The following is a 55,811-nucleotide window of genomic DNA, read 5'->3' on the forward strand; positions in this document are numbered from 1 at the left end:
CGACCGGTCGTGCGTCCCGACGCGCGCTTCGTGCCGACCGGCGCTCCGCACCGTCGGCACCTTGATGAGCACGCTGCCGCTGAGCAGGTCGTGGTCGTCGTCCGCCGGTGACGGTGCCTCCTTCGGGAGGCGCGACTGCCGTTCGTACTCGGCTTGCGTCTCGTGGCGGGTCGGCGCGAACACCTCGTCCAGCATCCCGCCGATTCCTCCGGATCCGCCGCTGCGTGTGGACTTGTTCGACAGGTCGATCCACCCCACGCGATCGGCGATCCACACCACGACGGCCACGGCGGCCACCGCCCCCAGGAAGATCAACCAGTTCACGCGAGCGACGCTACGTGGACGATCCGGCCACGACATCAGCCGCGCGGGGGATTCTCATGATCCGCACGTGTGGTTCATGGAGTCGGTCGTCACACTGGTCGAGCGGCGGCCGGAGCGTCCCCCCTCTGCTCCGGCCGCCCACCATCCGACCCACCAGCGGACACCGGGCCGTGCCAGGATGGCGACGTGTTCGACGACGCAGACCGGGACCTCATGCGGGCCTTCGCCCGCTACATCGACCACGCGAACGAACTCGCGCAGTCCGAGCAGAAGGCGGTCCTGACGCCGATCGGCGAGCGCGTCCGCGATCACCTCGGCGTCGACCCGCAGTCCGTCCCGGTGGTGACCGAAGAACTGCCCGACCACCGGCTGGTCGACGCGGACATCGCCCTCGAGGAGCTCGCGGGTGATGCGCCCGGCGCGCTGATCGGCATCGCAGGCGACGACTCCCGCTTCCACAGCTCGGTCAGCGAGTTCATCGCCAACCCGCACATGCGCTGGGCCCCCGGCCCTGTGAGCTACGCCGACCGGGCCACCGGTCCGGACGCGACACGTCGAGTGGTGTCCTTCGGGCTCCGGCTGCTGACGTTCGACGGCTCCCCGATCGCTGTCGTCCAGCGCTCGGCCAAGCCCGAGTACGGCCGGTCGAGCGCCACCCTCGAGCTCCTCGGCACCGACCAGGACGCGGCGGCTGCGTTCCTGCAGCGGCTGCGGGCGCTCATGATCGAGCGGAGTGTGCTCCGTGGCCAGGTGCTGTCGTTCGTCCGATCCGAGTACGGCTCCGATGCCGGTGCGACCTTCCTCCGCAGGCCCGACATCGCGGCGGACGACGTCGTGCTCGCGGACGGTGTGCTGGACGAGGTCGTCGACCACGTCGTGGGGATCGGAGAGCAGCGTGACGCCCTGCTGGCCGCGGGTCAGCACCTCAAGCGCGGAGTCCTGCTCTACGGGCCGCCCGGCACCGGCAAGACGCTGACCATCCGGCACCTGTTGACGCGGACTCCCGACGTGACGGCGATCCTGCTCACCGGGTCGAGCATCGCCGCGATCGGCTCGGCAGCCGAGATCGCTCGGACCTTCCAGCCGTCGATCGTCGTGCTCGAGGACATCGACCTCGTCGCGATGGAGCGGCACTCGTCACCGCAGCCGCTCTTGTTCGAAGTGCTCGATGCCCTGGACGGCCTCGACGGCGACGCCGACGTGGCGTTCGTGATGACGACGAACCGGGTGTCCGTCCTCGAGCGCGCCCTGGCAGACCGACCGGGCCGGGTCGACCTGGCGGTCGAGGTGCCGCTCCCCGCGCTGCCCGAGCGGGTGCGCTTGTTCCGTCGCTACGCCGGGTCGCTGCCGTTCTCCGACGACGCCCTTGCCGAGGCAGCCGAGCGCGCTGATGGCACGACGGGGTCGTTCGCGAAGGAGCTCATGCGGCGGAGCGTCCTCGGGGCGGCACTGCGTGGTGCGCAGCCGGCGGACGAGGACCTCCGTGCGGCGCTCGACTCCCTGCTGACCGAGCGGAGCGCGTTGACGCGGAAGCTGCTCGGCACACGCACCGGCGACGGTGCTGACGACGATGAGCCGGACGACGATGACGATGACGACGGCGAAGCCTTCGCCGCTGGCGAGGTGGGTTGGGTGGCCGTCGCTCCGCTGTCCCGCACCACGTTCCGTCCGGACGGGAGCATCGGAACGCTTGCGACCGGCATCCAGTACGTGGACGAGGAAGAGGACGAGGACGAGGACGAGGACGAGGACGACGGCGGTACGCCGAGGCCCTAGGTCGAGCAGTGCCCACTCACGGGCTGCGCCCGCTCACGGGCAGTGCCCAATCACGGGCAGTGCCCGCTCAGGGCACGCGCTCGAGCCACTCCTTCGTCGCGAACTTCGTGCGCACGAGCTCCTGCGCCTTCTCGCGCTCGGCATCGGTCACCGCGCCGGGAGTCGCCCCGTACAGCTTGGTGAACGTGCCGATCAGCCGGTCGATGACCTCGGCGCGGGACAGCCCGGTCTGCGAGCGCAGCGGGTCCACCCGCTTCGCGGCCGACGTCGTCCCCTTGTCGCTCATCTTCTCGCGCCCGATCCGCAGGACCTGGACCATCTTCTCGCCGTCCATGTCGTAGCTCATGGTGGCGTGGTGGAGCAGGGATCCGGTGCCGAGGCGCTTCTGCGCAGCGCCGCCGATCTTGCCCTTGGCCGAGGTGATGTCGTTGAGCGGCTGGTAGTACGCGTCGATGCCGAGGGACTTCAGCGCCTCGATCACCCACTCGTCCAGGTAGGCGTAGGAGTCCGCGAACGTCATGCCCTGCACCAGGTCGGCGGGGACGTAGAGCGAGTACGAGATGATGGCGCCGGCGTCCATGAACATTGCGCCGCCGCCGGAGATCCGCCGCACCACCTGCACGCCGAACTTCTCGGCACCGGCCGGGTCGACCTCGTTCTTCAGCGACTGGAACGACCCGATGACGACGGCGGGCTGGTCCCACTCCCAGATGCGCAGGGTCGGACCACGGCGACCGGCGCCGACTTCTTCGGTCAGCACCTGGTCGAGTGCGAGGTGCTCGTTCGGGCTGATCGGGCCTTCGTGGATGATCTGCCAGTCGTAGTCCTGCCACGACGATGCACGGGACAGCGCGCGGCGGACGGCGACCCCGACGGACTCGGGTGTGAAGCCGAGCAGCACGGCGTCGGCCGGGAGCGCCGCACGGACGGCCGCGGCGATGCCGGCGGCATCGGTCGTCGCCGGCAGCCCGTTGACGGCCGTGTCGATGAGCGGCAGCGCGTCATCGGGTTCGAGGAAGAAGTCGCCGGCGAGCCGGAACTCCTGGATGTCCCCGTCCACCACGTCGAGGTCGACGACGACCAGCTTTCCACCTGGGACCTTGTACTCACCGTGCACGCGTCGAGCCTACGCCCGCCACCTGTCGGACTGGAGGCGCGGGTCGGCGCCGCCACGGGCCTCCCGTCCGCCAGCCGGTACCGTCTCAGGACGCGGCGCGCGCCGTCACCCGGTCCAGCCACGCGACCAGGTCGGCCACGACCTCGTCGCGGTTCGTCTCGTTGTAGACCTCGTGCCGCGCGCCCTCGTACACCCGGACCGTGACGTCGGACAGTCCTCCGCGCCGCCGGTAGGCCTGTGCCAGCCGCTCGACCGACCTTGGCCCACCGAGGGCGTCGTCGGACCCGACCTGCAGCAGCATGGGCAGGTCGTGCGGGATCCCCCGCCGCGGGACCCCGAGCAGCCGGAGTGTGTCGGGCAGCCCGAACAGGCCGATGACGTCGGCCTCGACGGCGAGCGGGTCGACGGACATCGCGTCGATGACCTTCCGGTCGCGGGTGAGCCACTCGAACTTGGTCGGACCGGAGCCCGCGTGCCGTGCGTTGAGGTCGCCGCTGTTCATCCAGCCGGGCAGCCGGTAGGCGGTGGCGGAGAGCACGACCCCGTCCCACGACTCCGAGGAGCTGTTCACGATCCGCTGCGCCATGAGCGAGCCCCACGAGTGCCCGAGCAGCACCAGTGGCACGCCGGGGGTGTCCGCACGGGCGACCTCCCCCATCTGCTCGACGGCGGCGATCGCGGCGCGCAGTCCGCCGGGGCCGAGGCGTCCGAGCTTGGCGTGGTCGCCGTCCCACTGGCCGAGGCCGGTGCGCCCGTGCCCGCGGTGGTCGTTCGCGTGCACGGTGTACCCGGCACGCACGAGGTCCTGCGCCAACGGCTCGTACCGCAGCCCGTGCTCGCCGACGCCGTGCGCGATCTGCACGATGCCCTTGGGGCGCGCCGCTCGCCAGGTCGAGTAGACGATCTCGACGCCGTGGGCGTCGGTGAACGAGGCGTCGCCTCGCGCTGCGGAGAAGGTGGGCACACCCGCAGTTTCGCAGACGCTGCCGTCCTCGCAGACAGGCGCCCCCACGAACCTGTTCATCCGGCGTTCACGCAGGGGCTTCGGGGCGGGCCTACCGTCCCCGGCATGGACGTCCTCGTCATCGTCGTGCTCGTGATCGTGGTGGCCCTCGTGTTCGACTTCACGAACGGGTTCCACGACACCGCCAACGCCATGGCCACGTCGGTCGCCACCGGGGCGCTCAAGCCCCGGACCGCCGTGCTCATCTCCGCCGTCCTCAACGTGGTCGGCGCGTTCCTCTCCACCGAGGTCGCCAAGACCGTCTCGCAGGGCATCATCCGCGAGGGCCAGGACGGCGTCCACATCTCGCCCACGATGATCTTCGCCGGGCTGGTCGGTGCGGTCCTCTGGAACCTCGCCACGTGGTACCTCGGGCTGCCCTCGTCATCGACGCACGCGCTGTTCGGCGGGCTGATCGGCGCCTCGATCATCGGCGCCGGGCTGAACTCGGTCGACTGGGCGACGGTGGTGTCGAAGGTCGTGCTGCCGGCGCTGCTCTCCCCGGTCATCGCCGGGGTCATCGCCCTGGTGGCCACCTACCTGGCGTACGTGCTCACGAAGAACGCCACGACGCACGGTGCGGCGACGGGCTTCCGGCACGGCCAGACCGTCTCGGCATCGCTGGTGTCGCTCGCGCACGGCACCAACGACGCGCAGAAGACGATGGGTGTCATCACGCTCACGCTCATCGCCGCGAACTACCAGGACAGCGGCACGGGCCCGGCGCTCTGGGTGATCCTGGCCTGCGGACTCGCGATCGGCCTCGGCACCTACACGGGCGGCTGGCGGATCATGCAGACCGTCGGCAAGAAGATCTCCGACGTGCAGTCGCCGCAGGGCTTCGCGGCTGAGACGAGTTCCGCCGCGACGATCCTCATCTCGTCGCACCTCGGCTTCGCCCTGTCGACGACGCACGTCACCAGCGGTTCGGTGATCGGGTCCGGGCTCGGCAAGAAGCTCGCCGACGTGCACTGGTCGGTCGTCGGCCGCATCGTCGTCGCGTGGGTGATCACGCTGCCGGCGGCCGCGGTGGTCGGCGGGTTGGCGACCTGGCTCGCCTCGACCTCGGCGGTCGGCCTCGTGCTGGTGGCGGTGCTCGCCCTGGCCGGTGGGCTGACCTTCACCGTCCTGGCCAAGCGCAAGCCGATCTCGCACGACGACGTCGCCGCCGGATCGACCGAACCCACCGACCAGGCCGAGCCGCAGCCGGCCGGCGCGCAGAACTGAGGGGAACGACGATGGAGATCGACTTCACGAGCATCGGCCTGGTCGCGGGCGTCGGCTTCGTGGCCGCGGTGGGCATCGTGCTCGTCTACACGCTCGGCCTGCGGCTGCTCGGCACCGGGCAGCCGCTCGACACCGGGGGTGAACGCACCCAGTACTCCGAGGAGACCCCGCGGTCCGGGCACACGCCGCCGGCAGCACTGGCGGGTGCCGTCCTGTGCTTCGCGGTCTGTGCGGCAGCCGTGCTCGCGGGCATCTGGCTCACGATCCCCCAGTTCCACTAGCACGTTCCTTCCCATCGCCCCCGCGCTGGGAAGCGGAAACGGGCGTACCTGGTCGGAACTTCCGACCAGGTACGCCCGTTTCGACCAGGTACGCCCGACGTCAGTGGGCGCTGTAGCCGCCGTCGACCAGGTGGTAGCTGCCCGTGATGAACGAGGCCTTGTCGCTCAGCAGGAAGAGCACGAGCGCGGCGACCTCCTTGTCGGTGCCGAGACGCTTCGTGGCGTGCTCCTCCTCCAGCGCCGAGATGGCTTCCGGCGTCATGGCGTTGCGGAGCAGCGGGGTGTCGATGAACCCGGGGCCCACGGCGTTCGTGCGGACGCCCTGCGCCGAGTACTCGAGCGCGGCGACCTTGGTCAGGCCGGCCAGGGCGTGCTTCGACGCGACGTACGCGGCGTTCTGCGCGATGCCGACCGTGCCGAGCACCGACGCCATGTTGACGATCGAGCCACCGCCGGCGGCGACCATCGCGGGCAGCTCGTAGCGGAGGCCGTAGAAGACACCGTCGAGGTCGACCGCACGGACGCGGTCCCAGGCGGCGATGTCGTACTCGCCGATCTTCTGCGGGGCGGCGCCGATGCCGGCGTTGTTCACGGCGAGGTGCAGCGCGCCGTACGTGTCGACGGCGTACTGGACCATGCGCTCGTTGTCGGCGGCGACAGCGGAGTTGGCCTCGAACGCGCTGGCGGTGCCGCCGGCCTCCGTGATCTCGGACGCGACCCGCTGGGCAGCGTCGAGGTTGATGTCGGTGACGACGACCGTGGCGCCCGCCGCGGCGAGCTCCTTCGCGACGGACTCGCCGATGCCGCTGCCACCACCGGTGACGATGGCGACCTTGCCCTCGAACTCGGACATGATTCCTTCTCTCTGAACAACACCTGTTGTCCAGGATCACAGTACACCCGAAAACCAGTTCGTTCACTGAACTAATGAGCTAGGCTAACGACCTGTGACCGACGCCACCGACCTCCGCATCGCCGTGAACCGGCTGTCCCGGACGCTCCGCGCGCAGAAGACCGACACGACCGTCACCGACGCCCAGTTCGCGGCGCTCGCCCGGCTCCACCGCGACGGCGCGATGACCCTCGCCGACCTGAGCCGCCAGGACGGCGTCACCCCGCCCTCGATGACGAAGACCATCGCGGTGCTGGTCGAGCGTGGCCTGGTGTCCAAGGGCGGCCACGACGACGACCGGCGCAAGGTCGTCCTCTGCGCCACCCCGGCCGGAGCCGCGTTCGTCGAGGAGACCCGTCGCCGCCGTGACGGCTGGCTCACCCCGCGGCTCGCCGCACTCACCCCCGTCGAGCGCGCCACCCTCGCCGACGCCACCGAGATCATGAGGAGGCTGGCCCAGCAGTGACCGCCATGTTCCGCTCCCTCGCCGGACGCAACTACCGCATCTGGTTCGCCGGTGCCCTGGTGTCGAACGTCGGTACCTGGATGCAGCGCACCGCCCAGGACTGGATCGTCCTGACCCAGCTCTCCGACAACGACGCCGTCGCGGTGGGGATCACGATGGCGCTGCAGTTCGGCCCGCAGCTGCTGCTCCTCCCCCTGACCGGACTCGCCGCCGACCGCTTCGACCGTCGCAAGATGCTCATGCTCACCCAGGCGCTGATGGGCTTGCTCGGGCTGGGCCTCGGTGTCATGGTCCTCACGCACACCGCGACGCTGCTCGCGCTGTACGGCTTCGCCCTCGCGCTCGGCATCGTCGCCGCGTTCGACACCCCGATCCGCCAGGCGTTCGTCTCCGACGTCGTGCAGGGCGAGAACGTCGCGAACGCCGTCGCACTGAACTCCGCCTCGTTCAACGCCGCCCGCCTGATCGGCCCCGCGGTCGCCGGCGTGCTCATCGCCGCCATCGGCTCCGGCTGGGTGTTCGTCATCAACGCCGGCTCGTTCCTGGCGGTCCTCATCGCCCTGCGGTTCGTCGACCCCGCGCAGCTCGCCGAGCGGGTGCACGCCGGCCGCGGCAAGGGGCAGATCGTCGCCGGCTTCCGGTACGTGCGGACCCGGCCGGACATCATCGTCGTGCTCTGCATGATCTTCGTCGTCGGCACGTTCGGCGTGAACTTCCCGATCTTCACCTCGACCATGGCGCGCGTCGAGTTCCACCAGGGAGCCGGCGAGTTCGGCCTGCTCAACTCGGTGATGGCGATCGGATCGGTGTTCGGCGCCCTGATGTCCGCCCGCCGGGACAAGCCGCGGATGCGCACGCTGGTGCTCGCCGCCGGGGGCTTCGGCCTGGCGTGCACGGCTGCCGCCCTCGCTCCCACGTACTGGACGTTCGCGTTCGTCCTGGTGTTCGTCGGACTCGCGGCACTGACCTTCATGACCACCGCGAACGCCCTGGTGCAAACCACCACGAAGCCCGCGATGCGCGGCCGCGTGATGGCGCTCTACATGGCGATCTTCGCCGGCGGCACCCCGATCGGCGCCCCGATCGTCGGTGCCATCGCGGACGCGTGGGGTCCCCGCTGGGCCATCGCGGTCGGAGCAGCATCGGGCTTCGTCGCGCTCGCCATCGCGATCGTCTGGCTCGTCCGCTTCCAGCGCCTCCGGCTCCGGTACGACGCGGACACCCGCCTGCACCTCGCGGTCACGCACGCGATGCCGGTGGTCGGCACTCGCGCCTCGCGCGCTGCGCTCCGCCAGGAGCTCGAGCGCGAAGAGGCCGTCGCCGACCGCTCCAGCGCCGTCTGACGCTTTCGCGTGGCGGACGGGAGGCACGGGTCGGGCCCGCCACGGGCCTCCCGGCCGTCGCCGGTCCGGTCCAGGGCCGCGATCAGTGCGCGGGTTCGGTCACCGCGAAGACGCGCTCGTCGAGCGCCGCGGTGACGCGGTCCGCAGCGGCCGCGAGCCGGTCGCCGGCATCGCCGACGACGCCGAGGGCCGCGTCCGTCGGGACGGCCTCGAGCCGGTCGCGGGCGGCGGAGAACGCCGCGACCTCCTCCGCGACGCAGGACGGTGCCACGTCGGCCAGGCACTCGGCGGCCCGTCGGACGGTGAAGCGCAGCGACCGTGGACTGTGCTCGTCGAGGAGCAGGAACGCCGCGGCGTCGTCCGGCACCGGATGGTGGTCCCGGCCACGCAGGAACGCCTCGCCCGCACCGCAGGCCCGGAGCGCCGCCGTCCACGAGGTGACCGAGTCCGGTTCGAGCAGCCCCGAGGCGAGCAGCCGGGCGGTCGAGGCGACCCGGGTCAGGGAGCGGCCCAGGGTGAAGAACTCCCAGACCTCGTCGCGACTGGCGTCCCCTTCGACCACGCCGATCGCGAGGGCGCTGCGTTCCCGAGCCCAGCCGAGGAACTCGTGCGCGCGGCCCGGGGCGATCTTGCGCGGCATGCGCGAACGGGTGACGTCGAGGCAGTCCCAGAGTTCGCTCGAGACGACCTCGCGGGCTCGACGGGCGTGGTCCCGCGCGACGGCGACCGCAGCGGCGATGGACGCCGGCTCGTGGCGGTCCAGCGCCAGGGCGTCGATGGTCGCGGACCGGTCGGCGTCGTTCGCCGGTCCGGCGGTCCCCACGACCGAACGGAGCTCCGCCGCGACGGCCCGGTCGTCCTCGACGGTGCCGGGTTCGCGTCGGGCGACGTAGACGTCGAGCAGGCGTGCGACCACGTCGGTGCGCTCGACCGCGCTCCCCACGTGGAAGACGTTCCCCGCGAGTCGGCTCAGCACGGCTGCTCCTGCATCCCCAGAACCTAACCAGCGGGCGTTGCGGGAGTGTTTCGGAGCCGCGTCACGGGTGTTGCAGTGTCCGATGTCCGCGCACGGGTCTGGGTCTCCGCCGCGATACCGGCCCCTCGCTAGACAATCTAACTAGAGCGTCTAGCATTGCAGGATGACGTCCGAGGTCCTGACCAGCACCGCGGGGTTCTGGTACGAGGACTCCCCGGTCACCGCCGTCGACGTCCTGAACGCCCTGCGCCGGTACCGCACCGCCGAGAGTGCCGCGCAACGTCGGGCTCGCGAAGCCCTGGGCATCGGCGAGAACGCACTGCTCGCACTGCGGGTCCTCATCGACGCCGAGCACGACGGCCGGACCGTCAACGCGAAGGACCTGGCCGAGCGCCTCGAGATCACGGCGGCGTCGACCTCGGCACTCGTCGACCGGCTGGTCCGGAGCGGCCACGTCGAGCGGCACCAGGACCCGATCGACCGCCGCGGCGTGATCCTCACCGCCACGGGGACGTCGATGGGCCACGCCCTGCGCGTGATCGAGGAACTCGACGCCCGTGCCCTCGAGGTCACCGAGCACGTGCCGACCGACGAGATGGCCGTCGTCGTGGACTTCCTCGACGAGATGGTCCGCGTGGTCGACGACGTCGACGCAGGCGCCCGCACGCTCCGCCGCGCGTAACCTGCTGTCCATGGACCCTCGCGGCGCGCACGACCCCGAGGACGACATGCCGTTCGCCGAACTCGACTCCCGGGCCCGCGCCGACGCCGCACTCCGACGGATCCAGGGCGGGGCCGATCCGACGCGCGAGGCCTTCGACCTGGCGAACACCATGAACGACGAGGCCGTGGGCCGGCTCACGGCACGGCTGCGACGGTTCCTCCGCCGCGACTGACGCGTCGACGCGCGGGTCGACTCGCGCGTTGACTCGCGCGTCGACTCGCGCGTCGACTCAGAAGGCGGTGCCGACCGCCGCGATGTCGTCGCCGCCGTGCCCGGCCGCACTCGCGTCGGCGTAGACCCGCCCCAGGGCGTCGAGGAGCGTGGTGGACACGTCGTTCGCCCGCGCAGCCTCGGCGATGAGGCCGATGTCCTTCCGCAGCCCGTCGAGTGCGAACTGTGCCGGGAACTCCCCCGCGATGATAGCCGCGCCCTTGGTGTGCGCGTAGGCCGAGTCGCTCGCGCTGCCGTCGATCGCGTCGAGGAACAGCTGCGGATCGAGCCCGAGCGCCGCGGCGAGGGCGAGCGACTGCCCCGTGGCCGCGGTGATCGAGGCGATCCAGGCGTTGGCCGCGAGCTTGAGCGCGGTCCCGTCGCCGACCCGTTCGCCGGCGCGGATGGTCTTCGCGCCGATCGCGTCGAGCACGGGGACGACCCGGTCGACCTGGTCGGCGGGGCCGGCCGCGAGCATGGTGAGCTTCCCCTGCTCCGCCGGGGCCTTCGTGCCGAGCATCATCGCCTCGACCAGGGTGATGCCGTACTTCGCGGCGAGCTGCACGACGGTCTCGGTTCCGTCGACGCCGATCGTGGACGCCTGCACCCACACGGCGTCGGTCGGAGCGTCTCCGGCAGCCTGTTCGAGCACGTCGACCACGGCGTCGGTGTCGAAGAGGGTCAGGAGGACCACCTCGGCGTGCTCGACGGCGGCACCCGGGTCCGTGGCGACCGTTGCACCGTGCTCACCGAGCGGTGCGGCCTTGTCGGCACTCCGGTTCCAGACCGTGACCCGGTGACCCTCGCGCAGCAGTGATCCCGCCACGCCGGCACCCATCGCTCCGGTACCCAACACCGTCACTCGCACGTGCGTCTCCGTCCTGCCACGGCTCGGTGCCCCGGCGTTCCCGACGCTACGCGCTCGACCGTCGTCGCCGTCAGAGGAGCCCGCGGGCCTGCAGCCAGGTGGCCGGGTCGACCGGGACCCCGCCGACGATGACCTCGAAGTGCAGGTGCGCCCCGGTCGAGACGCCGGTGTTGCCGACCGCGCCGAGGCGTTGGCCGACAGACAGGACCTGACCGGGTCGGACGCCGATCGTCGACAGGTGGCCGTACCGGGTCTGGGTGCCGTCGGCGTGCTGGAGCAGGACCTGGTTACCGTACCCGCCGAGCACGCCGGCCGAGATGACGATTCCGGGCATCGCGGCCACGACGGTGGTGCCGATCGGCGCCGCGAAGTCGATGCCCTGGTGGTTCGTCGAGCAGGCGGAGCACCCGGTCACCCAGCGCGAGCCGAACCCACCGGCGGCCGGCACGTTCCCCGCTGTGGGGCGGGCCGCCGCGTCCGACGAGCCGACGGCGGTCGCACGTGCCTGGGCGGCAGCGGCTCTGCCGATCGAGAAGCCGTCGCGGTCGACGGAGAGCCGGGCGGAACCGTCGGCGACGAACTGCTGCACGCCGGGCACGGGACTGCTCGGCGACGGGGTCGATGCCATCGCGGTCTGCGGGGAGCCGACGGCGACGAAGAGACAGGTCACCGCGGCGGTCGCCGTCGCGGGCAAGGCGCGGCGGACGGAACTGCGGAAGGAGGAGGGGGAAGCCGGGGTGGCGGAAGGGGGAGCCACCACCCCGGCGGCTCTGGGGGCGTCCGGACGCGTGCCGTGCCCAGTACGGCGCCGCACGGACGCTTCGGGTCGGCGAGTACGGGAGCGGTTCGCGGCCCGCCGTTCGGCACCGCGCGGGCGCAGCGGGAGGCCTTCAGCGGGCGTCGTCATCGCTCGGGGACCGCCGGGCTCAGACGCGGACGACGCCGTCGCGGGCGATCCGGTCGAGTTCGGTCGCGACGGCGTCGACGACCGCTCGGGTGATGGCGTCGGCGACGGTCTCGACCAGGACGAGCTGCTCGGGCTGCACGCGGAGCTCGGTGACCACCGACGGGGTGACGCGGACCGTGATGTCGTCGATCGCGGCGACGAGGGCCGCGGGCACCAGGGTCGAGTCACCGGCTCGGACGGGGGCGGTCATCGGTGAGGTCGGGGCAGGCGCCGCGGCTGCTCGAGCCGGGGTCGGGATCGGGGTCGTGCTCGTGGCCGGCGGCTCGGGCTGGTCGCGTCGCTGGGCGATGGAGTCGAAGAGCGGGGTGGAGGACATGCTGCTGACCGTCCGATCTGAGTCGTGGTTGCGGGCCGTTGTCGGGCGACCCGTCGGGGATGCGTGCCGTGCGGCACGTCCCTCATTCAACCATCGATATTTCAGATGTGCAATAGTGCCCGACAGATCCCGGTCAGTCGGGGTCGACGGCAGCCGCGGTCGGGTCGTCGGGCTGCAGCGCCCGCTTGACCCGTTCGACGATCGTCGCCGGCGGGTTGTTGTAGGTGTTCGCCGGCTCCTGGCCGCTGAGCTCCTGGATCGCCGCCATCACCGCATCGGTCGCGTGTCGGCGTGCACGTCCGGACGAGGCCTCGCCGAACGCGGACAGGTCGATCGGCTTCCCGAACTCGATCGTCACCTTCGCGAGCTTCGGCAGCTTCGAGCCGACGGGCTGCACGTCCTGGGTCCCCGTCAGGGCCACGGGCACCACGGGCGCGCCGCTCGTCAGGGCCAGCCATGCCACACCCGTGCGGCCCTTGTAGATCCGGCCGTCCAGGGAGCGGGTGCCCTCCGGGTAGATCGCGAAGGCCTCGCCCTCGTTCAACCGCGCGAGCCCCAGGTCGAGCGCCTGCTGCGCCGCGGCGCCCGCACCACGTTCGACGCCGATCGCACCGATGCCGCCGAAGAACGCCCGCGACACCGCGCCACGGAACCCGGTGCCGGTGAAGTACTCCTGCTTCGCCAGGAAGGCGACCTTCCGCGGTGCCATCAACGTGATCGCCGGGGAGTCGATGAAGGAGCGGTGGTTGCTCGCGAGGATCACCGGCCCGCGCTTGGGAACGTTGCGGCGTCCGATGATCTTCGGTCGCCAGAGCATCCGCGCGAGCGGTGTCACCACTGCGCGGCTCAGCACGGTGGCGAACTTGGTCGAACCGGACACCGGGCCTCCTCGTCGTGACGGCGAACTCCCGAGTGTAATCACGCCTGCGAGCAGTACATGCCCACGGCGGCATGCACGTCCGACCGTGGGGTCAGTCGGCTTCGGACGCGACGACGTCGAGCACCGCGCGGCCGTACCGCTCGAGCTTCGCGGCACCGACCCCGGAGATCTCGGCGAGCTGGTCGACGTCGGACGGACGCACCGCCGCGATGCCGCGGAGCGTCGCGTCGTTGAACACCACGTACGCCGGCACACCCTGCTCGCGCGCCTGGGCTGCACGCCAGACCCGGAGCGCCTCGAACAGGCCGACCGCCTGCTGGGGCATGTCGGTGACGACGGTCCGGCGGGACGACCGGCTCGCCCGCGGGGCCTTCACTGGGTCGCGACGCATCCGCACCTGGACCTTGCCGGTCAGGACCTCGGCGCTCGTCGGGCTGAGGACGACCGTGCCGAACCCGTCGCCCGAGACCGCGGCGTAGCCCTGCGCGAGCAGCTGCCTGGCCACCGCGCGCCACTCGCCGTCGGACAGGTCGGAACCGATGCCGAAGGTCGCCAGGGACTCGTGCTGCAGTTCCTGCACCCGCGGCGACTGCTTGCCGACCAGGATGTCGACGAGGTGGGCGACGCCGTACCGCTGACCGCGCTCACGCTCGAGCCGGACGACCGTGGACAGCAGCTTCTGCGCGGGCACGGTGCCGTCCCACGACTCGGGCGGGGCGATGCACGTGTCGCAGTTGCCGCAGGCCGTGGACGGCTGCCCGAAGTAGGCCAGGAGCCGCACCCGGCGGCACTCGATCGTCTCGCACAGGCTCAGCATGGCGTCGAGGTGGGCGCTGAGCTGCCGACGGTGTGCGGCGTCGCCCTCGGACTGGTCGATCATCCGTCGCTGCTGCACGACGTCGTTCAGGCCGTACGCCAGCCACGCGGTCGAGGGCAGTCCGTCGCGCCCGGCACGACCGGTCTCCTGGTAGTACCCCTCGACCGACTTCGGCAGGTCGAGGTGCGCCACGAACCGGACGTCGGGCTTGTCGATGCCCATGCCGAAGGCGATCGTCGCGACCATGACGATGCCGTCCTCGCGCAGGAAGGTCGACTGGTTGCGCGCACGCACCCGGGCGTCGAGCCCTGCGTGGTACGGCAGCGCCTGGATGCCCTGTTCGGCCAGTGCGGTGGCGGTCCGCTCGACCGACTTGCGCGACAGGCAGTAGACGATGCCCGAGTCGCCGCTGTGCTCGGTGCGGATGAAGGTGAGGAGCTGCTGCAGCGCGCCGGTCTTCGGTTCGATGCGGTACTGGATGTTCGGGCGGTCGAAGTCGGCGACGAAGTGTGCGGCGTCGTCGAGGCCGAGCCGCGCCGAGATCTCCTGGTGGGTCTGCGGGGTCGCCGTGGCCGTGAGGGCGATCCGGGGCACGGTCGGCCAGCGCTCGTGCAGGACGCTCAGCTCGAGGTAGTCCGGCCGGAAGTCGTGGCCCCACTGGGCGACGCAGTGCGCTTCGTCGATGGCGAACAGCGACACCCGCGCCCGGTCGAGGAGCGCGCGCGTGGACTCGAGCCGGAGCCGCTCGGGCGCGAGGTAGAGCATGTCGACCTCGCCCTGGACGACCGCACGCTCGACCCGGGCACGCTCGTCGGGCCCCTGCGTCGAGTTGAGGAAGGCGGCACGCACCCCGTTCGCCGCGAGGGCGTCGACCTGGTCCTGCATGAGCGCGATGAGCGGCGACACCACGACCCCGACGCCGTCGCGCACGAGCGCGGGCACCTGGTAGCAGAGCGACTTGCCACCGCCGGTGGGCATGAGCACCAGGGCGTCACCACCGCCGACCACCTGGTCGATGATCGCCGCCTGCTCGCCACGGAAGTCGTCGTAGCCCCACACGCGGTGCAGGACGTCGAGCGCTGCGGCTCGCGAAGCAGACACGGCGGCGGGCGCGGGCGTGGTGCTCATGCCACGAGCCTACGGGCGACCGGCGACACCCACGGCACTGTCCACAGCGCCGCTGTCCACACCGGCACGGTCCACAACGGCTGCGTCGACATCGTCGGCGTTGGCCGGCGCGACGGCCCAACCCGTGCCAGCCGGGCCGAACCACCGCTTGCCACCCGCCCAGACCGGCGGCGTCCCGCGGAACCGCGGTGCCTCGTGTCCGGCGAAGGTGCGATCGAGCTTCCGCCACCACGCCAGGAGCTCGACCATGCCCCAGAACGCCAGAGACGTGCCGAGGGTGACGAGCCAGCCGATGGGCGTGCCGTTGGCGTCGGACGAGGTCAGGTCGATTCCCGTCCAGCCCGGCGCCTGCAGCACGAAGATCATGATGTTGTTGAAGGCGTGCTGCAGCACGGTGGCCTCGAGTCCGCCGGTGCGGAGCACGATGATCGCCGCGATCAGGCCGAACGAACCGACGTCGAGGATGCCCCAGACGTTGTAGCCGTTCGGGATGTGCAGCACCGCGAACACGACGGTCGACACCGCGACGGCGATGATCGTGCCGGTGCGTCGCGGGATCCACGATGCGATCGTCTGCATGAGGAAACCGCGGAAGATGAACTCCTCGGCTGCGCCCTGGAACGGGACGAGCAGGACGACCAGGACGATCGTGAGCGTGAGGGTGCCCAGGGACACCGTCGACTGCCCGATCGCGGCGTGGTCCCAGCCGAAGCCGCCGTCGAACGTGAACATCCCGCTGGTCTGCACGAGGAACATCACCACGGCGATGACGAGGGTCGGCAGCACGCACCACGCCGTCCACGCCCACCGCACCCGGAAGCGCGTCGACGTCAGGATCGCGCCGGGCCCGAGCCGTGCGACCTTGACCGCCAGCAGGATCCCCGGCAGCAGGACGACCAGCGACACGAGCGACAACGACAGGACGAGCGGATCGGTCGGGTCCAGCGCACCGCCCGCCAGGTCGTTCTGCAAGTCGATCAGCGCCTGCGGACCCTGGGTCACGCCGAGCGGGACGAAGTACGCCACCGCGATGACCACCTGGGATACGAGGTACCAGCCCGCCAGGAACGCGAGGGCGACCAGCGGGCGCCACCACCTCCATCGTGCGTCGACACGGGGCAGGCGGTGGTAGGGAACACTCACGCCCCGCAGGCTACCGGGCCGGGCAGGATGGGACCCGTGCTCACCGTGCTCTTCGGCCTGACCGGAGCCGTCGTCTACGGTTTCGCCGACTTCCTCGGCGGGCTCGCGTCGCGGCGCATCCGTCCGGTGGCGGTCACCGCCGTCGCCGCGGCGATCGGGATCGTGCCGCTGCTGATCGGTCTGGCCGTGCTCGGGGGGACGCCGTCGTGGGCGGGCACCCTCTGGGGCGCCGTCGCCGGACTGTCCGGCGCGGTCGGGGTCCTGCTGCTCTACGCCGCGTTGGCGATCGGCCCGATGAGCGTGCTGTCACCCCTGACCGCGGTGTTCGCCGCCGTCGTCCCGGTCCTGGTGGCCGTGGCCCGTGGGACCGTCCTGTCACCGCTGGCCGTCGCCGCGGTGGTCGTGGCCGTCGTCGCGGTGGTGCTGGTGGCGGCCGTGCGGGACACCTCGGGTGCACGACTCACCGTGCGTGGGGTCGTCGCGGCCGCGGTCGCCGGGTGCGGGTTCGGGTTCGGCGGGATCGTGCTGGCGTACGACGCGACCCCACCCGGCGCGGGCATCCACCCGCTCGTGGTCGCGCGGGTGCTGCAGACGGTGCTGCTGGGTGCGGCGGCGCTCGTGGTGACGGTGCGTGCCGGGCGCGGGGCGCGGTCTGGAGGCGCGGCAGACCCCGCAGCCTCGGTCGGCGTCGCGGGGTCTGCCGTGCCTCCAGGGCGCTGGTGGCCGCCGCGTCTGCTGCTGACGGTCGCGGCGTGCGGCGTCCTCGACGCCCTTGCGAACGTGTGCATCCAGGCGGGGCTGCACGCGAGCGACGACCCAGGCACCCTGCCCGTCGTGAGCGTGCTCAACGCGCTCTACCCGATCGGCACGGTCGTGCTGGCCGGGGTGGTGCTGCGGGAGCGGTTGACCGCGCCGCAGTGGGTCGGCATCGCGCTCGCGTTCATCGCGTCGGTGGGCCTGGCCCTGGCGTGACCGGACGACTCAGACGTCGGGGATGAGCCGCTTGCCGAGGGACACGGTGCGGTCGTCGGAGTACCCGAGGGACTCGTAGAACCCGAGCACCCGCTCGTTGCCAGCACGGATCTGCAGGTTCACCTTCGGGCAGCCGAGGTCGGTGAGCAGCCGCTCGAACTCGGCCATCAGCGTCCGGCCGAGACCGGAGCCCTGCAGGTCCGGCTGCACGGCGAGGTAGTTGACCCAGCCGCGGTGCCCGTCGAAACCGGCCATCCCCGCGGCGACGACCCCGCCGGCCTCCGACTCCGCCACCAGGAAGAGCTCGGGCTGGACCGTGGCCTTGCGCGCGATGTCGCGGCGCGGGTCGTTCCACGGGCGGACGAGACCGCACGATTCCCAGAGGGCGACGACCGCGTCGGTGTCGTCGGCGCGGAACGGGCGGATCCGGTACTCCATCCCCCCACGTTACGGGGTGTGGAGAACGTCGTCACCGGGCCGTCGTCGTGATCTGATAGACCTGTCCGACCGACCAGCCGATCAGGAGCCCCGTGACCGCACACGACACCATCCCGTCGCGCCGCAGCACGCGGGACGACGACGGCGGCAGACGGTCCGGGCGCCGCTCCCCCCGGCGACGGCAGACGGTCGGTGGCGCGATCGTGTCGCTCATCGCCGAACTGCTCATCATCGCGGGTGCCGGCACCGGGCTGTACGTGGTGTGGACCGCCTGGTGGACGGACGTCGTGGCGGTCAACGAGCAGTCGAAGCTCGTCGAGGGACTCGACCAGCTGAAGACCCCGGACGGGGCCGGCACCGAGCACCGTGGGACCGCACCCGTGCTGGCGGAGCCGCCGGATCTCTCCGACGTGTTCGGCACGATGCAGATCCCCCGCTTCGGCAAGGACTACAACCGGCCGATCGGCGAGGGCACCGACCGTGAGAAGGTCCTCAACACCATCGGGCTCGGGCACTACCAGGACACTGCGATGCCCGGGGCTCCCGGCAACTTCGCCGTCGCCGGGCACCGCGTGACGTACGGCAAGCCGCTCAACCAGATCGCCGAACTCAAGAAGGACGACTCCGTCGTCGTGCGGGTCACCGACGCGAAGACGAAGTTCGACGTCTGGTACGTCTACAAGGTCACCGACAGCCAGATCGTCACGCCCGACCACGTCGAGACGATCGCGCCGGTGCCGAACAAGCCCGGAGTCGACCCCTCGCCGTCGGACCGCTGGCTGACCCTGACCGCGTGCCATCCGATGTGGTCGGCGGCCGAACGGTTCGTCACGCACGCGAAGCTCGACTACTGGATGCCCGCGTCCGAGGGCACCCCGAAGGAACTCTCGGAGACGGCCAAGTGATCTTCCCCCTGGTCTGGCGGCTGCTGCCCGGCCCCACGTTCCTGAAGGTGCTCGAGCTGCTCGTGCTGCTCGCCGCGATCGTGTTCGTCCTGTTCCAGTGGGTGTTCCCGTGGATCGCGGCGGACATCCTGCCGCCGCCGGACGGCACCGTGGAGTCCACGCCGACCCCGTAGCGGTCGGCCACCCGGAACCAGGACCGGCGGCGGACGGCAGGCGGCGTCAGACCGTTGTCGTCACCTGCGAGCCGCCGGCTGCCGTCCGCCGCACGGCGATCCGCTCCGGGATCCGCTGCTTGAGTTCCTCGACGTGGCTGACGATGCCGACCTGCCGCCCACCGGCGGTCAGTCGCGACAACTGCCCGATGACGTCGTCGAGGGTCTCCGGGTCGAGCGTCCCGAACCCCTCGTCGACGAAGAGCGTGCCGAGCGAGACGCCACCGGCCTCGGCCTGCACGACGTCGGCCAGCCCGAGCGCCAGGCACAGCGACACGGTGAACGTCTCGCCGCCGGACAGGCTGCGGGGGTCCCGCACGGTGTCGGTGGTGTGGTCGTGCACGGCGAGTGCCAGGCCGGTCCGGCGTGCCCGTGACCCGGACTCCCGCTCGTCCGAGGTCTCGAGCGTGAACCGCCCCGCGAGCATCGCCCGGAGTCGGTCGTTGGCCGCGGCGACGACGTCCTCGAACCGGCGCATGAGCACGTAGGTGCCCAGGGTGATCCCGGTCGGGTTGGCCGCGGTGACCCCGTTCGCGATGTCGGCGAGTCGGACCACGGCACGGCTGCGTGCCGACGTCTCGTCGCGGGCACGGATCGCCCGGGTGACCTCGGTCGCGCACCGGTCGACCGCGTCGGCACGGTCGACCGCGGAGACGGCGACCGCGACGGCCTCGTCGAGTGCGGCGGCAGCGCGCTGGCGTCCGGCACGGGCACCGTCGAGGTCGAGGCGTTCCGCGGAGTCGTCCGCCGCGGCGACCACAGCGGGCTCGGCCAGGCCAGCGACGACGACGGCCCGCTCGGCCTCGGCCGCGCTGATCCGCGCACGCAGCCGGTCGGTGCTGTCAGGGTCGAGCCGTCCGGCCCGCGCTGCGGCGACGTCGGCGAAGTCCTGGTCGACGAGGACCCGGTCGACCTCGGCACGGCGGTCGTCGCGGGCACGGGTCGCCGCGGCCACCCGTTCGTCGGCCTGCGCGACCGCGCGGTACGCCTCGAGTCGCTCGTCGAGGAGCTCGACAGCCGTCCGGAGCGTCGCGGGACGCTCGTCGAGGAGTGCTCCGAGCCGCTCGCGCGCCGCGGTCACGGTGCCGAGGTCGGTGTCGAGCCGCTCGGCGTCGGCCAGCGTGGTCGAGACCAGGACGGTGCGCCGTGCGTCGAGGTCGTTCCGCTCGCGCTGGAGCCGACCGGTCGTCGTGTCGTGCTCCGCCCGCTGCCGCTCGTGCTGCAGGACGAGCGCGGCAGCGTCGTGCGCGGCCCGGACCCGTTCGTCGGCGGCCGCGGTCAGGGCGTCGAGCGCGGCGGTGTCGACCGTGCCGACGACGTCGACGAGCCGCTGGTGTTCGGCACGTTCGACAGCCAGGTCCGACGCGGCGTCGGCGAGGTGCTGGTCCGCGCGACGAGTGGCGTCGCCGGCGGCGTCGACGGCCGCGGTCGTGGGGTGGTCGTCCTGTGGCGTCGCCACCGACGGGTGCGCCGTCGACCCGCAGACCGGGCACGGGTCGCCGGTCGTGAGCGCCGCCCCGAGTTCTCCGGCGAGCCCGGCAATCCGGCGTTCGCGGAGTGCCCGCTCGGCGGCGAGGGCGTCGGTCGCCGACCGGCGCGCGATGGCGACGGACTGCTCGGCCGTGGCGACCCGCTGCGCCGCGCGGTCGCGCGCCACGAGGTCGGCTCGGAGGGACCGGATCCGGGTGACCTCGTGCGCGGCGGCGTCCGAGTCGGCTGCGGTACGGGCCGCGGTGCGTGCAGCCTCGACGATGCGGGCCCGCTCGGCGGGACGGGCGTCGAGTGCGGCGTCGCGTTCGAGCAGCTGCTCGGCGATCTGCTCAGCGTCCGCGGTGGCCTCGGCGATGGTGGACCGACGGGCAGCGGCGCCGTCCTCGACCGCGACGAGGTGCCGGACGGCCGACAGGTCGTCGGCCAGGGCGTCGCGTCGCAGCACGACGGCGTCGGCGTCGGCGGTGACCCCGTGGCGGTCACGCAGCGACCGGGCGGCCGCGGTGCTCTCGTCGGCGCGCAGGACCGCGGCGTCGAGTCCGTCGGCGACGGTAGCGACCCGTGCGGCGCGTTCGCCGAGGGCGAGGGCCGACCGGGCGGCGTCGACGGCGGGGGCGTCGTCGTCGAGCGTGGCCCGTCGCACGAGCAGTCCCGCGCGTCGTTCGAGGGCGGTCGCACGCGCCGTGACCGCCTGTTCGTGCTCGGCAGCGGTCGTCGCCGCCGCGGCTGCTGCAGCACGGACGGCGGCAGCGGCATCGGCGGCCGCACGGACCGACGCCACCGTCGACGGCACCACGGTCTCGTCGGCGTCGTCGAGACCGGCGGCCTGGGCGAAGCGGTTCAGGGCATCACGCACGCGGTCGTCGGCACCGTCGACCTCGGCCTGCACGGCACGGCGCCGCGCGGCGAGTTCGTCGGCCGTGCGGTCGTAGACCTGCGTGCCGAACAGGGACTGCAGGAGCTTGCGGCGCTCTTCGCCCGGGGACCGCAGGAACCGTGAGAACTCGCCCTGCGGCAGCACGACGGTCTGCAGGAACTGCGCGCGGTCGAGCCCGACGATGCGGCCGATCTCGACGCCGACCTCGGGGATGCGTGACGACATCGGTTCGCCGGCGACGTCGGACGAGTTCGCCAGACGGAACAGCTGCACGGACGCCTGCTGCTTGACGGTGCCGGTCCCCCGCTGCTTCGGGCGGTCGTACTGCGGGGTCCGGCGGACCCGGTAGGTCCCTGCGGTGGTCTCGAAGACGAGCTCGACGAACGGTTCCACCGCGGGGTCGGCGTGCTGGCTGTGCAGGCGGTCGGAGCTGGCGTCGGACCCGGCGAGCCCGCCGTACAGGGCGAACACGACGGCGTCGATGATGGTCGACTTGCCGGAGCCCGTCGGCCCCTCGAGTAGGAACACCCCGGAGGCCGCGAGCGCTGCGAAGTCGATGGACACCAGGTCGGGGTAGGGCCCGATGGCGCGGAGTTCGAGACGGTGCAGGTACATCAGCGGTCCCCCTGGCGCTGCAGCGCCAGCACCGCGGCCTCGTACGCCTCGGTCAGGACGGCGTGTTCGTCGTCGTCGGGGGCGGCACCGGTGGCGAAGGCCACGAAGTCGGCGGCGACCTCGACCGGGTCGGACGTCGCCGTGACCGCACGGGCCACCGAGGCCGGGCCGCGGTCGGCGGGTTCGTGCGTGATCGCCAGCGCGTGCGGGAAGTGGTCCTTCACCCGGGCGTACATGCGCTCGGGGTGCACCGTGTCGGTCACGGCCACCCGCACCCAGGCGTCGGCGTCGGCCCGGAAGACCCCGGACTCGATGTCGTCGATGCCCCCGCGGACGTCGACCAGGCGGCGCGGCACGGGAGCGGGCACGAGTTCGACCGAGACGGCACCGGCCGCGTCGAGCTCGGCGATGGTCACCGACTTCTGCTGGTGCCGCTCGCCGAACGAGAACGCCAGCGGTGAGCCGGCGTACCGGATCCGTCCGCCGTCGCCGACCCGCTGCGGGCCGTGCAGGTGCCCGAGGGCGACGTAGTCGAAGCCGTCGAAGACCGATTCGGCCACCCGGTCGACACCGCCGACGCGGATGTCCTGCTCGCTGTCGCTCGGGTCCGCCCCGCCGACGAAGGCGTGTGCGACGACGACGCTGCGGGTGCCGCCGCGCAGCGCGAGGTCGGACCGGATCCGCTCGGTGGCGGCCTGCACGACGGCGTGGTGCGACCGTGCGAGGGGCTCGTCCGGCACGTCGGCCAGTGCGTAGCGGGTGAGGTCGGGGTGCAGGTACGGGATGCCGTAGACCGCCACCGGGCCGTCGGCGTCGTCGACGAGCACCGGGTCGGCGATCCGGGCGGGTTCGGCGAGGATGCGGACGCGGCGGTCCATCACGCCGGCGCCGAAGCCCAGGCGTGCGGCGGAGTCGTGGTTGCCGGGCGTGAGCACCACGGTCGCCGTCTCGGCCAGGCGTTCGAGCACCCGGGACAGCATGCGGACCGCGTCGATCGGCGGGATCGCCCGGTCGTACACGTCACCGGCGATCACGACGAGGTCGACGGAGCGGTCCCGCACGAGGTCGACGAGCCAGTCGGTGAACGCCGCCTGGTGCTCGAGGAGGTCGGCACCGAGCAGCGTGCGGCCGAGGTGCCAGTCGCCGGTGTGCAGGATGCGCATGCGGACACGGTAACGCCGGCCGGGGACATCGCCGGACGGCCGCGCGCCGCCTGTGGAGAACTCAGGGCACGCAGCTCGCCGACGCCAGGCCGAGGACCGAGACGACCCGCACCTTGACGGTCGGCGTGCTGGTCGCGGTCCAGTTGTTGCCGAGGTTCGTGCGGAGGTTCAGCGTGTAGGTCGTGCCGAGGTCGAGCAGGCCCGCACCGCCGTAGACGAGCGAACGCTGTCCGGGGGTCGTGGCGGTCGCGAGCTGGGTCGTCCCGTTCATGAGGTCGAACGAGTTCGGCACGGTGGGGTCCGTGTAGGTCCAGGTGATCGTCACGGTGCTCGACGACGCGGCCGTGCAGGTCAGCGTGGGGACACCGGTGGCCGTGCCCGCCGTGAAGTTCGACACCGGGTTCACGGTCGTCCGCGACCACGGCACGGCCACCGCCTGCGCCGGCACGAGCACCCCGATGCTCCCCGCGATGACGAGGACCGCCGCCGCACCGCCGAAGCGGCGCAGCCGCTGCACGCGACGCTCGTGCACCCGGAGCGAGCGACGGGTGACGACGGTGGTCCCGCCGGACGGGAGGCGCGTGGCGGCGTCGTCCCGTGCCTCCCGGCCGGTGTCGGTACCGTCCGACGGCCCGTCACCCGACCCGTGGGCGGTGTCGCCCCCGTCCGAGCCGTCGGCGTCGTCGTCGTCGATCGCCGCGAGGCGGCAGAGCGACCCGTCGACCGTGCAGAGCGCGAGCAGCGCCGTCAGGCCGAGTGCGAGCACGACGACCTTGACCCACTCCCCCTGCCGGAGCCACAGGATCGGCGCCCCGACGAACGGGATGCGCAGGAAGGCGACCCCGTGCACGGCCGAGCGTTCGAGCGGTGTGGAGTCCTGCTGCGGGTTCGCGTCGCCCTTGGTGACCAGGGTGCCTCCCGGGCCGTCCTCGACGTAGCGGTGCATGCGGAGGTGACCCGGCTGGTCCGGGTCGTCCGCGAGCAGGATCTTGCCCGTCCGGACCTCACCGGACGCGACCGGGCGCGAGACGACGACGTCCCCGGGCGTGAGGCGCGGCTCCATCGACCCGGTCATCACCGTCGTCGGTTGCCAGCCGATCAGCGCGGGGGCTGCCGCCCACAGGGCGAGGCCGAGGAGGGTCGCGACCACACCGCGTGCAACGGTGCCGACGACGACGCGCCCCCAGTCGACGACGTCACGGAGCACGGCGTGCGGTGTGGGACCACCGTGCACTGCGATGCTGCTCATGACTGCCTTCGACCGGGGGCGCGTTCTCGGGGGTGGTGACCGGGGCTGGCTCGGGCTCAGCCCCGGTCACCGGGTGGGGAGGGCTCCCGGCTCAGCTGTTCTGGGCCTCCCAGGTGAGGCCGAGGGACGCGGTGCCGCCCTGCACCGTGTTCGGCGCGGTGCTCGAGACCGTGTAGGTGAAGCGGTAGACGCGCGACTCGGACGCGGACCCGGTCGGGGCCCAGGTGCCGAGGCCGGTGGCGAAGTTCGTCGAGCCGGTGCCGAACGCGGCGAGGGTGCCGTTGTAGAGCGTTCCGCTGGTCGCGGCCGGTGTGAATCCGGTGCAGGAGCCGAAGCCACCGCCGGTGCCCTGCTCGACCTGCAGGTTGATGTTGCCCGAGAGGTTGTTCGTGGTGGCCGGGTTCGTGCCGTACAGCTTCACGGTCGAGGCCAGCGAGCCGGTCGACGTGACCGTGATGCAGTTGGCGCCGGTCGAGCCGGGCTTCAGGCCCGTCGCGGTGAAGAGCGCGGTGTTGTTGTCGTCGTCGGTGAGGGCGACGCTGCCGGCGGTCCAGTTGCTGGTCGGGTTGACGGTGGTGGCCGAGAACGCCGAGTAGGACGCGGTCGAGACGACGACACCCGAGGCGACGAGGGCGGCGGGGATGGCGATCCAGGCCGCGAGACGGGCGGCGCGAGGGGTGACACGAGACATTGCGGGAGCTCCTGATCCGGAAACGGTGGCGCCGTGGTCGCGGTGGTTGGTCGCGTCGGTGCCGTGGTGTTTGCTACGACGATCAAGTTACTTTTCCGCCGAGCAACTCACAAGGGAAGGAACCACCCCCGTGCTGGGGGTATCTTGACGAGTGAGATACTTGTTGACTGAGTCTTCCCACCCCCTGCCGAGAAGAGCCGCCGATGACGGACACCACCCAGCCCGTCCTGCCCGACACCCTGCCGCCCGCGCCCGTGTCGCCGACCGTCTCCGTGCCGGAGCGCGTGGACTCGGACACCGACCTCGCGAAGCTCCTCACCGCCTTCCGCCTGCTCCAGACGCAGCACGCCCGCGTCCTGCACCACGAGAGCGTCGTGCGCGGGCTGAACGCCACCGACACCCGCTTCGTGTTCTTCCTGGCCGCGGCCGACGGCGAGGGGATCACGCCGAAGCAGGCCGGCGAGTACCTCGAGCTCACCACAGGCGCCATGACCTCACTCGTCGACCGGCTCGAGCAGCGCGGACACCTCGAGCGCCGCCCGAACCCGCAGGACCGTCGCAGCGTCCTGCTGCACCTCACCGCCTCGGGCGCCGAGGTGGCCCGGCAGATCGGCGCCGTGTACTCGGACGCCTTCCGCGAGGTCGTCGCCCCCGCCGACCGGGTCCGGCTCGCCGCCGCGTTCGCCGGGCTCGGCGACGCCCTCGACCGCCACTCGCGCGCGGAGACCGCAGCCCGCTCCGCGTGACCTCGTGTGTCGGGGCGCGCGCGTAGCGTGGTGCGCATGACACCGTCCGAAGTCCTGATCGAAGCGTTCTCCCGCGTCCCCGAGACCGTCGAGCGTGCCGTCGACGGCCTGTCCGAGGACCAACTCGCAGCGCGTCCGGCCGCCGGGGCGAACACTCTGGCATGGCTCGCGTGGCACACCGCCCGTGGGCAGGACGTCCAGATCGCCGACCTCGCCGGCACCGCGCAGGTGTGGACCGCCGACGGCTGGTACGACCGGTTCGGCCTGCCGTTCCCGGCCGAGGCCCTCGGCTACGGCATGTCCCGTGACGACGTCGGTCGCGTGCGTGCCTCGGCCGCGCTGCTCACCGGGTACCTGCGTGCCGTCCACGACCGCACCGTCGCGTACCTCGGCACGCTCGGCCCCGACGACCTCGACCCCGTGGTCGACGACGCGTGGGACCCGCCCGTCACCGCCGGTGCCCGGCTCGTGAGCATCCTCGACGACTGCACGCAGCACGCCGGCCAGGCCGGCTTCGTGCGCGGGTTGCTGTTCTTCAACCGCTGACGCGGTCGCGCGCGGGCGCGCAGCGCGCGGGCGCTTCGTGAGCAGAAATGGTCGGGTCCGAATTCGGGACCCGACCATTTCTGCTCACCATGTGACGGACGGGAGGCCCGTGGCGAGCTCGCCACGGGCCTCCCGTCGTGCGTGTGGTCGCGACTAGCGCGCGGCGAGCTCCGACACGATGCCGTCACCGGGGGCGGCCTGCACGAGGTCCGCCGCGATCTCCGCACGCTCGAGGATGCCCTCGATCTTGCGGATGCGACCACGCGGGACGAGGGTCACGACGGTGCCCTCCTTGCCGGCACGACCCGTCCGGCCGGAGCGGTGCATGTACGCCTTGTAGTCGTCCGGGGCATCCGCCTGCACGACGAGCGACACGTCGTCGACGTGGATGCCGCGGGCGGCGACGTCGGTGGCGACGAGCACGTTCACCCGGCCGCTCGTCAGGAGCTGCAGGTTCCGGGTCCGGCGCGACTGGTTCAGGTCGCCGTGGAGCGACGTGGCACGGATGCCGGCGTCCTCGAACTGGTCGGCGAGGCGCTCGGCGTAGGCACGGGTCCGGGCGAAGACGATCGTCTTGCCGTCACCGGCGACGAGCTCCTCGAGGACACGGTCCTTCTCGCGCTGCTCGACCACGAGGACACGGTGGTCGATGGTCGAGGACGCCTGGTCCTCACCCGCGACCTCGTGCACGCTCGGCTCGTGCAGGAACTGCTCGACGAGCGCCGCGACCTGGGTGTCGAGCGTCGCGCTGAACAGCAGCTTCTGTGCACGGTTGCCCTGCGGGGTGACCTCGGCGGTGGCGGAGAGGATCTCCTGCACCGGCTCGAGGAACCCGAGGTCGCACATGTGGTCGGCCTCGTCGAGCACGGAGATGACGACCTCGCTGAGGTCGAGCTTCCCCTTGTTCATGAGGTCCTGCACACGACCAGGGGTGCCGACGATGATGTCGACGCCACGCTCGAGCGCACCCTCCTGACGGCCGTACGGCACGCCGCCGTAGATCTGCGTCGTGAAGAGGCCCACCGAGCGGGCGATCGGCTGCACCGTGCGGTCGATCTGCAGGGCCAGCTCGCGGGTAGGCGCGAGGATGAGCGCACGCGGGGCGCGGCCCATCTTGCGCTTCGTGCCGCCGCCGTGCTCCATGAGCTTCTCGACGAGCGGGGCGCCGAACGCGATGGTCTTGCCGGAGCCCGTGCGGCCACGGCCGAGGACGTCCTTGCCGGCGATCACGTCGGGGATCGTCGCGGCCTGGATCGGGAACGGGCTGCTCGCGCCGAGCTCCTGCAGGGCGCGGGAGATGTTGCCGCCGATGCCGAGGTCGCCGAAGGTCACGCCCTCGACGTCGGACGCCACGGTGGACTCGGCCTGGAGCTTCGCGAGCTTGACGTCGTCGGCGGGGACGAACTTGCCGCGCTCGGGCTCGTCGAAGGAGCGGCGGGGAGCGCTGCGATCGTCGCGGTCGAACTTGCGCGGAGCGCTGGGCCCCTGCGAGCCGGTTCCGGCGCGACGCGGAGCTTGCGGAGCGTCGGGACGGCCGTGCGAGTAGGGAGCGTCGCGGTCGAAGCTGCGACGCGGGCGGTCGTCGTTGTCACGACGGGGCGCACGGTCATCGCGGTTGAAGCTGCGGGGAGCGCGGTCGTCGCGGTCGAAGCTGCGACGGGGACGGTCGTCGTTGTCACGACGGGGCGCACGGTCATCGCGGTTGAAGGTGCGCGGGGCGCGGTCGTCACGGTCGAACGAGCGACGGGGACGGTCGTCGTTGTCACGACGCGGAGCGCGGTCATCGCGGTCGAACGAACGACGCGGACGGTCGTCGTTGTCACGACGCGGGGCGCGGTCGTCACGGTCGAACGAGCGACGGGGACGGTCGTCGTTGTCACGACGGGGCGCACGGTCGTCGCGGTTGAAGCTGCGCGGTGCGCGGTCGTCACGATCGAAGCGACGCGGACGGTCGTCGTTGTCACGACGCGGCGCGCGGTCATCACGGTCGAAGCGACGCGGGGCGCGGTCGTCGCGATCGAAGCGACGGGGAGCACGGTCGTCACGGTTGAAGCCGCGACCACCGCGGTCGTCGCGCTCCGGGCGGCGCTGGCCACCGCTGTCGCGGGGCTCCCAGTTCGGGCGGGCGGGGCGCTCGCCCTGCGCCGAGCGGCCGCGACGCTCCTCGGCGTCCCAGCGCTGCTTCTGGCGCGGCGCGGTCGGCTCGGCGGCGCGGAACCCGCGGTGCTTGCTGCTGCGTGCGGCGGGGGTGCCGTTCGGGTGGCGGGGACGATCGGAGGCGCGGTTGTCCGCGCCCTTGTTGTACGGAGCCATGACTGCTTTCTCGGGTGCGCAACGAACCGCAGCGCCCGACAGCGACATCGGCGGGGGCTGCTTGCGGAGAGGGGGTTCATCCCGTCGCGATTCGACGTGATTCCAGCCCTCGAGCAACACACACCCAACAAAAAGCCCGTGATCACGATGTCACGGCGTCGAAGGCCGACCGAGCGAGTCTACGCGACCCCGCGCTCTGATGCCAGCCCCGTCGTCGACGGACGGCCGCGAGCCGGACCCGGCCCGTGCCTCCCGGCCGGCCCGTCGGTCAGGACTCGGCGAGCCGCTGTCGTTGCTCGGCCACGTCGAAGTCCGCCTTCGGCCACGAGAGCTGCATGTCCTCGAGGGCCCGGAGCAGGAGCTGCTGCACCGCCAAGCGGGCGTACCACTTGCGGTTCGCCGGCACGACGTACCAGGGCGCCTGCGGGGTCGAGGTCCGGTCGAACACGATCTGGTACGCGTCCTGGTAGCGGTCCCACAGCAGGCGCTCGTCGATGTCGCCCGGGTTGAACTTCCAGTGCTTGTCGGGGCGGTCGAGTCGCTCGCCGAGGCGTTCGCGCTGCTCGTCCTTCGAGATGTGCAGCATCACCTTGACGATCGTGGTGCCCTCGGCGGTGAGGCGGTCCTCGAACTCGGTGATCGCGCCGTAGCGTCGTTCGATCTCGTCCGGCGCCGCGAACGCCCGGATGCGCTGGATGAGGACGTCCTCGTAGTGCGAGCGGTCGAAGACGCCGAGCTGCCCGGCACTCGGGAGCTGACGCTCGATGCGCCAGAGGAAGTCGTGCTCGCGCTCCTCGGCCGTCGGGGCCTTGAAGCCCGCGTACCGCACGCCGTTGGGGTCGACCGCACCGACGACGTGCGAGACGATGCCGCCCTTGCCGGCGGTGTCCATCGCCTGCAGGACGAGCAGCACCCGGCGCTGGTCGCCGGCGGTCGACGCCGCGTACAGCCGCTCCTGCAGGGCGGCGAGGCGAGACGCCCCCGCGGCGAGCGCTTCGAGCCCGTCGATCTTGCGGCCGGGGAAGCCCGGCGTCGCATCGGGGTCGACCTGGTCGAGGCGGAAGCCCGGGTCGACGCGGAGCAGTGGTTCGGGATCGGCGTTCCAGGCCTTGCGACGGCTCACGGGTCCTCCTGCGGTCCTGGCGGCGGGTGCCCCCAGCTCTCATCCTGGCACTGTGGCGGTTCCGCCGTCGGGCTGCGCCGTCCGGTTCCGCCGTCGGGTTGCGCGGTCGGGTGCGCGGTCGGGGTTCCTCCGCTCGGGTGACGTGGCTGGCCTCGGGTGCGGCTACCGTGGAACCGATGAAGTCCGGCCGCCGCACAGTGCTCGCGCTCGTCGCCGCGGTCGTGGCGCTCGGCGCGGTCGCGTCCTGCAGTACGGACCCCGTCGGCGACGAGAACGCGACGGTCACCGCGGACAGCGTCATCTACCCGCTGTCCCTGCAGTACCACGGCATCGACGTGGTCGCGGATGTGCCGTACGGCACGGCTCCGCTGCAGCGACTCGACGTCTGCCTGCCGGCCGACAGCGCCCCGGAGACGACCGCGACCCCCACGGCGACGCCGTCCGCCACCCCGACGGCCGACCCCGCCGAGGCCGCAGCCAGCACCGGTCGGCCCGCGGTGCTGATGATCCACGGCGGCAGCTGGTCGCACGGCGACAAGGCCACGGCCGCCTACCGCTCGGTGTGCAAGTACCTGGCGTCCGAGGGCTTCGTCACGTTCAACGTCGACTACCGGCTCGCCCCCACCGACCCGTTCCCGGCCGGTCTCGACGACGTCCGACGGGCACTCGACTACGTGTTCCGCCCCACGACGCTCTCCACGTACGACGTCGACTCCCAGCGGGTCGGGGTGTTCGGCGGGAGCGCGGGCGGCAACCTGGCGGCGATGCTCGCGGTGACCGACCACGAGTCTGCCGCCTACGCCGAGGGCGACCGGATCCGTGCGGTCGTCGACCTGAGCGGCCCCACGAACCTGACGTCGCGCTCGACCCGGGCCGACGGGGTGTCCGCGTCCTTCCAGCGGAAGCAGCTGCTGTACCTCGGCTGCCGGACCTACGCGAAGTGTCCGGCGGCGACCCGGGCGTCGCCGGAGTACCACGTCACCTCGGACACGGCGCCGTTCTTCATCGGGCACTCGACGGACGAGTTCATCCCGCTGTGGGAGTCGCAGGAGTTCGCGGCGACGCTCCGGTCGCACGACGTGCCGGTCACGTTCGTGCAGGTCGAGGGGACGGCGCACTCGATCGCGCAGCTCGACGAGGCGATGAGCCGCCGCGTGGCGACGTTCTTCCGGACCCAGCTGGGCTGAGGCGCTGCGGGGGCGCCGCGCGCGGGTTCGGCCGCGGGCGGGTTCGGCCGCGGGCGGGTTCGGCCGCGGGCGGGTTGTGTGCCGCCGAAGCGACACTCCTCGCCGACGAGCGGCCGTCCGTGCCGCGAGAGCGACGTCGTGCCGCCGATGTTCGGCGGAGAAGTGTCGCTTTCGCGGAGCCGCACTGCCGCGTGCCCCGGGTGGGTGGCACCCGGAGTCGGGACTACTGCCGACAGCCACCACGTCGCAGACTTCCGGGGTGACCGACACCTCGACCCGCCCTGCACGCGCCGCCGCGACCCGCTGGGACCGTTCCGCGCTGCAGACCTCTGCGGAGTTGCTGCTCGGGCTGTCGTTCGCCGCCACCATGGCCTTCGGCGGGTACGCGGCTGCGACCGGGCACCTCGCTGTGTTCGCGCAGGGCGCCGGGGTCGTCTTCCTCGTCACGCTGACCTGCGTGCTCGTGTCGTGGTTCCGCGCCGTCGAGCGCGAGGAGCGTGCCGACCACCGGGTCACCGCGCTCGTCGTGCCGGGCACGGCCTCGGCCTCGGTGCCCCTCACGACCGCCGCCATCGCGGCCGTCGACGCCGAGTACCGCAGGTAGCGGGGCCCGGCGCCGACAACGCCGCCGCTAACCCGCCGCTAGCCCGCCGCGGCCGCCGCCACAGCCCGCCGATCAGCCCGCCGCTCCCGCGCCCGCTCGACCACGAAGTACAGCGCCGGCAGCACCACGAGCGTCAGCAGTGTCGACGACACCAGCCCGCCGATCACGACGAGCGCGAGCGGCTGCGAGATGAACCCGGACTTGCCGGTCAGCCCGATCGCCATCGGCACGAGCGCGAAGATCGTCGCCAGTGCGGTCATCAGGATGGGCCGGAGTCGTCGGGTGGCCCCTTCGACCAGGGCCTCGCGCACCCGCAGTCCGCGCCGCCGGTACTGGTTCACCAGGTCGATGAGGACGATCGCGTTCGTCACGACGATGCCGACGAGCATGAGCACGCCGATGAGCGACGCCACACCGAGTGGGATGCCCGACGCGATCTGCAGCAGGATCGCGCCCGTCGCCGCGAACGGCACCGAGACGAGCAGCAGCAGGGGCTGGAGCAGGCTCCGGAACGTCGCGACCATCACCACGTAGACGATCAGGATCGCGACCAGGGCGGCGAGCAGCAGCTGGCTGAACGCCGACGTCTGGCTCGAGGCGACGCCGCCGATCGACGCGGACGCACCCTTGGGCAGGTCGAGCTGGTCGACCGCCGTGGTCACCGACTGCACCGCCGCGCCGAGGTTCGACGCGTCGGGGGTCACGGTGATCGTCGCGGTGCGGACGGCGTCCGAGGTGGTGACGGTCGTCGGTCCCTCGGCACGTTCGACGGTGGCGACGTCGGACAGTGGCACCGGGCCGGTCGAGGTCGGGACCGACAGTGCGCGGAGTGCCGTGATGGTCCTCGGCGGCGAGGGTGCGGCGATGTAGACGTCGAGCGAGGCGTCGTCGATCTCGACCGTCCCGGTGTCGCGCGGCGACACCGAGGCTGCGACGATCCCGCCGACCTGGGTCTCGGTCAGTCCGAGCGCGGCGGCCTTCTCGCGGTCGACCCGGACGGCCAGGTACGGCTCGGCCGAGGACAGGTTGCTCGTCGCCCCCGTGGTGTCGTCGACCGTCCGCATCTCGCGCAGCACCTGCGACGCGGCGGTCCGGAGCTGCGCCTGGGTCGGCGCGCTGACGTCGACCTCGATGTCGCTGCTGCCGCCGAAGCCACCGCCCGACGACGCGACCGTGAGCTCGCCCTGGTCCTTGAGCCCGTCGAGTCGCTTCCGGGTGTCCGACTGCACCCGGGTCTGGTCGGCGCCCTCGTCGGTGGTCACCGAGTACTGCACCGATGCCGTGCCGCCGCCACCGAACGCGGCCTGGATCGACTCGCCGCTCGTGCCGATCGTGGTCTGGACGGTCTCGACGCCGTCGACCGCGCGGAGCTGGCGCTCGACGGTGCGCGCCGCGTCGGACTGCGACGCCAGGCTCGTGCCGGGCTCGAGGTCCTGCGTGACGGTGAAGGTGTTCTGCCCGGAGTCACCGAGGTAGTTCGTCTTGACGAAGGGCAGCGCCGCTGCGGTCCCTCCGAGCACGAGCACGGCGAGCACGAGGACCACCCACGGTGCGCGGAGCGCCCACCCGAGCACCGGCTGGTAGCCGCGGCGCAGCCGGTCGGGTGCGGACGCGTCGTGCAGGTCTGCCGCACTCGCGAGTGCACCGTCCGTCGCAGAGCTGACGGGAGGCACGGCCCCCGCCGCCCCGTCGGCGTCGGTCCCCGACACGGCCGGCTGCACCGCCCCGGCGTGCTTGTGCCCCTTCGGCGCGCGCAGGAACCAGTACGCCAGCACCGGCACGATGGTCAGGGAGACCAGCAGCGAGGCGACCAGCGCCATCGTCACGGTCAGGGCGAACGGCCGGAACAGCTCGCCGACGAGCTCGGCGACGAACGCGACGGGCAGGAACACGACCACGGTCGTCACGGTCGACGCGGTCACGGCGCCGGCGACCTCGCGGACGCCGTCGAGCACCGCCCGTTGCCGGTCGACGCCGGGTTGCAGGTGCCGCTTGATGTTCTCGATCACGACGATGGAGTCGTCGACCACACGGCCGATCGCGATGGTCAGGCCGGCGAGCGTGATGATGTTGAGCGTGTAGCCGGCGGCCAGCATGCCGATCGCGGCGAGGAGCACCGACGTCGGGATCGAGATCGCGGTGACGATCGTCGACCGGACCGAGAGCAGGAACAGCAGGATCACGAGGACGGCGAACGCCAGGCCGAGCAGTCCTTCCTCGGCCAGGGAGTCGATCGACTGCTGGATGAAGGGCGCCTGGTCGAACACGACGGTGAACCGGGGGTCGCCGTCGATCTTCGCCTCGATGCCGGGCAGGGCGTCACCGACGGTCTCCGAGACGTCGACGGTGTTCGCCTCCTGCGTCTTCGTGATCGCGATGGTGAGTGCCTGTTCGCCGTTCACGCGGCTGATCGAGGTGCGCGGTGACTCCTTGATGGCGACGGTGGCGACGTCGCCGAGGGTCGTCGCCGAGGTGCCGCCCGTCAGCGGCAGGTCCTCGATGTCGGCGACCGAGGCGATGCGTTCGCCGGTCTGCACGGAGAGCGTCGAACCGCTCTGCGTGATCGTGCCGCCGGGGATCAGGGTGCCGTTGTCGTCGAGCGCGTCCGAGATCGCCGTCTGGCTGAGGCCCCGGGCTGCCAGGTCGTCCTGGTCCGGGGTGATGACGACGCGGCGACCGGGGTTGCCGTAGACGTCGGCGGCCCGCACCCCGTCGAGCTTCTCGAGGTCGGGCACCGCGGTGGCGTTCAGCCGTTCGACGAGCTGTTCCTGGTCGCCCTTCGCCGACACCGCGAGCTGCAGGACGGGCAGGTCGTCGAACGACCCGGTCACGATCTGGGTCTGGACGGAGTCGGGCAACGAGAGTGCGTTGACGACGGTCTGGATCTTGTCCTCGGCGCTGGCCAGGTTGGAGCCGTAGTCGAACGAGGCCGACACGATGCTCTGCCCGGTGGACGAGGTCGCCGAGGTCGACTCGAGGTCCGGGACCGCCTGGATCCCCTGCTCGATCTTCGTCGAGACGTCGTTGGACACCACCTCGGGCGTGGCACCCGGGTACGCGCTCACGATCGCGACCTGCGGGAACTCGACGCTCGGGATCAGCTCCTGCTTGAGGTTCGACAGCGCGATGCCACCGAAGATCGCGACGACGATGGTGACGAGCGCGATGAGGGCCCGGTTGCGGAGGCTGAAGACCGAGAGGAGGTGCACGTCATCGATCCTCGCAGCCGCAGCCCGTGCGCGTCCGCATCAGGCCGTCGCATCAGCCACCGAGCAGCAGGTACGCGCCGAGCACGCCGACGGTGCCGAGCACGCCGCTGCCGAGGGCGATCACGCGGCCGACCGACGACCGGGCGGTGGCCACCCCGACGACGAGCACGAGGATGCCGACGACGATCTCGACCACCCAGGTCACCGGGCCGGTCGTCGCCACCACCTGCAGCAGCGCCCGCACCCCCTCGCCGATCAGGATCGCGGCGGTGACCCCGAACGCTCCGGCACGCCAGCGGGCGTCGCGGGAGCGGACGAACACGGCGACCGCACCGGCGAGCAGTCCGGCGGGGACGCCGAGCAGCACCCACAGGTTGGTGACGGACAGGAAGTCCGGGTAGCCGCGCAGGTTCGTCGTGGCCCAGTAGCCGACGTGCATGAGTTCGAGCAGCACGACGCCGAGCAGCATCGCGAGCGGCAGGGCGAACCGGCCGGCACGGGCCCCGGCGCCGATGCACAGCGCGACGGCGACCAGGAACCAGGGGCCGGCCGAGTTGGCGACCGACGACAGTGCGGGCACGGTCTGCCCGAACGAGGTCAGCACACCGGCGAGCAGCGCACCGCTCAGGGCCATCGTGACGCGCACCAGAGCCGGCACCGCGGGGCACGGCTCGGACGGCGACGCGGACGACGGGGACGCAGCAGCGGCCGGAGCACCGGCGGACAGGGTCGCGTTCATGGCATCAGCATCGCGTCGTCCGCCGCCGCGCACATCACCCCACGGAGCGAGAACGACCCCAGCCCATCACCCCAGAGGATGACCCCACGACTCCTCACACCACCGCGGCGAGCGACCCCCGCACCCCGGCGGACTCCCCACCGACCCGCGCCCATGCCCGTTCGAGCACGTCCACCAGACGACCGCGGTCCGCCGGCGCCATCGTGAACGGCACCCGCAGGAACCGTTCGAACCCGCCGTCCGGGCCGAACACCCCGCCGGACGCCAGCACCACGCCCTCGGACCGCGCGGCCAGCACCAGCGCACTCGACACCGGTCGCCCGAGGCCCACCCACGTCGTCAGCCCACCTGCGGGCGACGGGACGTCCCATTCCGGCAGTCGTGCCCTGAGCGCGCCCACGACGTCGTCGCGACCCTGTCGCAGGTACTCGCGCCGCGCCTCCAGGACGGCCGCCGTGCGCGGGACCAGCTCGCGCGCGACCAGCTGGTCGAGGACGGGGGTGCCGAGGTCGCCCGTCGGGCGGGCGGCGAGCAGCCGCTGCAGGAGCGCCGGCGCGGCGCGGATCCAGCCGATCCGCAGGCCGCCCCAGAAGACCTTGTCGGCCGACCCGATCATCACGACCGACGCCCCCGACGGGTCCGCTGCTGCCAGCGGCAGCGACGGCGCGCCGTCGATCCGCAGCTCGCCCATCGTCTCGTCGGCGACCACCGTCGTGCCGACCGACGCCGCGACCGACAGCAGCAGCTGGCGGGTCGACGCGGACATGGTCGCTCCGGTCGGGTTGTGCAGCTCGGGCATGACGTAGGCGACGGCCGGGGCGGTCCGGCGCAGGGTCGTCTCGAGCGCGGCGGCGTCCCACCCGGTCCGCGCGTCGACGGGCACGCCGACGAGTCGTCCGCCGGCCTCGCGGAACGCCTCGTGCGCGTGCGGGTAGGTCGGGGATTCGACGAGCACGGCGTCCCCGCGACGGACGAGCACCCGTGCGAGCAGCGCGATGGCGTGCTGCGCGCCGATCGTCACGATCACCTGGGACGGGTCGGTCGGCAGTCCGCGCTCGGTGTACCGGTCGGCGATGGCGGCACGGAGCCCGGGGTCGCCGACGGTGTCGTACCCGATGCCGGCGAGCGCCGCGGGCACGTGCCGCACCGCCCGCTCGACGGCCTCGGCCATCCCCGGTGCCGAGTGCAACGCGGCCTTCCGCAGGTCGAGCAGCTCGCCGTCGACCACCCCACCGAGCCGTTCCGGGTCGGGACGGCCGATCAGGGACGCGGGCAGGTGGACCACGCTGCCGGAGCCACGGACCGACACGACGAACCCGTCGGACCGCAGCCGGGCGTACGCGTTCGCCACGGTCGTGCGGGAGATGCCGAGCGCGGTCGCGAGTCCGCGCTCCGCCGGCAGTCGCACACCCTGCGCGACCCGGCCGTCGATGACGAGCACCCGGATGGCGTCGGACAGTGCCTCGTACGCCGGGGCGTCGGTGCCGTCGCGCCAGTCGGTGAGCAGCAGGGCAGCAGATCGGGCACTCAACAGCACGGGTGTCATGGGTCCACGGTAGCGCGATTGGCTCTCGACCAGCAGTCCAATCCGCATCGACGATGAACCCATGTCCCGCAGCACCGCCCTCACGTTCCGCTTCGTCCAGCTCTTCGTCGGCCTGTTCCTCTACGGCGCCTCCACCGCGCTGCAGGTCCGAGCGGTCGTCGGCGTCTCGTCGTGGACCGTCCTGACGCAGGGCCTCGAGAACGTGGTGCCGTGGTCGTTCGGCGTCATCACCGTGGTGTCGAGCGGCGTGATCCTGCTGTTCTGGATCCCCCTGCGCCAGAAACCGGGCATCGGCACGCTGCTGAACGCGCTGGCGATCGGGCCGAGCGCCGACCTGGTGCTCTGGCTCGTGCCGGAGCCGTCCGGTCTACTCGCCCGGATCGCCCTGTTCGTCGCGGGACTGGCGCTGCTCGCCGTCGCGACGGCGTTCTACATCGGCGCGGGGTTCGGCACCGGGGCCCGTGACGGCCTGATGGTCGGGCTGCACGAGCGCCTCGGCTGGCCGCTCTGGCTCGCGCGCACCCTGGTCGAGGTGTCCGTCGTCGTCGTCGGCTGGATCCTCGGCGGGAACGTCGGGGCCGGCACCGTCATCGCCGCCTTCGCGATCGGTCCGATGGTGCAGCCGCTCATGCCGTTCTTCCGCCGGTTCCCGTGGAGCCCCGAGCGCCGGATCGTCCGGGAGGCCCGCCCCACCTCCGTCGCGCACGCTTCGTGAGCAGGAATGGTCGGGTCGCAGGGCCCCACCCGACCATTTCTGCTCACCATCTGCCCGGCACCCTTGCGGCGTCGCGAGTCGCGATATAGCGTGACCTCCACAGACGCGATACATCGCGAGTTGGAGGAAGCAACATGACGCAGGAGAAGTGGCTCGTCGACGAGCCGAAGGTCATCGACACCGGCATCGTCCGCACACTCCGTGTCGGACTCGTCGGTGGTCAGGTGGACGTCGTGGCACACGACGAACCCACCGCACGGGTCGAGGTCCACAGCGTGTCCGGCAAGCAGCTGAAGATCGAGGTCGACGGCGACACGCTCACCGTCGACCACCCGCAGATCCGGTGGGACGACCCCATCGGGTTCCTCAAGTCGTTCCGCGGCAAGGCCCACGCGGACGTCAGCATCCTGGTCCCCCGCGACGCCTCGGTCACCCTGGGGGTCGTCTCGGCGGGTGCCCTGCTGTCCGGCACGAACCGCGGCGCGATGCTCAACACGGTGTCCGGCGACCTCGTGGTCGACGGTGTCGCCGGCGACGTCACGGTCAACGCCGTGTCGGGCGCGACGACGATCCGCGAGCTGGACGGCGCCCTGACGGTCCACACGGTCTCGGGTGACGTCGTGGCCACGGGCGAGATCCCGCGGTTCCAGGCGGACGGTGTCTCGGCCGACGTCGTGCTCGACCTGCACGGCGTGCCGGAGTCGGCGCGCGTCAACACGGTCTCGGGTGGCGTGAGCGTCCGGCTCGAGGACGGTGTCGCCTACCAGTGCACCGTCAGCACGGCCTCCGGCAAGCTCCAGTTCGACGACTCCGAGATCCGCGGTGTGCGCGGCTCGTACGTCAAGCAGGGTGGCGAGCTGGCCGGCCAGTGGCTGGACCTGCGCGTGAACTCGGTCTCCGGCGACATCGCGGTGCTGCACGCCCCGCCGGTCGCCGCCGAGCCGACCGCACCCCCGGCACCCCCGACGGTGCCCGTGCCCCCGACGGTCCCGACCAACGACGGCGAGGTGCCCGGCGGGGTTTCCGGTACTGCTCCCGTCACCGACACAACGCCGACCAACGACGGCGAGGTGCCCGCATGAGTCCCGTCTTCGCCCACGGCCACCTCCGCCTGTACCTGCTCGTGCTGCTGGCGGACCACCCGATGCACGGCTACGAGCTCATCCAGGCCCTCGGCGACCGGTTCGGCGGCACCTACGTGCCGAGCGCCGGCACCGTGTACCCGCGGCTCGCGAAGCTCGAGGAAGAGGGCCTCGTCTCGAAGACCGCCGACGGCCGCAAGACCGTCTACGCGATCACCGAGGCCGGCCGCACCGAACTCGCGGCCCGTGCCGACGAGATCGCCGCGGTCGAGTCCGGGGTCGCCGACTCGGTGAAGTCCCTGGCCGACGGCGTCCGCGCCTCGGTCGGCGAGGCGATGCGCTCCCTCCGTGCCGACCTCGCCGCCTCGGCGGAGAGCCCCGGCACCGGTTCCCACGAGGACCCCGTCTCGGTCCCGTCGGAGAGCGCCCGCGCCCTGCGCGAGCTCGAGATGGCGCTGTCGTCGTTCCGGCAGCAGGTCCGCGCGGACCTGCGCCGTCGTGCGACCCGCGGCACGCTCCGTGCGGACACCGTGACGCGCCTGCGTGACGGCCTGGAGGCCCTGCGCAAGTCGCTCTGACGGCCCGCGGCCGACTGGCGGTCGCGACCCGTGCCTCCCGGCCGCCCGTCGCACCGCCCCACCCCGCACCGCCCCACCCACGGAACCAGGTTCCGGACACAGCACCACGCCGATCCGTGGTGTCGTGACCGGAACCTGGTTCCGTCTGCGCACGACGGCCCCGCAGCCGGCGCGCTACAACCCGCGGTCCGCGAACGCGACCATCGCGTCGCGCAGCGCACGTGCCGCACCCGCTCCGGCCCAGTCGTAGGCGTGCGCGAACCGCTCGTCGTGCACGTACATCTCGGCGAGTGTCCGGAACCGCTCCGCAGTGAGGTCCGCCGGCGGCGTCGACTCGGCGAGCCACGCGAACTGCCGCCGCGCCAGTGCCTGCGCGGCCGGTGAGTCCGAGCCGTCGCCCGACGCGGCGAACGCTGCGGCGTCCTGGGCGATCGCGCGCAGCTCGTCCTGGAACGACTGCTTGCCTGCGGTGTCCTTCGCGTCCCACCAGGCGGTGCCGCGCTGCCAGGCGTCCGCTCCCCAGCGCTCCTCGACCTCGTGCTTGAAGCGGGTCTGGTCGAACCCGTCGAAGGTGTCCGTGGCGTTCATGCTGTCCCCGTTCTCGATCCTGGTGATGGTGGTGCGCACGGCGGCGAGCTGCCGGGCGAGGCGGTCCCGCTCGCGTTCGAGCCAGGCGACGTGTGCGGTGAGCGCGGTGACGTCGTCCTGCTCGCCGTCGAGGACCCGGCGGATGTCGGGCAGCCCGAGCCCGAGGCCGCGCAACAGCAGGATGCGCTGCAGCCGGACGAGCGCTCGGTCGTCGTAGCGGCGGAGTCCGCCGTCGCCGACGGCGGTGGCCGGCAGCAGCCCGATGGCGTCGTAGTGGCGGAGCGTGCGGCTCGACACCCCGGCGGATCGCGCCACGTCCGCGATGCCGTGGGGTGCTTTCGCAGCTGCGGTGGCGATGTCTGACGGATCCCTCATGCAGCCCACCGTAGAGGTTGACGCAACGTCAACCGCAAGGGGTGATCGGGGTGCGGAGTCGACGACACGCGACCGACCGGGAATGACCGCCCGGGGACCCGTGTTGACTCCCGCCCGGAACTGAGTAGGTTTGCCGCTCGTGACGAACGAGGTCCGGTCGCTGAAAGCGCGACTGATCGGGGATCCCCTCCCCTCCGAGAAGCTCGAAGGACAGCTCCTCCCGAAGCACCTGGCACTGCCGATCTTCGCGAGTGACCCGCTGTCCTCCGTCGCGTACGCACCGCAGGAACTCCTGATGATCCTGCTGCTCGGCGGGATGTCGTTCCTGACCTTCGCACCGTGGGTGGCCGCGCTCGTGGTGCTGCTGCTCGTGGTGGTCGTCGCGTCCTACCGGCAGCTCATCAAGGCGTACCCGTCCGGCGGCGGCGACTACGAGGTCGCACACCGGAACCTCGGCGAGAAGGCCGGGCTGGTCGTCGCGAGCGCGCTGCTCGTCGACTACGTCATGACGGTCGCCGTGTCGGTGGCCTCCGGCGTGGACAACATCATCTCGGCCCTGCCGATGCTGAACGACGTCCGCGTCGAACTCGCGCTCGTGTTCGTCGTGCTCCTCGCCGCCACGAACCTGCGCGGCGTGCGGGAGTCGAGCAAGGCGTTCGCCATCCCCACCTACCTGTTCGTGGCGTCGGTCTTCGTGATGGTCGTCACCGGCCTGGTCCGGGTGGCCGCCGGGCACGCCCCGGTCGCCGAGTCCGCCGGGTACACCGTCGACAACGTGGAGCACACGACGCAGGCGGCGTTCATCCTGCTGCTCCTCCGGGCGTTCGCCTCCGGCTGCTCGGCCCTGACCGGCGTCGAGGCCATCGCGAACGGCGTGCAGGCGTTCCGGCGCCCGAAGATCAAGAACGCGCAGGCGACCCTGGTGGCGATGGGCGGCATCGCGATCGTCCTGTTCATCGGGCTCATCACGCTCGCGCTCGTGTCCCGCGTGCACTACGCCGAACGCGCCTGCGACCTGCAGGGGTTCGCGGACTGCGCCACGACGCCGCAGCGCTCCCTCATCGCCCAGATCGCGGCGGCGACGTTCGGTGACAACTCGGTGCTGTTCTTCGTCATCCAGGCGACGACGGCCGCGGTCCTGCTCCTCGCCGCGAACACGGCGTTCAACGGGTTCCCGTTGCTCGGCTCGATCCTGGCCCGCGACTCGTACGCCCCCAAGGCCCTGTCGACCCGCGGCGACCGGCTCATCTACTCGAACGGCGTCATCGTCCTGGCGCTCGTCGCCGCGGCGCTGCTCGTGGTGTACCGGGCGAACGTCACGAGCCTCATCCAGCTCTACATCATCGGCGTCTTCGTGTCGTTCACGCTCGGCCAGACGGGCATGGTCGTGCACTGGACGCGCCTGCTGCGCGCGGACCGGGCCGGCACCGCCGACCCGTCCGTCAACCGCGCGCAGGTGGTGCGCTCCCGCACCATCAACGCGATCGGTGCCACGTTCACCCTGGTCGTCCTGGTCATCGTCACGATCACCAAGTTCACGCACGGCGCCTGGCTCGTGTTCCTGATCATGCCGATCCTGTACGTGCTCATGCTCGGCGTGAACCGCTACTACCGCGACGTCTCGCACGAGATCGAGGCCGACGTCGAGACCGAGTTCGGCGCCACCGGTGACCACGCCGTCGTGCTGGTGAACAAGCTGCAGAAGCCCGTGCTGAAGGCTCTCGACTACGCGATCGCCGCCGAGCACGCCAGCTGCGAGGCGGTCCACGTCGCGATCGACGACGCCGACGCCCAGCACCTGCGCGACCAGTGGGCCGAGTACGGCATCCGGATGCCGTTGACCATCGTGCCGAGTCCGTACCGCGACATCTCGATGCCGCTCATCAAGTACATCAAGGCGCACCGGCTCGAGCACGGCTCCGAGGTCGTCACCGTCTACACGCCGATCTTCATCGTCGGTCACTGGTGGGAGGGCCTGCTCCACAACCACCGCGGTCGTCGCATCCGCAAGAAGCTCCTGCTCGTGCACGGCGTCACCGTCGCGCTGGTGCCGTGGCTGCTCGACTCGTCCGAACTGCTGTACGGCCGCCGGTCGCGTCCGCTCCCCGGCCAGGAACGTCGCGGCGAGCCCGTGCGGCCCCCGCTCCGCCGGTCCCTCGCCGGCTCGGCCGGAGCGCCGGTCGACGGTGTCGTCGACGATCGCCTGGCCCGGTCCGCGCAGCGGAACAGCCTGCAGCCGCGTCGCGCGACCCGACCGGCCGGTCCCGCCGAGGGCGTCGACCCCGCACAGTGCACCGGTGAGCTGCACGCGCTCGTGCCGACCTCGCCGCGCCGGGGCGACGAGTCGTAGCATCTGACGTCATGACGATCACCGACCTGCGGACGTTCGCCACGTTCGACGGACACGGCGGCAAGGTGTCGAAGCGCGTCGAGGTGCTGGACCACGAGCCCGTCGCGGGCAGCCGCCACGAAGGACTCGTCGCGGTGCGCGGCGAGCACCCCCTGGGCGCGCTCGACGAGCGCGCCGCCGACGAGTCGGCAGCGCTGTCGCGCGGCGTCCCCAGCGTCGGCTGGGTCGACCCGTCGACGCTGCGCGACTGGTACCGCCCGGACCGCGTGGTCATCACCCGGCTCGAGGCACGGCAGTCCGGCATCGAGCCGGGTCTCTACGCCGATTCGCGCGGTCGCGGACGGGTCCGGATCGACGGCCTGGAGGCACGGCTCGCCCCCGACGGTCGGCCCGCCTTCCGCGCACTGGCCGGTTCCGAGGCGCCCTGGGTGGTCGACGTCCCCCTGCCGACGGACCAGGCGGTGCGGCTCGTGGCGGTCGCCGAGGTCGACGAGGGCTTCGAGGTCGTGACCGCTCCGGTGTCCCCGTTCCTGCAGCCCGGCGAGTACGCCGCGTACGACGACGACGTGCCCGGTCTGCCCCCGCGGCCGTCCAGTGGCCGGGTCGTGGTGTCCGCGACCGTGCTGCTCGACGGCTCGCTGCACGAGGTCGAGCGGATCGACGAGCAGGCCGCGACGATCTGGGTCCGGCGCGAGGGACGGACCGTGCCGATCGCGACGAGTGCGGTCGGCCCGGACCTGGTGCGGTACTCGGCCACGCCGGTCTGACGGGGGACACGCGCCTGCGGGGTGCGTCGGGGGTGCGGCGTAGCGTCCTCGGCATGAGTGATGCAGAAGAGACCCTCGGCGGCGCCCGTCCGGACCCGTCGACCGACGCGAGCAAGGACCCCGAGCAGTGGGTCACCGGTGACGAGCCGATGACCGGACCCCAGCGCAGCTACCTCGACACCCTGGCCCGCGAAGCCGGCGAGGAGCTCTCCGCCGACCTGACCAAGGCTGAGGCCTCGGAGCACATCGACCGCCTGCAGCAGCAGACCGGCCGCGGCACGGACACCACGGGTTCCTGAGAGCGGGTCCGCCCTTCGGCGGACCCCAGCCTGGGCATGTTCTGGTGAAGTCCGGGCAGACCCCCGGACGAGGGGGTTCGATGACGCGTCACCGGTTAGCTTCGTGGCCATGCGAACGACATCGACCTCCATCGGCCTGACCGCGCTCCGCATCGTCCTCGGGGTGGTGTTCATCGCCCACGGCGCGCAGAAGTTCGCCCAGGGCATCCCGAACGTCGCCCAGGGCTTCTCCGGCATGGGCGTCCCGCTCGCCGACGTCGCCGCGCCCCTGGTGGCGGGCCTCGAACTCGTCGGCGGCGTGCTGCTCGTGCTCGGCGTCGCGACCCGTGTCGTGGGCGTCCTGCTCGCCGTCGACATGGTCGTCGCGGGGCTGCTCGCGCATGCGTCGTCGGGCTTCTACTCGCAGGACGGCGGCTTCGAGTACGTGCTCGTCCTGGCGGTCGGGTCGCTCGTCGTGGCGCTGACCGGCCCGGGGCGGTTCTCGCTCGACGCCGTGTTCCTGGCGTCGTCCCGTCGCCGTCGTGGCGTGCAGGAGCCCCTGCCCGCCTGACCCGCCCTGCGCCGCCCTGCGCCCCTGGAGCGGCTCACGCGGCGGCGAGCACGTCCATCACCTGGCGGGCGATGAGCCGTCCGGCCCGGTTCGCCCCGATCGTCGACGCCTGCGGCCCGTAGCCCGCCAGGAACAACCGCGGCTCGTCGACCGAGCGCCCGTCCGCCACGACGACCCCGCCGGCCGCGGTCCGCAGGTGCAGCGGCGCGAGGTGCCGCAGGTCGGCCCGGAACCCGGTCGCCCAGAGCACCGCGTCGGCGTGCACGTGCGTGCCGTCGGCTGCCACCACGCCGGTCTCGTCCATCCGGGTGAACATCGGCTGGTCGCGCAGGACCCCGCGGTCGATGCCCGCCCGGATCCGCCGCGAGACCGGCACGCCCGTGCCGCTCACGATGCTCGGCAGCACCTCGCCGGCACGGGCGGCACGGTCCTGCTCGTCGACCGCTGCGACCGCCGACTCGAGGTCGAGCGACGACGAGTCCGCCCACACCATCGGCCGTCGGGTGAACCAGTGGGTCGACCGCGCGACACCGTCGAGTTCGAGCAGGAAACCGATGGCACTCGTCCCGCCGCCGACCACGACGACGTCCTGCCGGGCGAACTCCGCGGCGCTGCGGTACTCGGTCGTGTCGAGCTGTCGTCCGCGGAACGCGCCTCGACCCGGGTACCACGGCACGAACGGCGTGCCCCACGTGCCCGTTGCGTTCACCACGACGTCGGCGCGGATCCGGGTCTCGGTACCGTCGGCCGAGCGGGTCGTGACGCACAATCGGCCGTCCGCGGTGCGCGAGACCGACGGCACCGAGACCGGACGCCGGACCCGCAGGTCGTAGTGCTGCTCGAACCGCCGGTAGTACTCCCCCACGACGTCCCGGGCGGGTCGTGACCGATCGGCATCGTCGAACTGCAGCCCCATCGCCCGCATCCCCGGCAGGTCGTGCACGCGGTGCGCCGCGCCGAGCCGCAGGGCCTCCCACCGGAACTGCCAGGCGCCGCCCGTGCTCGGGGCACGATCGAGCAGCACCAGGTCGGTGCCGGGTACGAGCCCCAGGCGGCGCAGGTGGTATCCCACCGACAGTCCGGCCTGCCCCGCACCGATGACGACGACACGGGCGGACTGGTCGGCTGCGTTCTCGAGGGGTTCGGTCATCACTTCGATTCTCCTGTGCGCGGAGCCGTCGCGGCGACGTCCAGATCGAGGTACATGGTAGAGTGATCGGCAGATTTCAAACCACGAACCGTCTGGTTCCCCGAGTGATCTTCCGTCATTCGCCAGGACCGGACCAGAGCCGAACGAGGGGGTCACGCATGGGGCGCGGCCGTCAAAAGGCGAAGCACACCAAGGTCGCCCGTGAGCTGAAGTACTTCAGCCCGCAGACGAACTACGGTGCACTCGAGCAGGAGCTCTCCGCCGGACAACACTCCGATGACGATCTCGTCGACCGCTGGGCGGACCAGTACGGTCCCGAAGCGGCAGACGAATCCGACGAGTTCGAGACCGAAGCGGACCAGAACAAGTCCGCCTGACCGGCACAGCCGTCACGCCGCGCGCCTCCGGGCAGCGCGGCGTTTCTGCGTGCCCACGCGGATGACGCGGACCGGTCGCGACTCCCCACGCGGGGAACGCCGAGTGGTCACGAAGTGCCGCCCGCGGCCGGACCGAGCGGCACTTCGTGACCGCTCGGCGGACACCTGACGGCAGGTCGTGCGGCCTGGAGGCACGACGAACGCCCGCCACGCGGCCTGCGTGACGGGCGTGGCCGGCTCGGTCAGGCGGCGTAGCTCCCGACGAGCCGCACGGCACCACCGTCGACACCCTTGGCGCCCTGCTCGAAGCCGGTCAGGTCGCGGGCCGACGTGGCGATCGTGCCGACCGGCCACGCGGGCATCCCGGCGACGCCGAGCGACTCGATGACGTCCACTGCGGCGCTGGCGGACACCACGGCGAACATGCCGATGCCCAGGTTCCAGGTGCCCTCGGTGTCCTCGATCGGCGTGCCGGCCATGTCGGCGAGCACGCGGAAGACCGGAAGCGGCTGCCAGGTCGAGCGGTCGACCTCGATCCACGAGCCGACGGGCAGCACGCGCGCCAGGTTCGCCGCGATGCCACCTCCGGTCACGTGCGACAGGGAGTGCACGGCGCCCGGGTGCTGCTCGAGCAGCTCCAGCAGCGGCGTCGTGTACAGGCGGGTGGGCTCGAGCAGGGCTTCGCCGACCGAGACGCCGCCGAACTCGGCCAGCTGGTCGGTGTACCCGACCCCGCGCGACGCCAGGATGTGCCGGACGAGCGAGTACCCGTTCGAGTGCAGCCCCGACGACTCGATGGCGAGCACGACGTCACCGTCCTGCACCAGGTGGGCACCGAGCTGCGAACCAGCCTCGACGACACCGGTCGCGGCGCCGGCCACGTCGTAGTCGTCCGGGCCGAGCAGCCCGGGGTGCTCGGCGGTCTCGCCACCGACCAGAGCGGTACCCGTCGCCGAGCAGCCGCGGGCGATCCCGGCGACGATGTCGGCGATGCGGTTCGGCACGACGCGCCCGCAGGCGATGTAGTCGGTCATGAACAGCGGCTTCGCACCGACCACCACGATGTCGTCGACGACCATGCCGACCAGGTCCTGCCCGATGGTGTCGTGCTTGTCGATCGCCTGGGCGATGGCGACCTTGGTGCCGACGCCGTCGGTCGAGGTCGCGAGCAGCGGGTGTGAGAAGTCCTTCAGGAAGGACACGTCGTAGAGTCCGGCGAAGCCGCCCACGCCGCCCAGCACGTGGCTGTTGTGCGTCGCCGCGACTGCGGACTTCATGAGTTCGACGGCCAGGTCACCGGCAGCGGTGTCCACTCCGGCTTCGGCGTACGGGTTGGGCATGCGGAGTCCTTCGCGGTGACATGGCAGACTTGTTCGGTACCCCCCGATTCTACGGTCTGGAGCACACCCGCGAATGTGCGGTATCGTCGGCCTCGTTGCACAGGGCCCCGCCAACCAATCCATCTACGACGCACTGCTCCTCCTGCAGCACCGCGGGCAGGACTCGACGGGCATCGCCACGGTCGAGGGTCACGTGCACCACATGCACAAGACCCGCGGCCACGTGCGGGAGTCGTTCCGAACCCGTGACATGCGCGCCCTCCTCGGCACCATGGGCCTCGGCCACGTGCGCTACGCCACCAAGGGCGCGGCGAGCAACGAGGAAGAAGCGCAGCCGTTCTACGTGAACGCGCCCTACGGCATCGTCCTCGTCCACAACGGCAACCTCACCAACACGCGGGAACTGACGCGTGAACTGTTCGACATCGACCGTCGGCACCTCAACACCACGTCGGACACCGAGCTCCTGGTGAACGTGCTGGCGCACGAGCTGCAGGGACAGGTCCGCGGCACCGACCTCGATCCCGGGCAGGTCTTCGACGCCGTCGAGCGCGTGCACGAGCGGGTCGAGGGCTCGTACGCCACGATCGCCACGATCGCCGGCCACGGGCTCCTGGCCTTCCGCGACCCGTTCGGCATCCGGCCGCTCATCCTCGGCCACAAGTTCGACGAGGCCGGCCAGCCCGAGTGGGTCGTCGCGAGCGAGTCGCTGGTGCTCGAGTCCGGCGGCTACGAGATCGTGCGCGACGTCGCCCCGGGCGAGGCGATCTTCATCGAGATGAACGGGCAGATGCACGCCCGGCAGTGCGCGAAGAACCCGCGGCTCGTGCCGTGCTCGTTCGAGTACGTGTACCTCGCTCGTCCCGACTCGGTCATGAACGGCATCTCGGTCTACGACGCCCGCCTGCGCCTCGGCAACCGGCTGGCGGACACCATCGAGCAGTACGCGCCGACCGGTGACATCGACGTCGTGATGCCGATCCCGGACTCGTCCCGACCGGCCGCGATGCAGGTCGCGCGGAAGCTCGGCATCGAGTACCGCGAGGGCTTCTACAAGAACCGCTACGTCGGCCGGACGTTCATCATGCCGGGCCAGGCGGAGCGCAAGCGGTCCGTCCGGCAGAAGCTCAACGCGATGTCGTCGGAGTTCAAGGGCAAGAACATCCTCATCGTCGACGACTCGATCGTGCGCGGCACGACGAGCAAGGAGATCGTGGAGATGGCCCGCGCCGCCGGTGCGAACGAGGTCACCTTCACGAGCGCCGCTCCCCCGGTCCGGTTCCCGCACGTCTACGGCATCAACATGCCGACGCGCGACGAGCTCATCGCGCACGACCGGAAGATCCCGGAGATCAACCGCGTGCTCGGCAGCGATCACCTGATCTACCAGGAGATCGGCGACATGCGGGACGCCATCATCGAGGGCTCCGACGTGACCGACCTCGAGATGAGCTGCTTCACGGGCGAGTACGTCACGGGCACCGTGAGCCCGGAGTACCTGTCCTGGGTCGAGGCGAACCAGCTCAGCTAGGTCGCGTCCGAGACGCAACCGCAATACGGACGGGAGGCCCGTTGCCAGCTGGCAACGGGCCTCCCGTCTGGAAGCGGTCGCGGCTACGGCCGCTGGTCGCCGTGCTCGTCGATCTCGCCGTCGACCGTCTCGGGCGGCAGCTCGACCTCGACACGCTCCGCCGTCAGTCGGGCCGCGCGCCGGGCGAAGACCCGGTCGAACACGACGGCGACGACCGCGCCGACGAAGGCGCCGATCGTGACGCCCCACAGGCTGAAGTAGCCCACCAGGCTGCCGAAGCTCGACTCCTCCTGCTGGCCACCGAGGTTCATGGTGAGCGAGACGACGATCAGGGTCGCGATGAACCCGAGCACCGCACCGCCGACGATGAACACCCCGAACTTCGGGGCACGACGGATCGTGACCTCGTCAGAGGTGGAGACGGCGTTCGGCGCAGGGGCCGGGACCGGCTGGTCGTCGGGTCGATCGGTGTTGCTCACCCACCCATTGTCCCCCACTGTGGGACGTCTCCCGGCCTGTCCGCGCAGTCCGATCCAGGAGAGGATGATCCGTACGCGTTGGTATCCCAAGGGCTGGAGGTGACACGGATGCGAGAACGGACCGTACGGGGGCGAGGTCGCACCCCGAGCACCCCGGCGCGCGTGACCTGGCCCGTGATGCAACGCCACGAAGAGGACCGTGCCGTGTCCGTCGTCGCGGAGCACCAGTGGAGCGTCGCGCTCGTCGGCGCCCCGGGTCTCGGCAAGAGCACCGTCGCCGCCCGCGTGACCGACCGCGTCGCCGGACGGGACGCCACCGGGCGCACGGTCGTGGTGCCCATCACCGCCGTCGCCTCCGGGCGGTCGATGCCCTTCGGCGCGATCTCGGACCGCTTCGGCGAGCTGCCGGCGACCCTGTCGGAACTGTCCGACGACGCCGGGGCCGAGCAGCGCCTCCGGGCGATCGCCGACCTGGCGGACCGCGACGTCCTGCTGCGCGTCGACGACGCCGACCACCTCGACGCGATCTCCGCCCGGTACGTGGCGTGGCTCGTCCGGCACCAGGGTGCGCGGCTCGTCCTGACCTGCCGTGACTTCACCGCGCTGCCGGAGCCGCTCCGCGCCTTGTGGCAGGACGACCTGCTCGAGCGCATCGACCTCGAGCCGCTCACCCTGCGCGAGACGTCGGCCCTGGTGGCCGAGGCGCTCGGCTCGCAGCTCGAGAACGCCTCGGCCGAGCGGGTGCACCGTGCGACCGCCGGCAACCCGCTCTACCTGCGCGAGGTCGTCCGCGCCGCTCGCACCTCGGGTGCCCTCGAGCACACGGCGTCCGGGTGGTACTGGCGCGGCCGGGTGACGGCGTCGAACAGCCTCGCCGACATGTACCGGACGGAGCTCGGCTCGTTGCCGGAGGACCTGCGCGACGTCGTCGACATCGTGGCACTGGCCGACCCGATCCCGCTCGCGCGGCTGCTCGGCCTGGTCAGCGGCGGCGACGTCGACCGCGTGGTCGCGCTCGGGCTGGTCCGGATCGACTCGCTCGACGACGGCGCCGCGGTGGCCCGTCCGCAGCACCCGCTCGTCGGCGACGTGATCCGCGGCCTGGTACCGGTCGCCCGCCGCACGGCGCTCTTCGCCCGCGCGAACGCCTTCCGCACCGACAGTCCCGAGGGCGCCCCGCCTGCCGCACGCTTGCGGTCGGCGCTCTGGGCGCTCGACTGCGGTGTCGTGCCCCCGGTCGAGCAGCTGCTCGACGCGGCGCAGGTCGCGGTGCAGCTGCAGGAGCACGAGAGCGCGATCGCCCTCGCCTCCGCAGCGCTCCGGCGGACGCTGCACCCGAACGAGCAGGTCGCCGCGCGCTGCCTGCGGTCGCTGGCGTACTCGTACACCGACGGGCGCGAGGCCGGTCGCGCCGACGCCGAGGCTGCCTGGGCCGTCGCCCGCGCGGACCCTGGCACGGTGGACGACGCCCTCGTGGTCGAGGCCTGCGAGATCCTCGCCAACATCCGGCAGTTCCACGACGACGACGTGCTGGCAGCGGTCGCGCTCACCGACGTCGCCAGCCGGCTGGTGTCCGGCGACGCGGTCGAACGGCTCCGCCTGCTGCGACTCGCACACCTCGGGTGGGGCGGACGGTTCGACGAGGTGCGGGCCGAACTCGAGCGCAGCGGCATCGTGCACGCCCCGACCATCCCGTTCGCGTTCCTGTGCGTCGCCCCCTGCGCGATCATGGCGCTCGCCACGGCCGGCCGGCTCGACGACGCCTCGGCCCTCGGTCGCCGGGCACTGGCCACCGCGATCGAGCACCTCGAGGACGCACCGTGGAGCGTCGGCGAGATCTTTTCAGTGCTGCACCAGGTGCAGGTCTGGCGCGGCGACCTCGCCGACCTGCTCACCGAGGTGCCGGTCCGCCGGTCGAACCCGTACCTGAAGTACGACTTCACCCTCGAGCTCATCGGCGACGGCAACCTCGCCATCGGCCAACGGCGCTGGGACGACGCGATCGCGGCGTTCTCGGCTGCCTGCGAACGGTACGACGTCGCGGACCACGGCGGGTTCGCGGCCTACCCGTGGGCACGACTCGCGATGGCGTACGCGTACGCCGGTCGCACCGAGGACGCGACACGTGCACTCGACCGGGCGAGGGCCACCCCGCAGCGGGCGATGCGGATCACCGGCGAGCAGGTCGCGGTGACGATCGCCTGGACCGAGGCGGTGCTCGGCAACCCGGCCGGGCTCCGGCACGCCGACGACATCATCGACCGCGGCACGGCGAGCGGTGGGTGGACGCACGTCATGTACGCGCAGACGCTGCACTACGCGATGGACATGCTGAACGGACGCGAGACCGGTACCTCGCTCGGTCGCATGCGCGAGGCAGCGGCTCGGGTCGACGGTCCGCTCGCCGCGGCCATCGTCGAGTACGCCGACGCCCTGACCGCACGCGACCGGACGCGGGTGATCGCGGCGCAGGGGGTGCTCGCGTCGCACGGCATGGCGGTCACGGCCGGCCGGCCGAAACCACCGCTCACGAACCGCGAGTACCAGGTCGCCGAGCTCGCGGCACAGGGGTTGAGCAACCGCCTGATCGGCGAGGAGCTCGGGCTCTCGACGCGGACCATCGACGCGCACCTGTCGCGGGTGTTCGGCAAGTGGGACCTGCACGCCCGGTCGGAGCTCGCCGGACTCTTCTGAGTCCACTCGTGACGCAAGAACGTTGCGCATTGCAGCACGACGCGCCGCGGCGGTTGACACGTTGTGTGGAACATCGCGTACCTTGGTCCCTGTCGCCGGGTTCGGACCCGTTCGGGTCGGGTCCGAATCCCGGCGACTTCAAGCGTAGGTTCGCAGTGCATGCGCCCGCATCGGTAGGGACTACCTAATTCGGTTCGTCCGCCTAGGTAGTGCTGGACGCGACTAGAGCGCGACCCGCACCGGCAGGAACGCCGTCAGGTCCGCACGTGAGCCGGAAGCGCTGACGCGTGACTGCGCGACGGCTTCGTCCCAGGTCAGCTCAGCGGTCGCGAGCGCGAGCCACGTCGTGGCGTCCGTCTCGACCACGTTCGGCGGCGTGCCACGGGTGTGGCGCGGGCCGGGGACGGCCTGGACCGCGGCGAACGGCGGCACCCGGACCTCGACGCTGTTGCCCGGCACGTCGTCGGCGAGGCGCTGCAGGGTCCACCGGACGGCCGTCGCGACGGTCGCCCGTGCCGTGTCGCCCTGCTGCACCGCGGTCAGTGCGGCACGGCCGGCGGCGTCCTCGATCCTCCTGGGTGGCATCTCCACAGGCTAGCCGTCGCCTCGCGGCGGGAGTGTCCTGATCGGTAGGGTGATCGGGTGCGAATCCTCGTCCTCGGTTCCGGTGCCCGCGAGCACGCGATCATCACGGCCCTCCTCGCTGAACAGGCGGGCCACGTCATCACGGCTGCTCCCGGCAACGCCGGCATCGCCGCCGATGTCGAGACCGTCTCCCTCGACCCCACCAACGGCGCACTCGTCGCCGAGTACGCGATCGAGAACGGCGTCGAGCTGGTCGTCGTCGGACCCGAGGCGCCGCTCATCGCCGGTGTGGCCGACCCCGTCCGCACCCGGGGCATCCCGGTCTTCGGGCCGGGCAAGGCCGCCGCGCAGCTCGAGGGCTCGAAGGCCTTCGCCAAGCGCATCATGTCCGAAGCGAACGTACCCACCGGCCGCCCGGTGTACGCCGGCACGGCGGAAGAGGCCGTCGCCGCGATCGACGAGCTCGGCGCACCGTACGTCGTGAAGGCCGACGGGCTGGCCGCGGGCAAGGGCGTCCTCGTGACCGAGGACCGTCAGGCCGCGATCGACCACGCCACCTACTGGCTGCAGCACGGGCACGTCGTGGTCGAGGAGTTCCTCGACGGCGAAGAGGTCTCGTTGTTCTTCCTGAGCGACGGCCACGACGTCCGCCCGCTCAGCCCCGCGCAGGACTACAAGCGCCTGGCCGACGGCGACCTCGGGCCGAACACCGGCGGCATGGGCGCGTACTCGCCGCTGCCGTGGCTGGCCGATCGTTGGGCGTCCGAGCAGGCCTTCGTCGACGAGGTCACCGAGCTGGTCGCGCTGCCCACCGTCCGTCGCCTCGAGCACGAGGGCACCCCGTTCGTCGGGCTGCTCTACTGCGGGCTCATCGTCACCGAGCAGGGCGTCCGGGTCATCGAGTTCAACGCACGCTTCGGCGACCCGGAGACCCAGGTCGTCCTCCCCCGCCTGGCGACGCCGCTGAGCGGGCTGCTGCTCGCCGCCGCGACGGGCCAGCTCGGGGGCACCCCGGCACCGTCGTTCCGTCCGGATGCAGCCGTCACGGTCGTACTCGCGAGCGAGGGCTACCCGGAGAACCCGCAGACCGGCCGTCCGATCACCGGCATCGACGCCGCGAACGCCCGCGACGGCGTCTCCGTCGCACACGCCGCCACCGGGGTGCTCGACGACAGCCTCGTCGCCACCGGCGGCCGCGTGCTCAGCGTCGTCGCGACCGGGGCCGACTTCGCCCAGGCACGGGAGCGTGCCTACGCGGGCCTCGGTGACATCACACTGCAGGGCGCGCAGTACCGCACCGACATCGCCGCGAAGGTCACCCGATGAGCGCCGCGCCCGTGATCGAGGGCTGGGAGCACGTCTCGTCGGGCAAGGTCCGCGAGCTCTACGTGCCGACCGGCACCGCCGACATCCAGAGTGCGTCCGAGCTGCTGCTCGTGGCGTCCGACCGGGTCAGTGCCTACGACTTCGCCCTCGAGCCACCGATCCCCGGCAAGGGCGAACTGCTCACCCGCCTGTCGCGCTTCTGGTTCACGCAGCTGAGCGACGTGCCGAACCACATCATCGGCCCGTTGTCCGGCGGCACCCCCGTGCCGGCCGAGGTCGAGTCGCGGTCGATGCACGTCATGCCGCTCGAGATGTTCCCCGTCGAGTGCGTCGTGCGCGGGTACCTGGTCGGCAGCGGCTGGGCCGAGTACCAGCAGACCGGCAGCGTCTGCGGCGTCGCCCTGCCCCAGGGGCTGTCGAACGGCGACCGGTTGCCCGAGCCGATCTACACCCCGGCCTACAAGGCACCGCAGGGCGAGCACGACGAGAACATCTCGTACGAGCAGACCGTCGACCTGGTCGGCGCCGAGGTCGCGGCGACCCTGCGCGACCTGTCGCTGCACGTGTACACCGAGGCAGCCGCGATCGCCCTCGAGCGCGACGTCGTGATCGCGGACACCAAGTTCGAGTTCGGGCAGGACGCCGACGGCCGGATCCGGATCGCGGACGAGGTCCTGACCAGCGACTCGAGCCGGTACTGGGACGCCCGGGCCGACGGTCGGACGGACTCGTTCGACAAGCAGATCGTGCGCGACTGGCTCAGCGCCAACTGGGACCGCCAGGGCACGCCCCCGGTGCTGCCCGAGGCGATCGTGTCCCGCACCGCCGCGCGCTACGCCGAGCTCATCGAGCGCCTCGGCGCCTAGCTGATTCCTGCTGCGGGCCTGCTGCGCGGGCCCCGACCGGTCACGACACCCCGCTCACATCCGGCGACCGGTCACGAGCCGTCGTTCAGGCCCCCGGTACCCGACCGTTCGTGACCGTCCGGCGGCGCGCCGACGGCACGTCGTGACCAGTCGACGAGCGACCAGTCCCGGCCTGCCGACGACCTGCCGACGGCACGTCGTCAGAGGTCGCGCGCGACGACGACGACGGTCAGGTCGTCGCCCGGGTCGTGGTCGACCGCACGTGACCGCACCCGCTGCAGGAACGTCGTGATGTCCGGCGAGCCGCGGTAGAGCTCCCCGAGCTGCGACAGCGACGCGAGCGTGGAGTCCCACAGCTCGAGCGCGCCGTCGCTGACCACGATGACCACGTCACCCGGACGCATGACGAGCGAGCCGGAGGCACGTTCGATGCCCGCGGGGTGCAGCCCGATCGGCAGGTCCGACGACCGCAGGATGCGCTCGGCGCCGTCGTCGCGGAGCTGCAGGACGAGCCCGTGTCCGGCGTCGGTGAAGTCGATCCGGCCGGTCGAGGGGGTGAGGCGGCCGTGGAACATCGTCGCGAACGACTCGGCGCGGCTGAGGTCGGGTGCGACCTGTGCCTCGAGCTCGGCGACGGCGACGTCGGGTGCCAGGTCGCCGCGGGCGAGCAGTGCGCCGCGGATGTTCGCGGCGAGCAGCCCAGCCGACATGCCCTTGCCCATGACGTCCGCCACGGTCAGGTGCACGGCGTCGTCGCCGGAACGGTGCCAGTCGTGGAAGTCGCCGGAGACGACGCCGTGCGGCACCGACAGCCCCGCGATCCGGTAGCCGGGCACGTCGACCGTGCCGGGTTCGAGCCCCGCGAGCACGGACCGCAGGCGGTCCTCGTCGGCGCCGGCTGCCAGTTCCCGCTCGGCCCAGACACCGAGCTCCTGGAGCAGGGCGACCTCGTCGGCGTCGAGGGTCCGCGGTTCCGGGTCGATGAGGCAGAGCGTGCCGACCTTGACGTCGTCGTCGCCGAGCCGCAGCGGGACCCCGGCGTAGAAGCGCACGTTCGGGTCGCCGACGACCATCG

At 71.9% G+C, this 55,811-nt stretch carries 53 protein-coding genes (2 of these 53 running past the window's edge); 26 read left to right on the top strand and 27 right to left on the bottom strand.

What is annotated here, in order from left to right; translation table 11 throughout:
- On the bottom strand, window positions 1-324 hold the 5' portion of the coding sequence (locus tag HQQ88_RS13390; protein WP_123340175.1) for a hypothetical protein. The gene continues 6 nt to the left of window position 1, outside the view; 324 of the gene's 330 nt are visible here — the first part of the coding sequence; it begins with the start codon at window positions 322-324; its stop codon lies off the left edge, out of view.
- Between the two features lie 186 nt (window positions 325-510).
- Between HQQ88_RS13390 and HQQ88_RS13395 the strand changes: the two genes are divergently transcribed.
- Window positions 511-2,100, top strand: a complete 1,590-nt coding sequence (locus tag HQQ88_RS13395; protein WP_173169709.1) for an AAA family ATPase — start codon at window positions 511-513, stop codon at window positions 2,098-2,100.
- A 67-nt stretch (window positions 2,101-2,167) separates the two neighbouring features.
- On the opposite strand, the gene HQQ88_RS13400 is transcribed toward HQQ88_RS13395, so the two are convergent.
- Together HQQ88_RS13400 and HQQ88_RS13405 are read right to left on the bottom strand one after the other, a co-directional pair.
- Entirely contained in the window at window positions 2,168-3,217 is a 1,050-nt protein-coding gene (locus tag HQQ88_RS13400) for a biotin/lipoate A/B protein ligase family protein (RefSeq protein WP_173169710.1), read from the bottom strand.
- Between the two features lie 85 nt (window positions 3,218-3,302).
- Window positions 3,303-4,181, bottom strand: a complete 879-nt coding sequence (locus HQQ88_RS13405; protein ID WP_173169711.1) for an alpha/beta hydrolase — start codon at window positions 4,179-4,181, stop codon at window positions 3,303-3,305.
- 105 nt (window positions 4,182-4,286) lie between these two features.
- Between HQQ88_RS13405 and HQQ88_RS13410 the strand changes: the two genes are divergently transcribed.
- Together HQQ88_RS13410 and HQQ88_RS13415 are read left to right on the top strand one after the other, a co-directional pair.
- Window positions 4,287-5,447: an inorganic phosphate transporter gene (locus tag HQQ88_RS13410; RefSeq protein ID WP_173169712.1), complete on the top strand. Its 1,161-nt coding sequence runs from the start codon at window positions 4,287-4,289 to the stop codon at window positions 5,445-5,447.
- Between the two features lie 11 nt (window positions 5,448-5,458).
- Window positions 5,459-5,728 (top strand): hypothetical protein, encoded by a 270-nt coding sequence (locus tag HQQ88_RS13415; protein WP_123293687.1) that lies wholly within the window; start codon window positions 5,459-5,461, stop codon window positions 5,726-5,728.
- Between the two features lie 100 nt (window positions 5,729-5,828).
- Here HQQ88_RS13415 and HQQ88_RS13420 read toward each other — a convergent pair whose 3' ends face one another.
- A complete protein-coding gene (locus HQQ88_RS13420; RefSeq protein ID WP_173169713.1) occupies window positions 5,829-6,581 on the bottom strand; it encodes a glucose 1-dehydrogenase in 753 nt (250 codons plus the stop codon).
- A 94-nt stretch (window positions 6,582-6,675) separates the two neighbouring features.
- Between HQQ88_RS13420 and HQQ88_RS13425 the strand changes: the two genes are divergently transcribed.
- Together HQQ88_RS13425 and HQQ88_RS13430 are read left to right on the top strand one after the other, a co-directional pair.
- Window positions 6,676-7,086 carry a MarR family transcriptional regulator gene (locus HQQ88_RS13425; protein ID WP_173169714.1) on the top strand — a complete coding sequence of 137 codons (411 nt, stop codon included), beginning with the start codon at window positions 6,676-6,678 and terminating at the stop codon, window positions 7,084-7,086.
- A complete protein-coding gene (locus HQQ88_RS13430) occupies window positions 7,083-8,429 on the top strand; it encodes an MFS transporter (RefSeq protein ID WP_323749192.1) in 1,347 nt (448 codons plus the stop codon). Before HQQ88_RS13425 ends, HQQ88_RS13430 begins: the two co-directional genes overlap by 4 nt.
- 82 nt (window positions 8,430-8,511) lie before the next feature.
- Here HQQ88_RS13430 and HQQ88_RS13435 read toward each other — a convergent pair whose 3' ends face one another.
- Complete coding sequence (locus HQQ88_RS13435) at window positions 8,512-9,405, bottom strand: alpha-E domain-containing protein (protein ID WP_165901043.1); 894 nt, start codon at window positions 9,403-9,405, stop codon at window positions 8,512-8,514.
- A gap of 163 nt (window positions 9,406-9,568) precedes the next feature.
- Between HQQ88_RS13435 and HQQ88_RS13440 the strand changes: the two genes are divergently transcribed.
- Window positions 9,569-10,087, top strand: coding sequence for a MarR family winged helix-turn-helix transcriptional regulator (locus tag HQQ88_RS13440; protein ID WP_131921240.1), 519 nt, complete (start codon window positions 9,569-9,571; stop codon window positions 10,085-10,087).
- Window positions 10,088-10,097: 10 nt separating this feature from the next.
- A complete protein-coding gene (locus HQQ88_RS13445) occupies window positions 10,098-10,301 on the top strand; it encodes a hypothetical protein (RefSeq protein ID WP_173169715.1) in 204 nt (67 codons plus the stop codon).
- Window positions 10,302-10,358: 57 nt separating this feature from the next.
- Here the strand turns inward: HQQ88_RS13445 and HQQ88_RS13450 are convergent, their stop codons facing one another.
- From HQQ88_RS13450 to HQQ88_RS20200, 6 genes are all read right to left on the bottom strand, one after another.
- The gene (locus tag HQQ88_RS13450) at window positions 10,359-11,207 is read right to left on the bottom strand and encodes an NAD(P)-dependent oxidoreductase (RefSeq protein ID WP_367917020.1); all 849 of its coding nucleotides are present in this window, start codon (window positions 11,205-11,207) and stop codon (window positions 10,359-10,361) included.
- 70 nt (window positions 11,208-11,277) lie between these two features.
- A complete protein-coding gene (locus HQQ88_RS19930; RefSeq protein WP_173169716.1) occupies window positions 11,278-11,877 on the bottom strand; it encodes a M23 family metallopeptidase in 600 nt (199 codons plus the stop codon).
- Window positions 11,878-12,133: 256 nt separating this feature from the next.
- Window positions 12,134-12,490 (bottom strand): hypothetical protein, encoded by a 357-nt coding sequence (locus HQQ88_RS13460; RefSeq protein WP_123293681.1) that lies wholly within the window; start codon window positions 12,488-12,490, stop codon window positions 12,134-12,136.
- A gap of 133 nt (window positions 12,491-12,623) precedes the next feature.
- The gene (locus HQQ88_RS13465) at window positions 12,624-13,370 is read right to left on the bottom strand and encodes a 1-acyl-sn-glycerol-3-phosphate acyltransferase (RefSeq protein ID WP_123340164.1); all 747 of its coding nucleotides are present in this window, start codon (window positions 13,368-13,370) and stop codon (window positions 12,624-12,626) included.
- A gap of 91 nt (window positions 13,371-13,461) precedes the next feature.
- Window positions 13,462-15,315: a DNA helicase RecQ gene (recQ, locus tag HQQ88_RS13470; RefSeq protein ID WP_173169717.1), complete on the bottom strand. Its 1,854-nt coding sequence runs from the start codon at window positions 15,313-15,315 to the stop codon at window positions 13,462-13,464.
- Between the two features lie 9 nt (window positions 15,316-15,324).
- Complete coding sequence (locus tag HQQ88_RS20200; protein ID WP_173169718.1) at window positions 15,325-16,458, bottom strand: CPBP family intramembrane glutamic endopeptidase; 1,134 nt, start codon at window positions 16,456-16,458, stop codon at window positions 15,325-15,327.
- A 36-nt stretch (window positions 16,459-16,494) separates the two neighbouring features.
- On the opposite strand from HQQ88_RS20200, the gene HQQ88_RS13480 reads away from it, so the two are divergent.
- On the top strand, window positions 16,495-17,430 hold the full coding sequence (locus HQQ88_RS13480) for an EamA family transporter (RefSeq protein ID WP_173169719.1): 936 nt from the start codon (window positions 16,495-16,497) through the stop codon (window positions 17,428-17,430).
- Window positions 17,431-17,439: 9 nt separating this feature from the next.
- On the opposite strand, the gene HQQ88_RS13485 is transcribed toward HQQ88_RS13480, so the two are convergent.
- Window positions 17,440-17,868, bottom strand: a complete 429-nt coding sequence (locus HQQ88_RS13485) for a GNAT family acetyltransferase (protein WP_131921244.1) — start codon at window positions 17,866-17,868, stop codon at window positions 17,440-17,442.
- Window positions 17,869-17,960: 92 nt separating this feature from the next.
- Between HQQ88_RS13485 and HQQ88_RS13490 the strand changes: the two genes are divergently transcribed.
- Window positions 17,961-18,773 carry a class E sortase gene (locus tag HQQ88_RS13490; protein WP_367917021.1) on the top strand — a complete coding sequence of 271 codons (813 nt, stop codon included), beginning with the start codon at window positions 17,961-17,963 and terminating at the stop codon, window positions 18,771-18,773.
- The gene (locus HQQ88_RS13495) at window positions 18,770-18,946 is read left to right on the top strand and encodes a hypothetical protein (RefSeq protein ID WP_159573240.1); all 177 of its coding nucleotides are present in this window, start codon (window positions 18,770-18,772) and stop codon (window positions 18,944-18,946) included. Before HQQ88_RS13490 ends, HQQ88_RS13495 begins: the two co-directional genes overlap by 4 nt.
- A 46-nt stretch (window positions 18,947-18,992) precedes the next feature.
- Here HQQ88_RS13495 and HQQ88_RS13500 read toward each other — a convergent pair whose 3' ends face one another.
- The 4 genes from HQQ88_RS13500 to HQQ88_RS13515 all read right to left on the bottom strand — a co-directional run bounded on the left by HQQ88_RS13500 (window position 18,993) and on the right by HQQ88_RS13515 (window position 25,071).
- Window positions 18,993-21,968, bottom strand: a complete 2,976-nt coding sequence (locus tag HQQ88_RS13500) for an AAA family ATPase (protein WP_173169720.1) — start codon at window positions 21,966-21,968, stop codon at window positions 18,993-18,995.
- Entirely contained in the window at window positions 21,968-23,131 is a 1,164-nt protein-coding gene (locus tag HQQ88_RS13505) for an exonuclease SbcCD subunit D C-terminal domain-containing protein (protein ID WP_173169721.1), read from the bottom strand. The genes HQQ88_RS13500 and HQQ88_RS13505 overlap by 1 nt, the downstream gene beginning before the upstream one ends.
- 61 nt (window positions 23,132-23,192) lie before the next feature.
- Entirely contained in the window at window positions 23,193-24,380 is a 1,188-nt protein-coding gene (locus tag HQQ88_RS13510) for a S24/S26 family peptidase (protein ID WP_173169722.1), read from the bottom strand.
- A gap of 91 nt (window positions 24,381-24,471) precedes the next feature.
- On the bottom strand, window positions 24,472-25,071 hold the full coding sequence (locus HQQ88_RS13515) for a hypothetical protein (protein WP_111085548.1): 600 nt from the start codon (window positions 25,069-25,071) through the stop codon (window positions 24,472-24,474).
- A gap of 203 nt (window positions 25,072-25,274) precedes the next feature.
- Here HQQ88_RS13515 and HQQ88_RS13520 point away from each other — a divergent pair, with 203 nt between their 5' ends.
- Together HQQ88_RS13520 and HQQ88_RS13525 are read left to right on the top strand one after the other, a co-directional pair.
- Window positions 25,275-25,817: a MarR family winged helix-turn-helix transcriptional regulator gene (locus HQQ88_RS13520; protein ID WP_123937540.1), complete on the top strand. Its 543-nt coding sequence runs from the start codon at window positions 25,275-25,277 to the stop codon at window positions 25,815-25,817.
- 36 nt (window positions 25,818-25,853) lie between these two features.
- Entirely contained in the window at window positions 25,854-26,363 is a 510-nt protein-coding gene (locus HQQ88_RS13525) for a DinB family protein (RefSeq protein WP_123937539.1), read from the top strand.
- 153 nt (window positions 26,364-26,516) lie between these two features.
- On the opposite strand, the gene HQQ88_RS13530 is transcribed toward HQQ88_RS13525, so the two are convergent.
- Together HQQ88_RS13530 and HQQ88_RS13535 are read right to left on the bottom strand one after the other, a co-directional pair.
- Window positions 26,517-28,676, bottom strand: coding sequence for a DEAD/DEAH box helicase (locus tag HQQ88_RS13530; protein WP_173169723.1), 2,160 nt, complete (start codon window positions 28,674-28,676; stop codon window positions 26,517-26,519).
- 268 nt (window positions 28,677-28,944) lie between these two features.
- Window positions 28,945-29,799 (bottom strand): polyphosphate kinase 2 family protein, encoded by an 855-nt coding sequence (locus HQQ88_RS13535; protein WP_248704685.1) that lies wholly within the window; start codon window positions 29,797-29,799, stop codon window positions 28,945-28,947.
- A gap of 176 nt (window positions 29,800-29,975) precedes the next feature.
- Between HQQ88_RS13535 and HQQ88_RS13540 the strand changes: the two genes are divergently transcribed.
- Both HQQ88_RS13540 and HQQ88_RS13545 read left to right on the top strand, forming a co-directional pair.
- Window positions 29,976-30,986 (top strand): alpha/beta hydrolase, encoded by a 1,011-nt coding sequence (locus tag HQQ88_RS13540; protein ID WP_111085552.1) that lies wholly within the window; start codon window positions 29,976-29,978, stop codon window positions 30,984-30,986.
- A 259-nt stretch (window positions 30,987-31,245) separates the two neighbouring features.
- Window positions 31,246-31,590: a hypothetical protein gene (locus HQQ88_RS13545; RefSeq protein ID WP_173169724.1), complete on the top strand. Its 345-nt coding sequence runs from the start codon at window positions 31,246-31,248 to the stop codon at window positions 31,588-31,590.
- Between the two features lie 38 nt (window positions 31,591-31,628).
- Here HQQ88_RS13545 and HQQ88_RS13550 read toward each other — a convergent pair whose 3' ends face one another.
- The 3 genes from HQQ88_RS13550 to HQQ88_RS13560 form a co-directional block, all read right to left on the bottom strand.
- Window positions 31,629-34,799: an efflux RND transporter permease subunit gene (locus HQQ88_RS13550; protein ID WP_173169725.1), complete on the bottom strand. Its 3,171-nt coding sequence runs from the start codon at window positions 34,797-34,799 to the stop codon at window positions 31,629-31,631.
- A gap of 52 nt (window positions 34,800-34,851) precedes the next feature.
- Window positions 34,852-35,538, bottom strand: a complete 687-nt coding sequence (locus HQQ88_RS13555) for a DUF6518 family protein (RefSeq protein ID WP_131880750.1) — start codon at window positions 35,536-35,538, stop codon at window positions 34,852-34,854.
- Between the two features lie 94 nt (window positions 35,539-35,632).
- The gene (locus tag HQQ88_RS13560) at window positions 35,633-37,084 is read right to left on the bottom strand and encodes a PLP-dependent aminotransferase family protein (protein ID WP_173169726.1); all 1,452 of its coding nucleotides are present in this window, start codon (window positions 37,082-37,084) and stop codon (window positions 35,633-35,635) included.
- A 61-nt stretch (window positions 37,085-37,145) separates the two neighbouring features.
- Between HQQ88_RS13560 and HQQ88_RS13565 the strand changes: the two genes are divergently transcribed.
- The 3 genes from HQQ88_RS13565 to HQQ88_RS13575 all read left to right on the top strand — a co-directional run bounded on the left by HQQ88_RS13565 (window position 37,146) and on the right by HQQ88_RS13575 (window position 39,459).
- Window positions 37,146-37,799, top strand: a complete 654-nt coding sequence (locus HQQ88_RS13565) for a hypothetical protein (RefSeq protein WP_173169727.1) — start codon at window positions 37,146-37,148, stop codon at window positions 37,797-37,799.
- Between the two features lie 134 nt (window positions 37,800-37,933).
- Window positions 37,934-38,881 (top strand): DUF4097 family beta strand repeat-containing protein, encoded by a 948-nt coding sequence (locus HQQ88_RS13570; RefSeq protein WP_173169728.1) that lies wholly within the window; start codon window positions 37,934-37,936, stop codon window positions 38,879-38,881.
- Window positions 38,878-39,459, top strand: coding sequence for a PadR family transcriptional regulator (locus HQQ88_RS13575; RefSeq protein ID WP_111085559.1), 582 nt, complete (start codon window positions 38,878-38,880; stop codon window positions 39,457-39,459). The genes HQQ88_RS13570 and HQQ88_RS13575 overlap by 4 nt, the downstream gene beginning before the upstream one ends.
- 174 nt (window positions 39,460-39,633) lie before the next feature.
- Here HQQ88_RS13575 and HQQ88_RS13580 read toward each other — a convergent pair whose 3' ends face one another.
- On the bottom strand, window positions 39,634-40,422 hold the full coding sequence (locus HQQ88_RS13580) for a MerR family transcriptional regulator (RefSeq protein ID WP_173169729.1): 789 nt from the start codon (window positions 40,420-40,422) through the stop codon (window positions 39,634-39,636).
- A 130-nt stretch (window positions 40,423-40,552) separates the two neighbouring features.
- Here HQQ88_RS13580 and HQQ88_RS13585 point away from each other — a divergent pair, with 130 nt between their 5' ends.
- From HQQ88_RS13585 to HQQ88_RS13600, 4 genes are all read left to right on the top strand, one after another.
- Window positions 40,553-42,772 (top strand): APC family permease, encoded by a 2,220-nt coding sequence (locus HQQ88_RS13585; protein WP_123293661.1) that lies wholly within the window; start codon window positions 40,553-40,555, stop codon window positions 42,770-42,772.
- A gap of 11 nt (window positions 42,773-42,783) precedes the next feature.
- Complete coding sequence (locus HQQ88_RS13590; protein WP_111085562.1) at window positions 42,784-43,539, top strand: hypothetical protein; 756 nt, start codon at window positions 42,784-42,786, stop codon at window positions 43,537-43,539.
- A 53-nt stretch (window positions 43,540-43,592) separates the two neighbouring features.
- Window positions 43,593-43,838: a DUF3072 domain-containing protein gene (locus HQQ88_RS13595; protein WP_123293659.1), complete on the top strand. Its 246-nt coding sequence runs from the start codon at window positions 43,593-43,595 to the stop codon at window positions 43,836-43,838.
- 109 nt (window positions 43,839-43,947) lie between these two features.
- Window positions 43,948-44,388 (top strand): DoxX family protein, encoded by a 441-nt coding sequence (locus tag HQQ88_RS13600; protein ID WP_123671966.1) that lies wholly within the window; start codon window positions 43,948-43,950, stop codon window positions 44,386-44,388.
- A gap of 34 nt (window positions 44,389-44,422) precedes the next feature.
- Here the strand turns inward: HQQ88_RS13600 and HQQ88_RS13605 are convergent, their stop codons facing one another.
- Window positions 44,423-45,538 carry an NAD(P)-binding domain-containing protein gene (locus HQQ88_RS13605; RefSeq protein ID WP_173169730.1) on the bottom strand — a complete coding sequence of 372 codons (1,116 nt, stop codon included), beginning with the start codon at window positions 45,536-45,538 and terminating at the stop codon, window positions 44,423-44,425.
- Between the two features lie 158 nt (window positions 45,539-45,696).
- On the opposite strand from HQQ88_RS13605, the gene HQQ88_RS13610 reads away from it, so the two are divergent.
- Window positions 45,697-45,915 (top strand): DUF3073 domain-containing protein, encoded by a 219-nt coding sequence (locus HQQ88_RS13610; RefSeq protein ID WP_111085566.1) that lies wholly within the window; start codon window positions 45,697-45,699, stop codon window positions 45,913-45,915.
- Window positions 45,916-46,157: 242 nt separating this feature from the next.
- On the opposite strand, the gene purM is transcribed toward HQQ88_RS13610, so the two are convergent.
- A complete protein-coding gene (gene purM / locus HQQ88_RS13615) occupies window positions 46,158-47,255 on the bottom strand; it encodes a phosphoribosylformylglycinamidine cyclo-ligase (protein WP_123937526.1) in 1,098 nt (365 codons plus the stop codon).
- Between the two features lie 73 nt (window positions 47,256-47,328).
- Between purM and purF the strand changes: the two genes are divergently transcribed.
- Entirely contained in the window at window positions 47,329-48,786 is a 1,458-nt protein-coding gene (gene purF / locus HQQ88_RS13620; RefSeq protein ID WP_111085568.1) for an amidophosphoribosyltransferase, read from the top strand.
- A gap of 83 nt (window positions 48,787-48,869) precedes the next feature.
- Here the strand turns inward: purF and HQQ88_RS13625 are convergent, their stop codons facing one another.
- Window positions 48,870-49,265: a hypothetical protein gene (locus HQQ88_RS13625; protein WP_111085569.1), complete on the bottom strand. Its 396-nt coding sequence runs from the start codon at window positions 49,263-49,265 to the stop codon at window positions 48,870-48,872.
- Between the two features lie 162 nt (window positions 49,266-49,427).
- On the opposite strand from HQQ88_RS13625, the gene HQQ88_RS20205 reads away from it, so the two are divergent.
- Window positions 49,428-51,959, top strand: coding sequence for a LuxR C-terminal-related transcriptional regulator (locus tag HQQ88_RS20205; RefSeq protein WP_173169731.1), 2,532 nt, complete (start codon window positions 49,428-49,430; stop codon window positions 51,957-51,959).
- 222 nt (window positions 51,960-52,181) lie between these two features.
- Here the strand turns inward: HQQ88_RS20205 and HQQ88_RS13635 are convergent, their stop codons facing one another.
- Complete coding sequence (locus HQQ88_RS13635; protein WP_131846930.1) at window positions 52,182-52,544, bottom strand: sterol carrier family protein; 363 nt, start codon at window positions 52,542-52,544, stop codon at window positions 52,182-52,184.
- Window positions 52,545-52,601: 57 nt separating this feature from the next.
- Here HQQ88_RS13635 and purD point away from each other — a divergent pair, with 57 nt between their 5' ends.
- A complete protein-coding gene (purD, locus tag HQQ88_RS13640; protein WP_131921260.1) occupies window positions 52,602-53,870 on the top strand; it encodes a phosphoribosylamine--glycine ligase in 1,269 nt (422 codons plus the stop codon).
- On the top strand, window positions 53,867-54,736 hold the full coding sequence (locus tag HQQ88_RS13645) for a phosphoribosylaminoimidazolesuccinocarboxamide synthase (protein WP_173169732.1): 870 nt from the start codon (window positions 53,867-53,869) through the stop codon (window positions 54,734-54,736). The genes purD and HQQ88_RS13645 overlap by 4 nt, the downstream gene beginning before the upstream one ends.
- A 200-nt stretch (window positions 54,737-54,936) precedes the next feature.
- Here the strand turns inward: HQQ88_RS13645 and HQQ88_RS13650 are convergent, their stop codons facing one another.
- Window positions 54,937-55,811, bottom strand: partial view of a GAF domain-containing SpoIIE family protein phosphatase gene (locus HQQ88_RS13650; protein WP_173169733.1) — the 3' portion only. 331 nt of this gene lie beyond the right edge of the window; 875 of the gene's 1,206 nt are visible here — the last part of the coding sequence; the start codon falls outside the window, past its right edge — the gene reads right to left on this strand; it ends in the stop codon at window positions 54,937-54,939.

The organism is Curtobacterium sp. VKM Ac-2861 (assembly GCF_013204965.1).
Lineage (GTDB): Bacteria > Actinomycetota > Actinomycetes > Actinomycetales > Microbacteriaceae > Curtobacterium.

What these genes read in the sequence shown, in the direction of transcription:
- HQQ88_RS13410 (WP_173169712.1), top strand. Translation starts at nt 4,287, where the DNA reads ATGGACGTCCTCGTCATCGTCGTGCTCGTGATCGTGGTGGCCCTCGTG.
- HQQ88_RS13415 (WP_123293687.1), top strand. Translation starts at nt 5,459, where the DNA reads ATGGAGATCGACTTCACGAGCATCGGCCTGGTCGCGGGCGTCGGCTTC.
- HQQ88_RS13420 (WP_173169713.1), bottom strand. Translation starts at nt 6,581, where the DNA reads ATGTCCGAGTTCGAGGGCAAGGTCGCCATCGTCACCGGTGGTGGCAGC.
- HQQ88_RS13440 (WP_131921240.1), top strand. Translation starts at nt 9,569, where the DNA reads ATGACGTCCGAGGTCCTGACCAGCACCGCGGGGTTCTGGTACGAGGAC.
- HQQ88_RS13445 (WP_173169715.1), top strand. Translation starts at nt 10,098, where the DNA reads ATGGACCCTCGCGGCGCGCACGACCCCGAGGACGACATGCCGTTCGCC.
- HQQ88_RS13460 (WP_123293681.1), bottom strand. Translation starts at nt 12,490, where the DNA reads ATGTCCTCCACCCCGCTCTTCGACTCCATCGCCCAGCGACGCGACCAG.
- recQ (WP_173169717.1), bottom strand. Translation starts at nt 15,315, where the DNA reads ATGAGCACCACGCCCGCGCCCGCCGCCGTGTCTGCTTCGCGAGCCGCA.
- HQQ88_RS13485 (WP_131921244.1), bottom strand. Translation starts at nt 17,868, where the DNA reads ATGGAGTACCGGATCCGCCCGTTCCGCGCCGACGACACCGACGCGGTC.
- HQQ88_RS13500 (WP_173169720.1), bottom strand. Translation starts at nt 21,968, where the DNA reads ATGTACCTGCACCGTCTCGAACTCCGCGCCATCGGGCCCTACCCCGAC.
- HQQ88_RS13505 (WP_173169721.1), bottom strand. Translation starts at nt 23,131, where the DNA reads ATGCGCATCCTGCACACCGGCGACTGGCACCTCGGCCGCACGCTGCTC.
- HQQ88_RS13510 (WP_173169722.1), bottom strand. Translation starts at nt 24,380, where the DNA reads ATGAGCAGCATCGCAGTGCACGGTGGTCCCACACCGCACGCCGTGCTC.
- HQQ88_RS13515 (WP_111085548.1), bottom strand. Translation starts at nt 25,071, where the DNA reads ATGTCTCGTGTCACCCCTCGCGCCGCCCGTCTCGCGGCCTGGATCGCC.
- HQQ88_RS13520 (WP_123937540.1), top strand. Translation starts at nt 25,275, where the DNA reads ATGACGGACACCACCCAGCCCGTCCTGCCCGACACCCTGCCGCCCGCG.
- HQQ88_RS13525 (WP_123937539.1), top strand. Translation starts at nt 25,854, where the DNA reads ATGACACCGTCCGAAGTCCTGATCGAAGCGTTCTCCCGCGTCCCCGAG.
- HQQ88_RS13530 (WP_173169723.1), bottom strand. Translation starts at nt 28,676, where the DNA reads ATGGCTCCGTACAACAAGGGCGCGGACAACCGCGCCTCCGATCGTCCC.
- HQQ88_RS13540 (WP_111085552.1), top strand. Translation starts at nt 29,976, where the DNA reads ATGAAGTCCGGCCGCCGCACAGTGCTCGCGCTCGTCGCCGCGGTCGTG.
- HQQ88_RS13555 (WP_131880750.1), bottom strand. Translation starts at nt 35,538, where the DNA reads ATGAACGCGACCCTGTCCGCCGGTGCTCCGGCCGCTGCTGCGTCCCCG.
- HQQ88_RS13560 (WP_173169726.1), bottom strand. Translation starts at nt 37,084, where the DNA reads ATGACACCCGTGCTGTTGAGTGCCCGATCTGCTGCCCTGCTGCTCACC.
- HQQ88_RS13565 (WP_173169727.1), top strand. Translation starts at nt 37,146, where the DNA reads ATGTCCCGCAGCACCGCCCTCACGTTCCGCTTCGTCCAGCTCTTCGTC.
- HQQ88_RS13570 (WP_173169728.1), top strand. Translation starts at nt 37,934, where the DNA reads ATGACGCAGGAGAAGTGGCTCGTCGACGAGCCGAAGGTCATCGACACC.
- HQQ88_RS13575 (WP_111085559.1), top strand. Translation starts at nt 38,878, where the DNA reads ATGAGTCCCGTCTTCGCCCACGGCCACCTCCGCCTGTACCTGCTCGTG.
- HQQ88_RS13580 (WP_173169729.1), bottom strand. Translation starts at nt 40,422, where the DNA reads ATGAGGGATCCGTCAGACATCGCCACCGCAGCTGCGAAAGCACCCCAC.
- HQQ88_RS13590 (WP_111085562.1), top strand. Translation starts at nt 42,784, where the DNA reads ATGACGATCACCGACCTGCGGACGTTCGCCACGTTCGACGGACACGGC.
- HQQ88_RS13595 (WP_123293659.1), top strand. Translation starts at nt 43,593, where the DNA reads ATGAGTGATGCAGAAGAGACCCTCGGCGGCGCCCGTCCGGACCCGTCG.
- HQQ88_RS13600 (WP_123671966.1), top strand. Translation starts at nt 43,948, where the DNA reads ATGCGAACGACATCGACCTCCATCGGCCTGACCGCGCTCCGCATCGTC.
- HQQ88_RS13605 (WP_173169730.1), bottom strand. Translation starts at nt 45,538, where the DNA reads ATGACCGAACCCCTCGAGAACGCAGCCGACCAGTCCGCCCGTGTCGTC.
- HQQ88_RS13610 (WP_111085566.1), top strand. Translation starts at nt 45,697, where the DNA reads ATGGGGCGCGGCCGTCAAAAGGCGAAGCACACCAAGGTCGCCCGTGAG.
- purM (WP_123937526.1), bottom strand. Translation starts at nt 47,255, where the DNA reads ATGCCCAACCCGTACGCCGAAGCCGGAGTGGACACCGCTGCCGGTGAC.
- purF (WP_111085568.1), top strand. Translation starts at nt 47,329, where the DNA reads ATGTGCGGTATCGTCGGCCTCGTTGCACAGGGCCCCGCCAACCAATCC.
- HQQ88_RS13635 (WP_131846930.1), bottom strand. Translation starts at nt 52,544, where the DNA reads ATGCCACCCAGGAGGATCGAGGACGCCGCCGGCCGTGCCGCACTGACC.
- HQQ88_RS13645 (WP_173169732.1), top strand. Translation starts at nt 53,867, where the DNA reads ATGAGCGCCGCGCCCGTGATCGAGGGCTGGGAGCACGTCTCGTCGGGC.